Below are 55726 nucleotides of genomic sequence, written 5' to 3'. Positions count from 1 at the left end.
CCGCGACTACGGCAGCTATGGTGACGGGGATTTTTCGCTGGTGCTGGATGGCAATGAGATCCAGACCCCCTACGAAACGAACTCCCGCGTGGGCGAGAACAACTTCTTCTACGCTTGGGAGCATCTGCGCAAGTCGCACAGCATTGTGGCCGTCACATCCGATGGCCAGCAGGTAGCGCTGCCCAGTCAGGGATCGTTCAACGTACTGCCCGAGGCTTTCACCCCGGAGTATCCATGCAGGACTTCTCTGCAGATCTAAATGACGAGCGTCCTGCGGGGCGCTTTTTCGTTTCGGCTCGCGTGGCTGAGGCACCGCCCGTGAGGGCCGGGCAGTAGCTCATGAACCACGATCCCTGCGTTTCGACAAAACCGCCGCCGCTCGCCCCGTCTACTGCAGCTCGAATGCCACCGGCTGCAGCGGTTCGGGCGCCGGGTCGCCGAGCGCCTCGGCCACGCTGATCTCGTGGACCCGGCAGATGGCGTCCAGCGGCAGGTCGTTGGTGTGGCGGCCGAAGGGAAATTCCAGCTGCTCCGAGAGGCGATCGAGCCCGAAGAAGGTGTAGGCGACGATGGCGGTGAACACCGGGGTGAACCAGCCGGCGCCCGGCACCAGCCCGAACGGCAGCAGGTAGCAGTAGACGTAGGCGGTGCGATGCGCGAGCAGCGTGTAGGCGAACGGCAGCGGCGTCTGGGCGATGCGCTCGGAGGCGGCCTGGATGCCGGCCATGCCGTGCAGGTGCCGGTCGAGGGCCGCCGCGCCCACCGAGTCGATCTCCCCTGCCCGGCGCGCCTCGGCCACCACGTCGCCGGCCTGCTGGAGCATGAACGCCGCCGGGTTGCGGGTGGCGAGCGCCTGATCGACCAGGGCCGCAGCGAGCGAGGCCGGCAGGTCCACGCGTACGTTCTCCTCGCGGAGCTGACCGCGCAGCAGGTGGGCATGGGCCAGGGCGCGCATCATCAGCTCACGGCGCCGCTCGGGGCTCAGGTAGATGCCGCCGGTCCGCGCCAGGCTGCGCATCTCGAAGACCATGCCCCCCCACTGCTGTCGCGCCTCCCACCAGCGGTTGTAGGTCGCAGTGTTGCGCACGCTCAAGAGGATCGACAGCGCGATCCCCATGAGGGTGAACGGCAGCAGCGTGTATTCGACGATGCCATCCAGATAGTGATGGCGAGAGACCCAGGTGACGGCCGTGGCGAAAAGACCGGCCAGCAGGATATGCGGGAAGATATGGGGCAGCACCGAGCCCTTCCAGGCCAGCATCAGCCTGAGCGCACCGGGGCGATCACGAACGATCACGAGACAACGACTCCGAACGGCGAAAGCGGCGATGGTGTCACAGCGCCCCAACGGAGGAAAGCGAGGCGCCCGCGCCCTGGTTCAGGGGATATCGTTGCTACGGCGATATTCGTAGAGGTTGTTCCATGCCCCGTAGAGATTCACGGACCACTTCGCGCTGAAGCCCAACGTGTTCAACAGACGGTTGGAGCGCGTATTGTCCGGCAGCGTTACCGCCAGCACCGAATCGAGCGCGTGCTCTGCCATGCCCTGCTCGAGCACGGCTTCCGCGGCCTCGAAGGCATAGCCCTGGCCGCAGAATTCGGGCAGAAACGCATAGCCGAGATCGGGGCCCTCCAGCTCGTGTCGTTTCACCAGGCCGCACATGCCAATCGGCGTGCCCTCGCCTTTGAGCTGCACCAGGTTCAGGCCGTAGCCATGGGTTCGGTAGCTCGCCATCGGGCCGTTTTCGAGGTAGCTGACGGCATCCTCGCGGGTGCGCACCTGCTTGTCGGCGATATGGCGAATGAACGATGGGTCGTTCAATAGCCGGACGATAAAGTCGGCATCCTCGCCCTCGAAATGCCGGATGGTCAGTCGCTCGGTGTCGGTGACTTTCACGATAGGAATCCCGGATGAAACGCTTGATGGGGAGATAATGGCGTGCTCGTCGATGGGCGGAGGCGCTTCGCGCCGACGACGCCAACAAAAGCCCCCGAGCCGTAGGATCGACTCGGGGGCTACTCATTTTGCGTTCGTGTTGCGCTGAGCGCTAGGGCGCGACCCAGCTTCCCTCCCGGCGCGCGAGGATCTCGCCGGTCTCGTCATCCAGCGCGAAGAGGTGCAGCCAGTCGTTTCCCACCAGCGACTGCAGGATCTCGTGGCGGGCGACGATGGCCTCGATCGCCTCTGTTGGCGCCGCCAGGTAGACGCTCAGGCGCAGGGGCTCGTGGCGCCAGCGCTCACCGTCGTGCAGCGACTGCATCGGCAGGCCGATGCGCAGGTCGCCGCCGTTGCCCTCGAACACGCCGATATGCCCGCCGACCACGTTGTGCAGCACCTTGTTGCCGCTGCCAAGCTTGCGGTTGTCCGCAACGGAGCTGTTGTACTGCATGTTGATCCAGTGGGCGACGACCATGGGCGCGGTCATGATCAGCTCCAGCCGCGCGAAGTCGGCATCCGTGCGCCAGTCGTAGTCGTGCAGGAAGCTGCGCCCGGCAAGATCGATGGGGGCGGTGACGCTGCGCGGGGCGGCGATGAAGCTGGCGTTGTTGGCAAGGCCCCACTCGGGGCGGGTCTGTGACCAGTCGGCGCCGCGGCGATCGAGAGTCTTCTCGAGCGCCGCGCCGTCGCCCGCCAGACCGAGCCGCGGGGCGCGCTCGCGCCGGGCCTGGGCGCCGGCCTGCTCGAGCCACGAACGCACCTCCTCGCTCAGCGCGAAGGCATCCTCCACGCCCTCCGGCAGTTCGATACGGTCGGTGATGGTGTGGTGCAGCGCCGGCACGAAGCGGGTCGCTTCCGGGATGACGAGGCCGGCCTCGGCCAGCGCCTCGCGCAGCGCGGGGTCGTTGAGCAGTCGCGCCAGGGCGCGCACCGAGACCTCGCCCGACTGGCCACCGCAGGCGCCGCACTCGAGCCCCGCCGCGTGCGGGTTGTTGCTGCTGTGGCTGGTGTGGCCCACCAGCAGTACCCGGGGCGCCAGATGCTCGGTGAGCCCCATGGCGCCCAGCACGGTGCGGGCAAGCGTCGCCTTGTCCGCCAGGCTCAGCGTCTCGCCGCTGCCCCGCCAGTGCCAGCTGAGCGCATCCATGGCGAGCGGCGCGCGCGTGGCCGTGGGGGCCAGGGAGCGACGCAGCAGCTTACCGGCGTACATCAGCCCTCCGGCCTCCACGGCGCTGAAGGTGGCGCTGGCCGCCCGGCTCCACTCCTGTAGGCGCGCCTGCCAGTTGCGCCGCGCGGCGCCGCATTGCTCGCCCTCGGCAGGGCCGCTCTTGAGCGTCACCTGCGGGGCCAGCAGGCCCGGCAGATGAGGCTGGGCCTGCGCCGAACCGGCCGGATGATGCTCCAGCGGCAGGCCGAAGAAGCCGGCGAAGCCCAGAGTCTGGATCGCCGGGCTCTGCCGCTCCAGGGCCCGACGCAGCGGCTCGGAGCGCACGTCGATGCAGAACACCGCCTGGAGCGCCGGAGGTGTGGCGGTCGGCGCCGGCGTGCGGATCGACTCGCTCAGCGCCCGCTGCAGCGGCTGCTGATAGGCCAGTTCGCCGGCGAGCTGCCACACCCACAGCGGCTGCTGCGCGCGGCGATGGCGCTCGACCTGCTCCGGCAGCTCCACGAGCTCGCGGTGCCACTGGGTCGTCAGCCGCTCGGCCTGGTCGGGCTGCTCGTGGCGAATATAGCGCCACAGCACCAGCTCCCAGGCCAGGCGGATCGCCAGCAGACTGCGCATCTCGGAGGGGGTCGATGAGGCCTCGGGCTTGGCCAGCGCCTGCTGCCACTCTCGATAGGCGACCCAGGCCGCCCAGCCATTGAGGTCGAGCAGCAGCGCCTGGGCGCAGCCGCCGAGCCGGCCGGCATCGACATCCAGCTCGGCGATGGCGGCCTGGAAGAGGCCCTCCTCGGTGGCCGGCAGGGTCTCGAAGTAGCGCCGCAGCCGCCGCTCGCCCATCAGGATGGCGATGCCGCGATCCTTGAGGGTCATGTCCCGCCAGTGCTGATACAGGCGCTTGTCAATGGGCGCGGTCAGCCGTGCGGCGTTGAGCGGCCCGTCCTCCTGGAAGGTGGCGGCACAGAACTGGCTGATCTGCTGGGTGATCTCGTCGCGCCAGGCCATCTTGTGCTGACGGTCGCGGCGCGCATCCACCAGGTCGCTGATGTTGTGCCAGTGGGGCAGCCGGGCGAGATCGTCGAGCACCTGGAGCAGGTTCTTGTAGTTCCCCCGATAGTCGAGCCGCGCCGCCGCCCGGGTCAGGTGCGCATCGGTGATCTCGCCGCGCTGCCAGGCGCCCAGGTAGTGGCTCGGCGGCATCAGGCAGCGGATGTTGGCCAGCGCCGACAGCCGGGCCGAGACGCGGGCCATGGGCTCATCGCGCATCGCCCAGAAGGGGCTCACCGCGATCTGCCGATCCAGCGGCCAGGTCGGGGCCACGCTGGCGCAGGCCTGATCCAGCGCCTGCTCGTGCGCCATCGTCAGCGGCGGGTGCTCGTCCATCGTCACCACCTGGGGCGCCCAGGCCACCCGGGTGTTTTCGTGAATCGTCATAGTGAACCCTCGCGAGAAGTGGTGAGCAGTTGCTTGGCCCGGATGCGATCCGGCAACGGATGCGGCCAGAGTTTCAGGGTGTTCCGGGTGACCCACTCGTCCAGGTAAAACCCGGCGTAGCAGTAGAGGTTCAGCGTCTGCACCCAGCCCAGGTGCAGGCCGTAGCGCTGCAGGCAGTAGCCGGCGAACAGCAGCACGAACAGCAGGCCGGCCCAGAGATCCGCCCACAGCGGCGCAGTGTGCGGGAGCGCCGGCACCAGCGCGGTGAACAGCGATTTGAGGGTGAAGTAGGCGAGCACGATCAGCGCGGCCAGGCCCAGGAAGCGACCTCCGGCATCGGCCGCCACAAGGCTGCGACGCTCGGCCAGCAGCACGGTCAGCGCCAGGGTCAGCAGCACCCAGGGGCTGAGCACGTCGAAGGCCGTCGAGTCGCTGGTGGCGACAACGATGAGGCCCAGGCCCGCCACCATCGCCACGCTGACAAGCCCCGCCGAGAGCCACTGCGAGAGCGTCGGGCGCCGCCCCGGCGCCTGGCGCCGCTGCAGGTCCTCCTGCACCGCCTCGCCCGAGCTCAAAAAGGCGTAGGCCTTGTAGCAGGAGTGCGCCAGCAGGTGCAGCAGCGCCAGCTCGACGAGCCCCAGGGCGATCTCGACCAGCATCAGCCCCATCTGGGCGCTGGTCGACCAGGCCAGGCGCACCTTGATGCTGATGCGCGTCGTCATGACCAGCGCCGCCAGCACGCTGCTGATGCCGGCCACCACCAGGATCAGCGCCTGGGCGGGCGTGGAGTGCAGCAGCAGCGGGTAGAACAGCAGCAGCAGGTAGCCGCCGAGGTTGATCACCCCGCCGTGCAGCGCCGCCGAGACCGGCGTGGGTGCCTCGACCACCTGGATCAGCCAGCCGTGCAGCGGCAGCTGGGCGCACTTGATCAGCGCCGCCAGGGCGAGCAAGCAGGCCGCCGCCTGTTCAGTGGCGGAGAGCACCACGCCCGGCGTCGCATAGGCGCCGGTGATGACGCTGATCCGGGCGCTGTCGTGATGCAGGTACAGCAGCAGGAAGGCCGCCAGGGCACACAGCTCGGCACCCCGGGCGAAGAGAAACTTCTTATGCGCCGCCAGGGCCGCGCGGGGACGGTCCGGGTAGAACATCAGCAGCTGGTGCATGGCCAGGCCAATGGCGAGCCAGGCGAGCAGGAACACCAGCAGGTGATCGCTCAGCACCGCCGCGCTGACCGCCGCGAACGTGGCCTGGACGAGCGCGACGAAGCGGGGCTGGCGTGGCTCGCCCTGCAGGTAGGTGGCGCTGTAGCGCACCACCACGAAGGCGATGAAGTTGGCGAGCAGCAGCATGATCAGCTGCAGCGGGGCGGTCTGCCAGGCGCCGCTCACCGCCGGCAGCCACTGTGCCGCCGAAAGCGCCAGCAGCAGCGCCGAGAGCAGCAGGCCGCCGGTGGTGGTGGCCTGGGCCGTGCGCCAGGCGCGTTCACCGGGCTGACGGGCGCTCGCCACGGCCCCCAGCGCCAGCACGACGGGCACCAGGGTGAGCAGGATGGTCAGCAACAGCTCGTTCCCATGCATGGGATAACTCCGATAGTCCGTGGAGCGAGCAGTATCGGCCGCCTCGTTTTTTAATAAAAATAGATATAAATTGACGTACTGTTCTACAAAAGAGAACGAAATGAGCCGCCTTAACTATCACCACCTCTACTACTTCTGGCGTGTGGCCAGCGAGGGCAACCTCACCCGGGTCGCCGAGTCGCTGCACCTGTCACAGAGCGCCCTCTCGGCGCAGATCCGCAAGCTGGAGGAGCGGATGGGCAAGCCGCTGTTCGAGCGGCGCAATCGCACCCTGGTGCTGACCGAGGCGGGCCGGCAGGTGTTCAACTACGCCGAGGTGATCTTCACCAAGGGCGAGGAGCTGGAGTCGCTGATCGGCCGCGGCATCGAGCCCGAGTATCAGCGCGTGCGCATCGGCATGCTCGCGACCATGTCGCGAAACTTCATCGAGGGCTTCATCGCGCCCCTGCTCAACGGCAGCGGGCACAAGGTGCACTTCAGCCTGCACACCCAGAGCATGGACGACCTGCTCGACGGCCTGGCCCGACACCAGCTCGATGTGGTGCTCACCAATACGCAGCTGCAGCCCTCCGGCGCGACCCAGGCGGCCTGGCAGAGCCAGCTGCTGGCCCGCCAGCCGCTCTCCATCATCGGGCCGCCCGACTCCAACCCCGGCACGCCCTTTCCCGAGGGCTACGAGGACCTGCGCTGGGTACTGCCGGGCGGGCATCATGAGATTCGCCGCGGCTTCGACGGCCACTGCAGCCTGCACCAGTATCGGCCGGATATACTCGCCGAGGCCGACGACATGGCCATGCTGCGCCTTCTCGCCCGCGACAGCGGCGCGCTGAGCGTGCTGCCGGAAGTGGTGGTCAAGGATGAGCTGCGCCAGGGGCGGCTTACCTCCTTCGAGCGGCTGCCCAACGTCTTCGAGAACTTCTACGCCATCACCCTGCCCCGGGAGTTCATGCCGGCGGTGGTCTCCGAGCTGCTGGCCCGCCCACTGAAGGATCTGGCCTAGAGGGTCTCCCCTGGCGCGGCGCCAACGCAAACGCCCCCGCGCCGGGTCACCGGCACGGGGGCGTTGTCATGACCCGCGACGAACTCAGGCGTTGACGGCGCGCGGCGTGGCGGCTCGGGCCGCCCGCGCGGCGTGCAGCTTCTGGTAGCTCTCGATCAGGCGCTGGTGCTTCTCCAGGCCCTCGAGCTGCATGCCGACCGGCTCCAGGCCGTGGAAGCGCACGCTGCCCTCCACCGAGCCGACCACGGCGGCCATGGTTGCCTCGCCGAACATGCGCGTGAAGTTGTAGCGGTAGTCGTCGAGCTCGAGCTCATCGTCGAGGGTGATCTCCAGCACCGCGTGCATGGCCTGGTAGAAGAGCCCGCGCTCGACGGTGTTGTCGTTGAACTGCTGGAACATCTCGACCCGCTCCAGCGCCTCCTCGTGCTGGCCGAGCGCCAGGTTGATCAGCAGCTTGAGCTCGAGGATGGTCAGCTGGCCCCACACGGTGTTCTCGTCGAACTCGATGCCGATCAGGGTGATGATGTCTTCCTGGTCATCGATCTGGCTCTCCTCCAGGCGCTCCAGCAGCGCGGCCAGCCGCGCGTCGTCGAGGGCGTGGAGGTTGAGGATGTCCTCGCGGAACAGCAGCGCCTTGTTGGTGTTGTCCCAGACCAGGTCCTCCACCGGGTAGACCTCCGAGTAGCCCGGCACCAGGATGCGGCAGACCGGCGCGCCCAGGTCCTCGTGCACGGCCATGTAGGCCTCCAGCTCGAGCTCCTCGAGGATGCCGAACAGCCCCGCGGCCTCCTCGGCGTTGCTGCCGGAGAAGTCCCACTCGACGAACTCGACGTCGGCATTCGAGCTGAAGAAGCGCCAGGAGACCACGCCGGAGGAGTCGATGAAGTGCTCGACGTAGTTGTTGGGCTCGGCCACCGCCAGGGAGTTGAAGGTCGGCGGCATGAAGTCGTTGAGGCCCTCGAAGCTGCGCCCCTGCAAGAGCTCGGTGAGGCTTCGCTCCAGTGCCACGTGAAAGCTCGGATGCGCCCCGAAGGAGGCGAACACGCCGCCGGTCTTGGGGTTCATCAGCGCCACGCACATCACCGGGAACTGGCCGCCCAGCGAGGCATCCTTGACCAGCACCGGAAAGCCCTGGGCCTCCAGCGCCTCGACGCCCTCGAGGATGTCGGGGTAGCGCTTAAGCACTGCCATCGGCACGTCCGGCAGGGTGATCTCCTCCTCGATGATCTGCTTTTTCACCGCGCGCTCGAAGATCTCGGAGAGGCACTGCACCTGGGCCTCGGCCAGGGTGTTGCCGGCGCTCATGCCGTTGCTGAGGTAGAGATTCTCGATCAGGTTCGAGGGGAAGTAGATCGTCTCGCCGTCGGACTGGCGCACGAAGGGCAGCGAGACGATGCCGCGATCGGCCCGGCCGGAATTGGTGTCGATCAGGTTCGAGCCGCAGAGCTCGCCGTCCGGATCGAAGATCGCTCGGCAGTGATCGTCGAGGATCTCCTCCGGCAGCTCGTCATTCGGCCCCGGCTTGAACCACCGCTCGTTGGGGTAGTGCACGAAGTCGCTGCCGGCGATCTGCTCGCCGAAGAACTGGTCGTTGTAGAAGAAGTTGCAGCTCAACCGCTCGATGAACTCGCCCAGCGCCGAGCACAGCGCGCTCTCCTTGGTGGCGCCCTTGCCGTTGGTGAAGCACATCGGCGAGGCGGCGTCGCGGATGTGCAGCGACCAGACGTGGGGCACGATGTTGCGCCAGGAGGCGATCTCGATCTTCATGCCGAGATCGGCGAGCAGGCCCGAGAGATTGGCGATGGTCTGCTCCAGCGGCAGGTCCTTGCCCTCGATCCAGGTGCCCTCGCCATTCGCCTCGCCGGTGGCCTTGCCCATCAGCAGCGCCTGGGCGTCCTCGTCGATGTTCTCCACCACCTCGATCTGGAACTCGGGGCCGGTCTGCACCACCTTCTTGACCGTGCAGCGGTCGATGGAGCGCAGGATGCCCTGGCGATCCTTGTCGGAGATGTCCTCGGGCAGCTCCACCTGGATCTTGAAGATCTGCTGGTAGCGATTCTCCGGGTCGACGATGTTGTTCTGCGACAGCCGGATGTTCTCGGTGGGGATGTCCCGAGCGTTGCAGTAGACCTTGACGAAGTAGGCCGCGCACATCGCCGAGGAGGCCAGGAAGTAGTCGAAGGGCCCCGGTGCCGAGCCGTCGCCCTTGTAGCGGATGGGCTGGTCGGAGATGACCGTGAAGTCGTCGAACTTGGCCTCCAGGCGGAGGTTGTCGAGATAGTTGACCTTGATTTCCATGGACGAACACCGGGGTTAGATTCTGGGGGCGTAAGCGCAACCCGCCATTATCCAGCTTTAACCGCCTCTCGTCTCGACCCCGGCCGAAAATCCCTGTGTCGCGCTAGGCCCATCCGGCTTCACTCCCCCTCGTCGAGGACACGGCGCCTCGAGCACGCAGTCGCGGGGGCGAATCAGCCCCGAGAGGAAGAAGGTCGTGGCTTCCTCGGGGGGGAGCGGCCGCGTAGACGCGCACGCTGACGCTGCTCAGCGAGCGTGCTTCGTGAGCGCCTCCTAATTGTCGCCGATGGCGGCGGGTCGTTGGGGCCGTATGCGTCAAGACAGGGCCATATGCTCCGAGGAGAGGCCATGGTCCTCCGCTTGCAGGACCTCGATTGCCGGGAGCCGCCTCGTGTCAGGTCTCGCCGGCGGTGATACCAAGCCGGGGTCATTCCAGAGTGACCGGGGAGACGAAGCCCGGCGGCTTCAGCGCCAGCACCGAGCACTGCAGCTGATAGAGCATCGCCTCGGCCGTGTTGCCGATGATGAAGCCGGGAATTCCGGTTCGCGCCACTGTTCCCATCACCACCAGGTCTGCCTCGAGCTTGCCGACCAGCAGCGGAATCTGCTTGCGTGCCGGGCCCATGGGCAGATGGATCCGCGGAGAGAGATAATCATAGGCCTCGTCGCCTATGCGCTCGCGAAGTCGAAACGTCAACCTCTCCATGCCGAGCTTGTGGCGGGCCTGTTCACCCTCGATGAGGTGGCGCTCCGTCGTCTCGGGGTCGCTGGTCCAGAGACCCACGAAACCGGCTTCCGGCGTATCCCAGGCATGCACGAGATGAAGTTCGGCGAAGTCGGAGAGCGCCAGGGAGCTTGAGATATCCAAAATGTTGTCGTTGAGCACCTCTTCACCAGACACGGTGCGGTGCACGTCGACATCGAAGGCCGCGACGATGCGTCGATAGTTGGGCTTCTCCTCCGGTTTCATCAACCAGACCGGACAGGGACACTTGCGCATCAAGTGCATGTCGTCGCTGCCGAACAGCAGCCGACTCCACTCCGGGTTCTCCGCCGTCTTGATCACGAGATCATGGTCCTCCCGCAGCACGGCCCGGATGACCTCAATGAAGGTGATCCCGGTCAGCACCTCGATCCGGTAGGCAATACGGTCGGCATGAGGGGCGATCAGCGACTCGATCCATGTTCGCCGCTCGGCCATCACCGCGTCCCTGAACGCATCGGCCGATGGCCCTCGAGGCGCCAGCGACAGATCCAGCGTCTCCTCGGGCAAGACATCGATGAGGGTCAGCAACGCCTGGTTGCTTTCTGCCAGGGTGGCCGCCCTGGCGAGTCCCCCATCCTGGGCCACCGAGGGCTCTACGACATACAGGATGTTCCGAAAGCGTTTCATGCGTTATCCCCTTCTCGAGGTTCGACTTCTCGAGGGTCGACTTCTCGAGGTTCGATCGACGGAGCAGAAGCCATCACCCGGATGGCGGCTTCCTTGGCGGCATCTTCGTAAGGCACCAGCACCAGATCCACGCCCTCCTCCTCGAAGCGTTGTACATCCCGAGAGTCACGGACGGCAATCGCGACCTGTCCCACGAACTTTTGCTGGCGCAGGCCATGCAGCAGCATCCGGTTGACGGCGGGGTCGCGGAGGGTGCTGACGACCCAGCGCGCCTGGCGCAGCGGCAGGGTGGCCAGAAACTCCGGATCTTCTGCATCCCCATAGCACACCCGGTATCGGTTGAGGGCATGCTGTTGAACGGTCGTGGGATCGAAATCCACCGCCAACAGGCGACAGCCGCGCTTCCTGAGGTCCGCCGCGAGGGCCGCACCATAGCGCCCCAGCCCGATCAGCAGGACGTCCACTTCATTGTTGGCATCCTCCCAGTCATCGAGTTCCCGGTGAGGCACCCGACGCTCGAAAATCGAGAGGCGAGGCGCCAGACGTTCATAGAGCGCATGCGAGTAGAGGATCATGTAGGTCGAGACGCTGATGGTGATCAGTCCGACGAGGGTGATCAGCCCGACCGTCTCCTCCTGCAGGTGTCCCAGGGCCAGGCCCATCGCCGCCAGGATCAGGGAGAACTCGCTGATCTGGGCCACTGTCAGACCGGCGAGAAAGCCGGTGCGCTTGCGATAGCCCATGTAGCCCATGATGGCCATGACGATCAGCGGGTTGCCGACCAGAACGAAGAGCGACAGGATCGCCGAGGCGCCGAGCTGTGCGCCCAGCATGCCGAGGTCCAGAGTTGCACCGAGCTCGATGAAGAAGAACAGCAGCAGGAAATCGCGCAGGCTCACCAGGCGCGAGGCCACCTGCTCGCGGTAAGGAGTGGAGGCGATGGACACTCCGGCGAGGAAGGCGCCGACCTCCTTGCTGAAGCCGAGGGCTTCGCCGCCCACGGCACCGACGACCGCCCAGGCGATGGCGAACAGCATCAGCAGCTCCGAGGAGTGGGCCAGCCGGTGCAGCAGCCACGGCAGGACGTAGCGCATCAGCAGGGCCAGCCCCACCAGCATGGCGCCTCCCGTCAACAGCACCCGCAGGGCCTCCCAGGCCATGTTGACGTTGCCGTCGGCCTGCCCGTAGGCGGTCAGGCCAATCATCACCAGCACCACCACGATGTCCTGCACGATCAGAAATCCGACCGCGATGCGACCGTGCAGGGAGTCCACCTCCCGCTTGTCGGACAGCAGCTTGACGATGATGATGGTGCTGGAGAAGGTCAGGGCCACGGCCACGTAGAGGGCCGTCACCGGCGACATGCCGAGCCAGAGCGCGATGAGATACCCCACCGCCGAGGTGAAGACCACCTGACCCAGACCGGAGGCCAGCGCCACCGGCCCCACGGTGCGAATGACGTGCAGGTCGAGCTTAAGCCCCACCACGAACAGCAGCAGGGCGATGCCCAGCCTGGCGAACAGCTCGATTTCGGTGCGCTGCTCCACCAGGCTCAATCCCGAAGGCCCGAGCAGGATGCCCACGCCGATGAAGGCGACGATCAGCGGCTGGCGCAGCCATTGCGCCAATGCTCCCCCCACGACGGTAAGACCGAGGATCATCCCGATCTGGGCAAATACGCTCTCGAGCATCGCGATCCCTCCGGCGTTGATCACCCCACGTGTTGATGCTGCTGTTCTTGGCGCGACGCGTCGGTCGGCACTCGAGTTTAGAATCTAGCGCGTCGCGGACGATCTGACCCGTTGAGAGAGGTGGTGGCGTCACGATGATGCCGCTTCGGCTACCCAAGGATCGGGGCGCCGTAGGGCTTTACGTCGCGCCGCTTATACGGCCGGCGCCCCGAGATCGCGCTGCATGATGGTGACCGCCTCGCCGCGGTAGTGGCGCTTCTAGAAAGAGTCGAACGTGATCGAGTGACGGGCGCGTGAGGCCACCAGTATTCCCGCCCGTGGTGTCGTTCGCCAGGGAGGCGGCGCTACCTCCCCAGGGCGCCGGGGCTCGGCTAGACTCGAGGCTTTGCCCATCAAGGACGATGCCATGCCCGCCGCCCTCGAACAGCGCGCCATCAAGCTCTCCATTGCCATGACGCTGGTCGTCGCCGGCCTCGGGGTGGCCTTCGGGCTGCTCGCCGGCTCGCGCTCGATCCTCTTCGACGGCGTCTTCTCGACCATCGACGCGGCCATGTCGACCCTGGCACTGGTGGTCACACGGCTGATCGCTCGGGAGGTCAGCCAGCGCTTCCAGCACGGTTACTGGCACCTGGAGCCGCTGGTGGCGGCGCTCAACGGCGCCATCCTGCTGCTGCTGTGCTTCTATGCCTTCCTGAATGCCGTGCAGGGGCTGATGGCCGGCGGCCATGAGCTGGCCTTCGGCGTGGCCATCGTCTATGCCGCGGTGGTCACTCTGGTATGCACGGCGATGACGCTGCACCAGCGCCGGATCAACCGCGGCGTGGGCTCGGAGTTCGTGCGCATCGACATGCACGGCTGGCTGATGGCGGCACTGATCACAGGCGCCCTGCTGGTGGCCTTCTTGATCGCGCTGATCCTCGAGCGCAGCGCCTACGCGCACCTTACGCCCTATGTAGATTCGCTGCTGCTGGCGATGCTCACCCTGGGCTTTCTGCCGGTGCCCATCGGCATCGTGCGTCGTGCCATGAAGGAGGTGCTCTTGATTGCGCCGAGCGCCATCGACCGGGAGGTGCACGCCGCGATGGCCCCGGTGATGCGCCGTGAGGGGCTGCTGGACTACAACAGCCACGTCGCCAAGGCTGGCCGCGGGCACTTCATCGAGATCCATATCGTCACTCGGCCGGACTTCGCCGCCGGGCGCGGCATGGTCGAGCTCGACGAGATCCGCACGGCGATCGCGGCGGGACTGAGCATCCCGCCACAGCGGCGCTGGTTCACCGTCTCGTTCACCGCCGATCCGCGCTGGACCTGAACCGAGCGCCACAACGGGCCAAGGCGTCCGGCGCTTGCACTAGAGGTAGGAGCTTACCGTCAGTGACTGAGGGCCTCGCTTAGCAAGACGCTACGCATCAGGCCCTGTCGGCCTCATCCTGCTCCTTGCTCTCGTACATCAGCGCATCGCCCGCCAGCAGCAGGTCGTCGATGGTCTGATGCTGCTCGGGGTGGAACTCGATGATGCCGGACGAGAACTGGATCTCGTAGCCGCGATCGGCGTCGCGGTTGTGCTCTTCCAATGCCTCGTGCAGCCGGGCGATATAGCCCTCGGCCTCGCGCTGGGAGGCATTGGGCAGGAAGGCGACGAACTCGTCGCCGCCCAGGCGCGCCACGATGTCGGCGCTCCGACAGGTGTTGACCAGGGTGTTGGCGAAGGACACCAGGGCTCGATCGCCCTCCATGTGCCCGTGCTCGTCGTTGATCTCCTTGAACCTGTACAGGTCGATGAAGACCAGCGTGGCCGGCATGCCGTGCCGGCTGCAGAGCTCGAGGCTGTTATGGGCGAGCGTCATGAAGCCGCGGCGGTTGGCCAGGCTGGTCAGCTCGTCCAGGGTGGCGAGCTTGACCATGGCCAGCTCGCGCTCGGCGATGGCCGCCAGATCCTTCAGGGCGTCGATATCTTCCTTCGAGAGCTCGCGGGGCCGACAGTCGATGATGCAGAGGGTGCCCATCTTCTGCTGGTTCATGTCGGTGATGGGACAGCCGGCATAGAAGCCGATATGGGGCGAACCCGCGACCAGCGGATTATCCGCGAAGCGCTCATCCGCCCGCGCATCGGGCACGATGAAGACGCCGTCGCCGTGGATGGCGTGCGCACAGAAGGCGAGATCGCGATCGGTTTCCCGAACGTCCAGCCCCGCCGAGGACTTGAACCACTGACGGTCTTGATCGACCAGGCTGACCAGGGCAATCGGGACGTCGAACAGCCGCCTGGCCAGACGCGTCAAGCGGTCGAACCGCTCCTCGGCAGGCGTATCAAGAATGTCGAGAAAGCGGAGCGCCTCAACGCGCCTCTCGTCGTCCACGGGTTTCCCTGGCCTTTCCACACCGCTCTCCTGTTCGGGCTCGCGCGCGAGCCTGATCGTTACGCCGCGAAGACTGGCACGCCCGCCGGCAACTGACAAGCGCGCGCCTGCTTGACCGGCGCGTGGCCGCGGCTCTCGTCTGGCCCAGCTCGTCTCGAGAACGCGCTCGCTGCGTGGATGACCCGCTAGAGATGCTGCATGGCCTCGGCCACCACCGTCGCCACGCGGTTCGGCATGGCCTTGCGACGATGCGCGGCCAGATAGAGGGTCTCACTGACGGGGTGCGCCAACGGATGAACCCCGACCCGTGAGGGGTGCTCGAAGGCCTCGACCGCGTGAGCCGGCAGCACGGTGAAGCCCAGGCCGAGGCTCACGGGCTCGAGAATCAGGTTGATCTGATTGGAGAACCCCGCCTTGTCGAGCTGCTGAGTATGCTCGAACTCGGCATAGTTGGCGCCCAGCAGCAGGCCGGCGTGATGCGCGCCGTCGGGATGGTCGATGAAGCCGAGCCGACTCAGCGTCTCCCAGTCGGGCCGGGCGACCGCGGCGGGCGTCACCAGCAGCAGCGGCTCCCTGGCCACCGGCTTGGTGCTGACGTCAGCAAGCGATGAGCGGGCCGTCATGAAGCCGACATCGACGTCACCGGCGGCCACGGCACGTTCCACGTCGGCATTGGGGGCGAAACGGTAGTCGATCACCAGCGCGGGGTGGCGGCGCTGCAGGGCCAGCAGGCGGCGGTAAAGCTTGAGGCCTACGCTACCGGGGGACATCAGCCGCACGATGCCCTGGCAGGCCGGGTCGGCCGCGACCCGCTGCTCGAGGTTCGCAAGCGACAGCACGAGCTGGCGGCCCTCCCGATACAGGCGTTCCCCGGCGTCGGTGAGCGTGAACTGCTTGCCCTGCCGAACCAGCAGCGCGCACCCCAGCTGCTCCTCCAGCTTGCGTACCTGCTGGCTGACGCCGGACTGTGTCATGTGCAACCGCTCGGCGGTGCGGGTGAAGTGCCCCACTTCCACCAGGGTGCAGAAACTCTGCAGCCAGTTCGGGTTGATCATTACGATCCGGACTCATGAAAATGATAAATGATAATTTTAAGTGATCATTCGTGCTTCGTACACTGGCCCCGTCATCCACGCGAAAGGAACGATCATGCACAACGCTTACCCGAGAAACTTCTCACATATCGGCATCTCAGTGCCGGATCTGGACAGGGCGGTGGAGTTCTACACCGAGGTGATGGGGTGGTATCTGATCATGGCCCCCTCGGAAGTCGTCGAGGACGACAGCGCCATCGGCGAGATGTGCACCGACGTGTTCGGCAGCGGCTGGGACCGCTTCCGGATAGCCCACGTGTCGACCGGTGACCGGATCGGCATCGAGCTGTTCGAGTTCAAGAACGCGCAGAATCCGGAGAACAACTTCGAGTACTGGAAGACGGGCGTCTTCCACTTCTGCGTGCAGGACCCCGACGTCGAGGGGCTTGCCGAGCGCATCGTCGCCGCCGGCGGCAGAAAGCGCATGGAGAAGCCGCGCTACTACTACCCGGGCGAGAAGCCCTACCGCATGATCTACATGGAAGATCCCTTCGGGAACATCCTCGAGATCTACAGCCACAGCTATGAGCTGACCTACAGCGAAGGCGCCTACTGACCCGCGACGCCCGGCGTCGAGCAATGCTTCCCATCATGCACGAGGCCCGAGCTGGATCCCCGGCTCGGGCCTCGCGTCGATGGCGCAGAGGTCAACCTGCTGCGCTGCGCATCGCCTCGATGAGCCGCTCGAAGCGCAGCGGCTCGACGAAGCCCGGTGCGCTGAAGGGGTTGGAAAAGGCCACGATGAAGTAGAGCACCAGCCCGGTGTAGACGCCGAACAGCAGCAGCAGGGTCAGGTTCACCGGGGTCGGCGGGAACGGGAAGTAGCCGATGGACATCACCACGATGCCGGCGATCGCCGCGAAGAAGAACAGATCGTTGGTGCCGATCAGGGCCGCGGTCTCGCGGTTGATGCGCAGCTCCGACAGCTCCCGCGCCTGAACCACCATGATGTCGCGTAGGGACTCCTGGCGCAGGGTCTCGGGCACCAGGTCGAGGATGGCCTCGTAGACGCTTTCCCACTCGGCCCAGGCCTGCGCGTCCAGCCGCCCCTCCTGGGCCAGGCCCTGCCATTCGCGCTCCAGAACGATGGCGGTGTAGTCGACGAGATGGGCCTGCATCGACGCGGTGGTCTCATCGTCATAGCGCTGGAGGTCGTAGTAGATGTCGCCGACCAGAGCGGCCTCGCGGGTCATCGCGTGGCGTGCCTCGCTGAAGTTCAGCAGCTCCTGGGCGAATATCAGCGCCAGGATGAGGCTGTGAAGGGCGCCGATGCGAAACAGCACGGAACCGGCCAGGTCCTTGGAGTGCTGGTCGGCGCGAGCCAACATCACCCGGCGGGCCAGCAGATACGGCAGCAGGGCCAGGGCGCTGGCGACCAGCACGATCACGACGATCAGCAGGCCATTGGGCAGATGGGCGAGCAGACTCACGGCGACGAGCTCCCGTTCCCAGCGGCGCCGGCGGCCGCCATCGCGGCATCCCGACAGCTCATGGTTGGCGCCTCATGCCCCCAGGTGATCCTGGCCTCCTCCGACGATGCCTCGAACCGCTCGTTGCGCCCGCGGTAGCCGCCCTGTGGCCGGCGATACATCAGCGAGACGCTGTCACCGCGCTCGGCGATCAGGGTCGGCGGCTCGGTCTCGAAGAAGGTGACGACGACCTCGTTGGTGGGGTTGCCGTCGCAGTGATAGGCCACCGGGCCGCGGTAGGGCACCAGGCGATAGCGGGCCTGGAGCGACGCGATCCGACGCACGTAGGCCTCACGGACGCACTCGCGCCTGTCGTCACTCTTCCAGCACTCGTCGCGCCCCTTGATCCAGCCGCGCTGTTCGGCGACCAGCTGCGGCGGCTGCTCATTCACCGCCACGCGCCGAGCCGCGGCATAGGCGTCGGCGAGGGAGCGATCCAGCGTCGACAGCGCCGGGTCCTGGCAGACCAGCGCCTCGATGCTGCCCGACGCGACCCCATCGCACGCATACGAGGGCCCCGTCTCGCCGATCGACTCGCGGGCGGCGCCTTCGCTTGCCAGCAGGGCCTCTCGGTCGCGCAGGCGCTGATCCACATGGCGACACCAGGCCTCGCTCTCCCGGCTCGGCACAGACGGGTCATCACGGATGTCGAGCCTGAACTCGACCACCGATCGCCACTCTTCGGAGCCGGGATCGGGGCCGTGTCCACGCCCATCGCCCGTCCCCAGCCGCGCCTCGATCTGACTGACCCACGCCGCGGAACAGGGCATCGGCGCCGGATCGGGGGAGGCATCATCGTCGCTGGCCTGGGACTGGGCCGCCGCCGCGAGCAGGAGTATCGCCATCCATCCGAGCATGTCTCATTCCTCTGTGACTGGCCGCGCCGCGCGCCGCACTCTCGACGTTGAGATTCTAGCCGAGTCCACATCGGGTCACCGTGAAACGCGAGGCGATGGGGTCGTCCCCCGCGAGAGTCGCGCGGGACATTCTGAGGCTATCCTTTAGCCCAAGAGCGTGTCTGTGGTAGGGTACCGGCGCTCTAGTCGGCGTTACGTTTTGGAGACGCCGAAAATCCTTCCAAACTAGAGCATCTCCCCCATGCCCCAGAATGATCAAACCGCCAAGACGGGACTCATGTCGCGGCTTGGCGATCCTCTCGTGCTGCTGCTTACCATCGGCTTCATCGTCGCCTTCGTCGGCCTCTCGCTGTACGACATCCAGGGCGTTGCCGACGGCATCGCCAGCGGTTTCGCCTGGACCGCCGCGACGCTGGGCACCTATTTCCAGCTGCTGCTGCTGCTGACCTTCCTGGTCGGCATGGGCGTAGCCATCTCCCCCGCCGGCCATGCTCGGGTGGGTAACCTCGATTCGCCACAGATCAGCACCTTCAAGTGGCTGTCGATGATCATGTGCACCCTGCTGGCCGGCGGTGGCGTGTTCTTCGCCGCGGGCGAGCCGATCTACCACTTCGTGGTCACCCCGCCGGCCTTCGACACCGAAGCCGGTACCCCGGAAGCGGTCGCCGGGGCCCTCGCCCAGTCGTTCATGCACTGGGGTTTCCTGGCCTGGGCCGTGCTCGGCACCCTCACCGCCGTGGTGCTGGCGCATGCCCACTACGTGAAGGGCCAGCCGCTGCAGCCGCGCACCCTGCTCTATCCGGTGCTCGGCGAGCGCATCATGAAGGGCTGGTTCGGCAGCGTGGTCGATGCCTGCTGCGTGATCGCCGTGGTCGCCGGCACCGTTGGCCCCATCGGCTTCCTGGCCACCCAGGTGAGCTTTGGCCTGCATGAGCTGTTCGGCGCCTCCGAAGGCTTCGGCACCCAGCTGATGATCCTGTTGGCGCTGGCGGTGGTCTACGTCACCTCGGCGATGACCGGCATCCACAAGGGCATCCAGATCCTCAGCCGGTTCAACGTCTTCCTGGCGCTGGCCATCGCCGCGGTGATCTTCGTCTTCGGTCCGACGCTGTTTCTCACCAACGCCTTCACCCAGGGCTTCGGCGAATACCTGACCTCGTTCTTCGCCATGGCGACCATGACCTCCGAGACCGCGCCGGCCTGGTGGATGCAGTGGTGGACGGTGTTCTTCTTCGCCTGGTTCATCGGCTATGGCCCGCTGATGGCGATCTTCGTGGCGCGCATCTCGCGGGGCCGTTCGATCCGTCAGATGATCCTGGCCGTGGCCGTGATGGCGCCGATCGCCACCGCGATGTGGTTCACCCTGCTCGGCGGCTCGGGCATCCACTACCAGCTGACCGGCGTGATCGACCTCACCGAGGCGCTCAACAACTTCCAGTTCGACGTGGCGACCCTCACCGTGGCCCAGGCGCTGCCGGGCGGCGGCCTGATGGCGATGGCGATCCTGGTGCTGACCAGCATCTTCGTCGCCACCACCGGCGACTCCATGAGCTATGCCATCGCCGTGGTCTGCACCGGCCACGACGACCCGAACCGTCTGGTACGGGCCTTCTGGGGCATCGCCATGGCCATCATGGCGGGCATCCTGCTCTACATGGGCGCCGGCCAGATCAGCGCCCTGCAGCAGTTCATCGTGATCACCGCGATCCCGGTGTCGCTGGTGCTGCTGCCCTCGCTGTGGACAGGGCCGCGTGCCGCCTACGCCATGGCCCGCGAGCAGGGCCTGGTGGCCGAGCGCAACGCCAAGGCGAGTGCCGCCAAGCACTGAGGCGACACCGCCGATGCCCGGGCCGGCAGGCCCGGGCGTGACGCGCCGAAGAGGCCTCGAGTCAGCGATGACTCGGGGCCTTTTGCCGTTCGTGGCCGGCCGAGACGGGCGATCAGCCCCCGCTCTCTTCTCCCGCGAACGGCACCCCTCTAGACTTTCGTCGCAATATACGGACCCTTCTTCACTTTCCATAAAGCGGCCCGTTAGTTTTCCTGATGCTGATTGGGCCGACACCGGCGCTGCCGCACCATCCCCGCAACTAACACCAATGGATGAGGGCGAGGCAGTGTCTGCGACCATACTACCCAAGGACGACGGTTCTAACGGCTGGTACCGGATGCTGCCGCCGGCGGCCCCCGCCGACGTCTTGCGGCGTGCCAAGGACGTCGACTGGCTGGTCATCGGGGCCGGCTTCACCGGCCTGGCCGCCGCCCGGCGGCTGGGCGAACTGCGCCCGCACCAGTCGGTGGCCCTGCTGGAGGGACTCCGGGTCGGCCAGGGCGCCTCGGGACGCAACTCCGGCTTCGTGATCGACCTGCCCCACAAGCGGGACCTGGAGAGCGAGGACGACCGTCGCAAGCAGCGCCAGCTGAGGCTCAACCGCCAGGCCATCGCCGATCTCCAGGCCCTCGTGGAGCGCCATGGGATCGACTGCGGCTGGTCCATCGAGGGCAAGTATCAGGGGGCCGTCGGCGAGCGGGGCCTGGCCTTCCTGAACCACTTCGAGACCTGCCTGAAGATGCTCGACTATCCGTACGAGCGTCTCGACGGAGATGCCCTGGCGAGTCGACTGGGCACGCGACACTACGCGGCCGCCATCTACACCGCCGGCGGCGCCCTGATGCAGCCCGCAGCGCTGGTGCGAGGACTGGCGGATAGCCTGCCATCCAACGTGGCGCTGCATGAGGAGAGCCCGGTCGTGACGCTCACTCGGGAGGCCGGCCGCTGGGTCGCCCAGACCCCCGAAGGGCGGGTGCGAGCCGACGGCCTGATCCTCGGCTCCAACATCTACTCCGGCCAGTTCGGTTTCCTGCGCCGTCGCATGCTGCCGATCATGACCTTTGCCAGCATGACGCGTCCGCTGACGGTCGAGGAGCGCACCGGCTTCCTCGATCGCCAGTGGGGCCTGACGCCGGCCGATCACGCCGGCACGACGCTGCGCATGACCCACGACTTCCGCCTGATGGTGCGCAACCAGTATCGCTTCGTGCCGAAGTATCACGACGACCCGAGGGCACGCGCCGCCATCCGCCAGGGCCATCGCGACTCCTTCCTCGCGCGCTACCCCCAGCTGGCCCACGTCCCATTCGAGGAGACCTGGGGCGGCGCCTGCGGGCTCTCCACTAACTTCGAGCCCTGGTTCGGCCAGGTCGCCGACAAGGCCTGGATGTCGGGCATTCATCAAAGCGTGGGGGCCAGCCGCGGCACCATCTCGGGACGCCTGCTGGCGGAGATGGCACTGGGGGAAACCTCGGAGCTGCTCTCCGACATGCAGGCCATTTCCGACAAGCCGGGGCTCAACCCGCCAGAGCCCTTCCTCAGCCTGGGCGTCAAGACACGCCTGCGCTATGCGGCCTGGGCCAGCCGCAGCGAATTCTGAACGCGCTAGATGCTGCTCGCGATAGAAGCAGCTAACGAACGATCCGATAACGACAAATGGAGCAACGCCAATGAATATCTGGGATCTGGTCCTCGACCTGGGCATCGCCAGCCTGCTGCTGCTGCTGGCCAAACTCATCCGCGTCAGGGTCAGCGCGATACAGCACCTGTTCATCCCTGTCTCGATGATCGCCGGGCTGCTGGGGCTGGCGCTCGGCCCCTACGCTCTGGACGTGCTGCCCTGGTCCGACAGCTTCACCTCCTACGCCGGCGTCCTTATCACGGTGATCTTCGCCGCCGTGGGCCTCGCCACCCAGTTTCCCAGCGCCCGTGAGGTGCTGGGCCGGGCCGGCACCCTGTGGGCCTTCAACCAGACCGTGACGGTCAGCCAGTGGTGCGTCGGCCTGGTCGCCGGCTGGCTGATGGTGGCGACCCTCTGGCCCGAGCTGAGCCCCGGCTTCGGCCTGATCATGCCGGCCGGCTTCATGGGCGGGCACGGCACCGCGGTGGCCATCGGCGAATCCTTCCAGCAGCTGGGCTGGGGCGACGCCTTTACCCTGGCGCTGAGCTCCGCCACCTTCGGCATCTTCGCCGCCATCTTCCTGGGCATGGCCCTGCTCAACTTCGGCGTCAATCGTGGCTGGCTCAAGGGGCTGCCGCGCTTCGCCGACATGAGCACCGAGCTGCGCCGCGGCCTGGTCAAGGAAGAGGACCGCCGCGTCGTGGCGCGCGAGGGCATCTCCTCGATGTCGGTAGACACCTTCGCCGTGCATGCCGCGGTGGTGCTGGTGGTCACGGCGCTGGCCTTCCTGATGAGCAACGCGCTCTCGGGGCTGCACGACCTGGTCTCGGTGCCCAAGTTCGCCTGCGCCTTCCTGCTCGGCTGCATCGCGCGCACCGTGCTGCAGAAGTCCGGCGCCGGCCGCTTCCTCGACGACGGCATCTTCAACCACACCGCTGGCGGCGCCACGGATTTCCTGATCGTCTTCGGCATCGCCTCCATCCAGATCTCGGTGCTGATCACCTATGCCGTACCCATGGCGCTGCTGATGGCCGCGGGCCTGGCGATGTGCATCTTCCTGGTGCTGGTGGTGGCGCCACGCATGCTGGGCGAGGAGTGGTTCGAGAAGGGAATCTTCTCCTGGGGCTGGATGACCGGCACCGTGGCCATGGGCATCCTGCTGCTGCGGGTGGCCGACCCGCAGATGAAGAGCAAGGTGCTCGACGACTACGCCATCGCCTACGTGCCGGGCGCCGTGGTCGATATCCTGCTGATCTCGCTGATGCCCATGCTGGTCCTGAGCGGCTACGGCTGGCAGGCCCTGGCCGGCATGCTGGGCTACATCGTGATCGTGCAGCTGCTGGCTCGCACCTTCCGCGGCTCGGCCGCCCGCCTGCAACCGGCCGGCTAGCCGCCCCCAAGCCGGCGCCGTACTCATCGTCTCGGGCAGCGCCGGCCGCGTGGTATATTGAACGATTGACTCCCGACGGGCGCCTCGCCCCTCGGGAGTCATCTCACTCGATACCGGCCCGGCATGATCATGACAAGCTCCCCACCCCGTCACGACCTCCCCGATCTCCGACAGCTCCAGGCGTTCTGCCAGATCATCGACTGTCGCAGCATGGCCGAGGCGGCCAGGACCCTGGGGTTCACGCAATCGGCGATATCCCAGTCGCTGACGCGGCTGGAAAAGCAGCTGGGGCTCACGCTGATCGACCGCCAGTGCCGCCCCCTGAGGCCTACGGTCGCCGGCGAACGCCTCTATCGCGAGAGCCGCTCCCTGCTCAGCGAGGCGCGCAGCGTGGTCGCCAATGTCGGTCGCTCAGGCATGGATGCCACCCCCTTCCTGCGCTGCGGCTTCGTGGACTCCTTTGCCTCCGTCTTCGCCCCGCTGGTGGTCAACCGGCTGGGGACGAGGGTCGAGGAGCTGACGCTGCGCTCCGGCTTCTGCGAGCCCAACGAAGAGAGCCTCCTGCAGCGCCATATCGACGTGGTGGTGACGTCCAGTGCCATGGAGCACCGGGACGGGCTGGAGCGGCATCACCTGTTCAGCGATCCGTATCTGCTCGTCCTGCCGCCCGAGCGGCGGGTCGACAGCCGCGAGGCGCTGGTCAAGATGAGCCGCTCCCTGGGAATGATTCGCTACTCTCGCCACTCGCGCATGGGGCTGGACATCGACATCCACCTTCGGCGCCTGGGGCTCGAGTGCCAGCGACGCATCGAGTTCGATACCACGGACACCATGCTGGCACTGGTCCAGGCACGACTGGGCTGGGGCATCACCTCGGCGCTGAGCCTGATGCACGCGCGCTACGAGGCCTTTCAGGTCCGCCTAGCGCCCCTGCCGGGGCCGGCCCTGCAGCGGGAGTTGTATCTGCTTGCCTGGGAGGGCGAACAGGGCACCCTGCCGGCCGAGCTGGCCCGCTTCTGCAGCCGCCACTACGAGGCCGCCATTCGCCCCGAGATCGAGAAGATGCTGGCGGCGGGCTGAGCGCGCCCACCGAGGGGCGCGCCGCCTGGCCTCAGGCCTACTGCTCGAGCAGCGCCTTCCAGTTACCCGGATAGACCGCGTAGCCGAACAGCGCCTTGCCGCGGTACTTGAGCCATGTGCCGTTGGGCAGCCACAGCATCTGCCCCGGCGTGACGACATGCGTCTCCTCCCGAGTCTCCACCTCCAGAGCCCCCTCGATGACGAAGATGATCTCGTCATAGAGGACCGTCCATTCGACCTCGGCCCCGTCCCAGCGGGCAAAGCCGGCACCCATGGTCTGGCTGAGATCGGTCGAGACGGTGCGCCCGACTTCGGCGTGGCCGGGCGGGCCGCCGCGGTGAGTGAAGGCGGTGTCCCGATGATCGAACTTGATGGCTGGCATGAGGTGTCTCCCTGCGGCATGAACGGTTGACGTCGCGGCCCGCCCAGGCCCGGCTCGAAGCCGAGTCCCGACGACGCGCCAGCAACGGCCGCACGGTATGTCAGCGCCGAGGGCGTGGGCCAACGGCTTCAGAGACACTAACGACGCCCATTAGATGCGCTAAGGCGCGGCGTGCGGATGCATGTCGCCACGGCCTCCCCTATGCTGGGCGCCAGCACCATCACGGGAGACATCGAGACCATGTGGGACCAGCGCGAGATCACCCTGGCGCCGCGGACGCGGGGCTTTCACCGGGTCACCGATGAGATCGTCGCCGGCCTGCCGCGGCTGGCCGAGGTAAGGGTGGGGCTCCTGCACCTTCAGCTGCTGCACACCTCGGCCTCGCTGACCCTCAACGAGAGCGCCGACCCGGACGTTCGCCACGACATGGACGCCTTCCTGCGCGACCTGGTGCCCGGCGACCTGCCCTACTTTCGCCACACTCTCGAGGGCGATGACGACATGCCCGCCCACGTGGCGGCCAGCCTGCTTGGCACCCAGCTGACCGTAGCCGTGCGCGAAGGGCGCCTGGCCCTGGGCACCTGGCAGGGCATCTGGCTGGGCGAGCATCGTGACCGGGGCGGCTCGCGTCGCCTCATCGCCACGCTCCAGGGAAGCATGGACGGCGTCTCGCGGTAACGACCGCGAGCCGACCCACATCGGGCGCCGACGAGGCCGAACGACCGGCCGCATCGCCCGGCCGCATCGCCCGGCGCGCTTACTCGGCCCCCAGCCGCTCGATGCGCTCCAGCGTGAGCCGGCGACCTTCTGTCGGCGAGAAGCGGAAGTGTCCCTTCACCCGCACGGCCTCGCCGAGATACGGCGCGATGCGCTCGTGAGGGAAGATCTCGACCCGGTGCAGGTCCTCGTCCTCGATCCAGTAGTGCAGCGGGTCATCAAAGTGGCGCACCACGCCCTGGGTCGCCACGCGGCTGTCGTCGTGGGCGGCGGGGTTGTCGGCCAGCACCGGCAGCGGCACCTCGGCGACACCTTCCTCGTCGCCACACCCCGTCAGCGACAGCGCGGCGAACAACAGCGTGGCGAACCTCAGGGCCGCGCCGGTGCCGGCGAGTCGTCTTTGAGCGCTCATCGTGCCTATCCCTCGTGGTCGATGCCGGGCCGGTGCATAAGCCCGACTTGCCGCATGATTCGTCTAGTCATCGGACGGTGACTCGGCGTTGGACGCGTCGTCGATCTTTTCCACCCTGGCCGGGCGCCGGATCCGCCGGTGCTCCGGCGTGTCGCCCCGGGCAATATCGTGCTCGCTGAGCACCACCACCGACCTGGGCCACCACTCGGGGTGATGGTCACGGATGAAGGCCAGGAGCTTCTCGCGGACCTGCGCCTCGGCCGCCCAGGCGCCCATGGGCTCCGGGCTCGTCAGGTAAAAGGAGATCTCCTGCGTCGCCTCGTGCTGGCCCGTCACGTAGCAGGCCAGCGAGTGGTGATCGATGACCTTCTCCTCGGCCATCGCGAACTCCTTGAACTTTTCCCGCAGGGTCGCCACGTCGGCGCTGATGTGCAGGGTCAGCACGATGGTCTGACAGAGCTTCGCGTTCTTCGAGGAGAGGTTCTGGAAGGGCTTCGAGATGAAGTACCTCACCGGCACGACCAGTCGCCGTTCATCCCAGGTCCTCAGGCGGATGAAGGTGTAATAGATGCCCTCCACGTAGCACCACTGATCCTCGAAGATCAGCAGGTCGCCGATGCGGATCGGCTTGGTCAGCGAGATCTGGAAAGAAGCCAGGATGTTGCCGAGTACGGCCTGACCGGCGATGCCCACCAGCACCGTCACCACACTGGCCGAGGCCAGCAGGGTCACGCCGAGGGTCTCGAACAGGCTGACCTGGGCGATCACGTAGATCGCCACGCCCGTCACGGTGATCAGGATCACGGCGCGTCGCAGCGCGTGGAGAGTGGTCAGCAGCTGGCGCTCGTCGCGACTCTTGGTGTCGTCGATCTCGCCCACCAGGCGACGCGTCATCCGGATCAGCAGGGTATCCACCAAGCGCAGCGCGATCAGGCCCACGCCCCAGGCCATGATGATCACCAGCAGCCCGCGGAAGATGGCGGTGACCAGGCCCGAGAAGGAAACCACGTAATCGAGCAGCCACTGTGTCAGCAGCGACATGACGATGAAGGCCAGGGGCAGCCGGATCATCTGCGCGAAGACGCTGGAGAGCCCCGCCGGCAGGCGGCTCGCCAGCAGGCCCATCAGGGCATGGGCGAACCACCCCACCGCGCCGATGAGGCACAGGAAGATCGGGATGGCGAACCATTCCCAGAGTTTCAGCTTGCCGAAGGAGACCTGGAAGCGCTCCGGGATCTGGTCCTCCAGCCAGGAGGGGCCATATTTCTCGTAGAGCCGGGGGATCGCGGTGATCGTCTCCGGGGCGATCAGCCACACGGGCTCCTGCTCTCCCGCCCGGTAGCGGGCGATCCGCACCTCGTAGCTCTGCCCATCGAGGTCGAGGCTGGCGAGCTCGAGGTTGCGCCTTGACTGGCCAACGCGGGAGCTCTTGCCCGAGGACTCCACGACCATGGCATCCTGACGCGAGGATAGGCTCGAGACGTTGATCCACTCTCCCCGCTGCAGAACGGCAGCGAGCTGCCTGGCCAGCACCGCACCGCGCTCGGCCTGCTCCTCTGGGGGCAGATCGAGGAGATTGAGGAGATGGGCCGCGGCCGCATAGTCCTCGTCCTGGGTCAGCGTCAGGAAGCTGCGAACCGCGTCTCGCGGCGTCCTGCGCTCGATCTCGTCGGGCGGCTGGCCAAGGCCGGTATTCAAGGCGTCGACGCTGAACCAGCGGGTCTCCTCGCCCTCCTCCTGGGCCACGCCCGGACAGGAGAGGGCCAGCAGCCACACCATCAGGATCCCTGTAAGCGAAGTCTTCATAAGCGTCCTTCCCGAAGCGTCGGAAATTCCCTGTTCCCCCAGTCGTCGCCCTCCGGGCCGCCGCCGGCCAACCATGCCGGGAGCGCGAGGCGAGGTTCTCGTTGATCCAGTGTAGCGGCTCGGGCCCCCTCATCTCTCGCGCCAGACCCGACACCGCCTCTCGCAACCGTCGTGCCAGAAGCGACCGCTCATCGGCGCTTTACCGTTCTCGAAGGGCGCCGCTTTCCCAGCTATCGAGCTCCGAGGTAGGCTGGGGGTCGATCCCGGGCATGGCCCGCCACGTTATCCGAGAGCCCCCGATGCCGCCACCTCGTCCGCTGCCCCTTCGTTCCCTCAGCCGCCGCGCCCTGCCGGCCTGGCTCGTCGTTGCCCTGGTCGTTCCCTTGTCCACCGCCCTCGCTGCTCCTCTCGACACGCCCCTCGACACGCCCCTCGACACGCCCCTCGACACTCCTATCGACGACCAGGCCCGGGCGTGTCCCGCGCCAGGACAGTGGGTGACCGACGACGGCGAGCGGCACTCCACCGCGGCGCTGATGCCCGAACTCGCCGAGCGTCGGGTGCTGCTGCTCGGCGAGCAGCATGACCGGCTCGATCATCACCGCTGGCAGCTTTACACCCTGGCCGCCCTGCATGCCCATCGCCCGTCCATGGTGATCGGCCTGGAGATGCTGCCCCGGGAGGCTCAGCCGGCGCTCGACGCCTGGAGCGCCGGCGAGCTCGACGAGGACGACTTCCTCGCGGCGAGCGACTGGCAGCAGGCCTGGGGCTTCGATCCCGCGCTCTACCTGCCGATCCTGCACTTCGCGCGGATGCAGCGGATTCCGCTGGTGGCCCTCAACGTCACGCCCGCCCTGCGCGGGCGCCTGGCCATGCAGGGCTGGGGGGCCGTCCCGGCGGAGGAGCGCTTCGGTATCACCCCGCCGGCACCGGCCGCGCCGGCCTATCGCGAGCGCCTCACGGCGATCTTTGAGCGGCATGTCGATCTCGATGACGACCCCGCGGGCCTTAAGCGCTTCATCGCCGCCCAGCTGGTCTGGGACCGCGCCATGGCCGCAGCCCTGGCAGACGCCGCGCGCGCCGGCAACCTGGCAGGGCACGACCCGCTCGTGGTGGGGCTGATGGGCCAGGGGCACCTGGCCGACGGCGACGGCGTGCCCGCCCAGCTCGACGACCTGGGCCTCACCGATCACCAAAGCCTGCTGCCCTGGCCTCCGCAAGGCGACTGCGCCGCGCCGGCGGAGCACGCCGACGCCCGCTATGTGCTGGGCGATGAATCCGCCTTCCAGCCCGCCGACCCGCTGCGCCTGGGCGTGCTGCTCGAGGCCCACCCGGACGGCGTGCGTATCGTGAGCGTCAATGAGGGGAGCGTGGCCGAACAGGCCGGCCTGGCGGCGGGCGACGTGATCGTCACCGCCGCCGGCGTCACCGTCGAGGTGCCCACCGACCTCAACCTCATCCTGCGCCGCCAGGCCCCGGGCACCCTGCTGCCGCTGGGGGTCATGCGCGACGGCGTCACCCGGGAGCGGCTGGCGCGCTTTCCCCCCGCGAGCTGAGCAGACAGAAAGACGGTATTGAAGGAGCGTGTCGAAGGGACGGTGTCGCCGAAGAGACTATGCTGAAGGGATGGAAGGCACCATCAACCCACAGGGAGGCCACCACTATCGATCCCGGCCCTAGCGGCCGAAGGAGGAAGTGTCATGAGCATGCCCATGACGATCCGAGAGTATCTCCGCGCCTGTGACATCGACTTCGAGGAAGTCCCCCACCCCCGCGAGGTGAGCAGCAGCCGCGTCGCCGAACGGGCCCACATTGCCGGAAACCAGATGGCCAAGGCGGTCATGTTGAAGGGCGACGCGGGCTATCGTCTGGCCGTGCTGCCGAGCACCTGCGACGCCGATCTCGACCGCCTCTCGGCGCTCTTTCACGAGAAGGTCGAGCTGGCCTCGGAGCCACAGATCGCCGAGACGTTCACTGACTGCGATCCCGGCGCCACCACCCCGGTGGGCCAGGCCTACGGCCTGCAGGTCTACATCGACGACATGCTGCGCCACCAGCCCGATATCTACTTCGAGGCCGGCGACCACCGGACCCTGGTGCACATGAGCGGCAGCGAGTTCGACCGCCTGATGACCGCCAGCCCTCACGGCCACTTCAGCCGGCACCACTGAGCCGCCGGCCCGGGCCAGCCATCGTCACCGCGCCCTTCCGGCCGCGGCCATGCCTCATGGTCGCGGCCTTCTTGTCGCTCTATTGTCGTTCTCTTGTCGATCGTCGTGTCGCCCATCGAGCGCCCGTCCGACGGTTATCGACGCCGAGTCGGACGCCTCAACGCCTTGCCCCGCGCGAGACCCCCGCCTACACCTTGTAGATGAAACCGCTTTTCGCCGTCACCCGCGCCGGCCGTGAGCCGCTGGCCGTCGCCCGCTTCCTGGGGCTCGTCCTGCTGGGCGCCGTGATCGGCGCCGTCGCCGCGCTGGTCGCGGTGGGCTTCGTCGCCGCGGTGCTCGGGCTCAATGACCTGCTGCTGATCTCGCCGCGCAGTCGCATGATGTTTGATCACCCGAGCCTGCTGCTGGTCATCACCGTCGCGGTGCCGACGCTCGGTGGCCTCGCGGTCGGCCTCGTGCATCTCGCCATTCCCGAGCGGCGCCCGCATACCCCGGCCGATGCCATCGCCGCCGTGCAGACGCGTCGCGGCCGGCTGCCGCTTCGGGCCGGCGGCCTCTCGGCGCTCAGCGCCCTGATCTCGCTGGGCGCCGGCGCTTCGGTCGGCCAGTACGGCCCGCTGGTGCACCTGGGGGCGACCCTGGGATCGCTCGGCGCCCGGCTGCTGCGCCTGGGTCGCTCCGAGGACAACGTCACCATCGCCTGCGGGGTGGCCGCCGCCATCGCCACCGCCTTCAACGCGCCCCTGGCGGGCATCGTCTTCGCCCACGAGGTGGTGCTGCGCCACTACGCCCTGCGCGCCTTCGCTCCGGTGGCCGCGGCCGCCCTGGTCGGCCATGTGATCGCCGCCAACGTCCTCCAGCGCGGCGCGCTCTTCCACGTCGCCGAGACCGCCGTGCCGCGCCCCTGGGAGTTCATCGCCTTCCTGGCGATCGGCGGCCTCGGCGCCCTGGTAGCGGGGGGCTACATGAGCACCCTGCTCGGCGTCACGCGCCTGGCGCGGCGCCTGCCGCTGGCCGCGCCGCTGCGCCCGGCACTGGCCGGCGCGCTGCTCGGCCTCACCGCCCTGTGGGTCCCCGATATCCTCGGCATGGGTCAGGAGACCCTGCGCTTCGCCACCATCGCCGGCGCCTTCGACAGCGCCGAGCTGCTGCTGGTCCTGGTGCTCAAGATCGCCGCCACCGGGCTCTGCCTGGGCATGGGCTTCGGTGGCGGAGTATTCAGCCCGGCGCTGGTGATCGGCACCCTGTTCGGGGCGCTGTGTGGCACCCTGGTCGGCCAGCTCAGCGGCGCCCCCCAGGAGACCTTCGTCTTCTATGCCGTCTGCGGCATGGTGGCAGTCACCGCCCCGGTGATCGGCGCGCCCCTGACCAGCCTGCTGATCGTCTTCGAGCTGACCGGCAGCTACGCGCTGACTACCGCCGCACTGGCGAGCGTGACCCTGGCGAGCCCCATCGCCGCCCAGCTGTTCGGGCGCTCGCTGTTCGACATCCAGCTCGTGGAGCGCGGCCTGGACCTTTCCGCCGGGCGCGGCCGGGCCGTGCTGCGGGGGACCCCGGTGATGGAGCACCTGACGGACGACTGCGTGACTCTCAGGCCGCAGACACCGGTGGACGAGGCGGTCACCGCGCTGTGTCGCGCCCGCCACGGCGAGGGCTACCTGGTCGACGCGGAGGGGCGCTATCGGGGCTGCGTGAGCCTGGCCGACCTGGAAGCGGCACGGGAGGCCACTCAGCAGGGCATGCAGAACGCCCCGCCGGGAGACAGCGGAGCAACGCAGCGGGTGGGTGAGATCGCCCCGCTGGCCCGCCCCGTGCTGGCGCCCGACGCCTCGCTCTGGGACGCCATGGCCGCGCTCGAAGACGTCATCGGGGAGGCCCTGCCGGTGGTCGACGCCGAGGGCGCCTTCCTGGGGGTGGTCTTCGAATCGAGCATCACCCGCGCCTACCTGGCACACGGCGACGAGCTGCGACGGGAGGAACATGGCACGGGATGAACATGGAACAAGATGAACGAGGACTAGCGCGAAGCCGAGAGCCGGCGCACCTGCTATGGCTGGCACTGTTCGCCACCGCGCCCGTCACGGCGGGCGACGACGCCCTCGTCGTGCTGAGCTGGGGCGGGGCCTACGAGCGCGCCCAGCAGGCCGCGCTGTTCGCGCCCTACACCGCCGCCACCGGCCGACCGGTGACGGTGCAGCAGTACGACGGCGGGCTCGAGGGGCTCAGGCGCGCCGTCGCCTCCGGCGAGGTGCCCTGGGACCTGATCGACATGACCCGCAGCCAGGCCATGGCGGCCTGCGACGAGGGCCTGCTCGAGCCGGTCTCGCCCGCGCTGCTGGCGCCGGCCCCGGACGGCACCCCGGCGGAAGCGGACTTCCTGCCGGGCTCCTTCGGACGCTGCGCCATCACCCACAGCATCTTCGCCACCGTGGTCGCCTACCGCACCGACGCCTTTCCCGGCCGGCGTCCGACCCGCATCGGCGATCTCTTCGACCAGCGGCGCTTCCCCGGCCCCCGCGCCCTGCAGGACACCCCGGCGGTCAACCTGGAGTGGGCGCTGCTCTCCTATCGCGTGCCCCGCGAGGAGCTCTACCGGCTGCTCAGCACGCGCCGCGGCCTGGACCTGGCGCTGGAGCGCCTGGAGTCGCTCGACGAGATTCACTGGTGGCAGGCCGGCGATACCCCGCCACGCCTGCTGGCCGAGGGCGAGGTGGTGATGGCCTCGGGCTACAACGGCCGCTTCTTCGATGCCATGGTCAACCGCGGCGCGCCCATTGAGATCCTCTGGGACGGCCAGGTCCAGGAGCACGAGACCTGGGCGATTCCCCGCGGCGGCCCCCACCCGGAGGCGGCGCGCGAGTTCCTGCGCTTCGCCACCGACACCGAGCGCCTCGCCGACTTGGCGCGGCACATCCCCTATGGCCCGGCCCGCCGCTCGGCGACCGTGCAAGTCACCACCCACCCCGAGAGCGGCGTGGACATGCGCCTGCACATCCCGACCCACCCGCTGAATGCCGAGCGGGCGATGACCAAGGACGAGACCTGGTACGCCCGCACCCGCTCGCGCATCCAGGCGCTTTTTCGCGACTGGCGAGCCCTGCGCGAGTCGCAGTAGCCCCGCCTAGCGGCGAGAGGCACGCAGCAGCAGGTTGCGCGGCGTCAGCTCGCGGGCGCAGAAGGTGCCGAGTTCCACGTCGAAGCCCGCCTCCTCGAGGCGCAGGGCACGATCCAGCACCAGCCACACCTCCAGCGGGCGGCGGAACAGGTGGCGCACCAGCTCGCGGCGCGTCACCGCGGCCCGGCGCCGCGCTCCGGCGGCCTCGAAGGCCGCCCAGTCGATGCCGACGGCCGGCAGGTCGAGCCCCTTCTGCTCGGCCGCCCAGCGGCAGAAGGCCTCGAAGCTCGCCGGCAGCCGGCCGTAGGCCAGGCTCGGCACCGGCAGGTAGGCGTCAACGCCGCGCACCTCGCGCTGCAGCAGGTCGAAGCCCAGCCGCCAGGCGCCGGCCTGCTCACGGCGTACACGCACGTGGCGCGGGGCGGTCACGGTCTCCTGCACCGCCATGGCGAGCTCCTCGCGAGTCAGCGAGAGCCCCAGCGCCGCCGCCCGCTCCCGCCCCTGCTGCGACAAGGGCAGGTAATCGGCCGCGGCGGTGCGCTGAAAGCAGCAAGGCGCCAGGGTCACGGCGCTGCCCTGCTCGGCGCAAAGCTCGATCAGCCGGCCGTGCAGATCGCCGCAGGCGTGCAGCGCAGCCACGTGCGTCTCGGGCGAGAGCCAGCGCCCCGCCTCGGGGGCCAGCACGTCCTGCTCGGCCATGCGCACCGCCGCCCCCTGGCGGTCGGCCAGCCGCTGCCCGTCGCGGCAGAGCGCGGCCTGCCACTCCAGCGCCGTCACCTCCGTCGCGTTGCGACGCGAGAGCGCCCGGGCCAGGTGGCCCTTGCCGGCGCACCACTCCACCAGCCGCTCCCCGGGCGATGCCGCCACCCGGGGCAGGAAGGCCTCGATCTGGGACCACTTGCGCCCGCCGACGTGAGCCGCCCAGGCCGCCGGCAGCCCACCGGCCTCGCCGGCGAGCTCGGGCAGGGCCGCGAGCTCCTCGAGCTCCATCACCGGCAGCCACTCGGCCAGAGGCGAGGCAGTGAAGGGGGCGTCTTGCAGGCGCGCCGCCTCGGCGTCGGGCAGCGCCAGCAGCGCCGCCTCCAGCGCCGAGTACGCCGCGCCCCAGGGCGAGCCACGATGCTGGAACGGCAGCGGGCGCCACAGCGGCTGCCACTCGGCCAGCAGCGCGGTTAGCCGCGCGAAGCGTTCGGTATGAGAAAGAGAGGGGGAAAGGGACGGGGACATGGACGCTCGACCTCGGAAGAGGCCCGCATTGTAGGGGCTTCGCTGGAGACTTGCATGGCCGGGCGCCAACCGACAGAGTGCGGGTTGCCGAGCCGGCGCGGGCGATGCGCCGCGCCCTCTTCCCTCTCCCCGACGGCCAGGAGCTCGATCGATGCCCGCCTCTCCCGACTCATCCTCTCAAAGCGTGCTGGTCACCGGCGCCTCCAGCGGCATCGGCCAGGCCGCCGCCCTGGCGCTGGCCGAGCGCGGCTGGCGGGTATTCGCCACCGCGCGACGCGATGAGGACCTGACCCGGCTGCGTGAGGCGGGCCTGACGGCGGTGTACCTGGATCTCAATGAGAGCGAGTCGATCGCCGCCTGCGTCGAGACGGTGCTGACGGCGACCGGCGGGCGCCTCGATGCGCTCTTCAACAACGCCGCCTACGGCCAGCCCGGCGCGGTGGAGGACCTGTCCCGGGCGGTGCTGCGCGCCCAGCTGGAGACCAACCTGCTCGGCACCCACGAGCTCACCTGCCGGGTGCTGCCGGCGATGCGCCGCCGGGGCGGGGGGCGCATCGTGCAGAACAGCTCGGTGCTGGGGCTGGCCGCCCTGCCCTACCGCGGCGCCTACGTCTGTTCCAAGTTCGCGCTGGAGGGGCTGACCGACACCCTCCGCCTGGAGCTTCACGGCAGTGGCATCCATGTCAGCCTGATCGAACCGGGGCCGATCACCAGCCGCTTTCGCGAGACCGCCTACCGCGCCTTCAAGGCGCATATCGACACCGCGGGCAGCGCCCATGCCGAGACCTACCGCGCCGTGGAGGCGCGACTGGCCGGCGACGACGGCGGCGGGCGCTTCACCCTCGGGCCCGAGGCGGTGGTCGAGAAGCTGGTGCATGCCCTGGAGAGCCGGCACCCGAAGGCGCGCTACTACGTGACCGTGCCGACGCACCTGTTCGGCACCCTAAGGCGCCTGCTCGGCACCCGGCTGCTGGATCGCCTGCTGCTGCGCTCCACACGCGACGAACGCCGGCTATAGGCGGCGTCAGATGGCGTTGCGCAACCCAAGCTCGTAAGGGTGCGGGTCGAGGTAGGTCTGAGCGCGAATGTAGTCCGAGCCGTGGCGCTTCAAGTAGTGGGTGAGCAGGCGGATCGGCACCGCCAGGTGCACGTGGCCCAGGCGGTAGTCCTCGATGGCCGTCAGCAGGTCCTGACGGGCCTCGCCGTCGACGTCCTGCTTGAGGTAGCCCAGCACATGCAGCAGGGCATTGGTGTGGCCCTTGCGGGTCGCCGGGCGGCCGAGCGCCGCCATGAAGCGCTGCAGGTAATGGGCCATGGCCTCGGCGAGCGGCAGCTTGCTGGCCGCGGCCAGGTAGCGTCCCAGCTCGCGGTAGGTCTCCACGTGATGGGCCATCAGCAGGTACTTCTGCCGGCTGTGGAACTGCAGCAGGGCGTGGAAGCCGGGCGCGGCTTCGACCTGGCGCTTCCAGTCGTCGAAGGCGTAGACCCGGGTGATGAAGTTCTCGCGCAGCACGGCATCGTTGAGCCGCGCCTCCTCCTCCAGCGGCAGCTCCGGAAAGTGGCGGCGCAGGGCGCGCACGAAGGCGCCCGAATCCGAATGGCTGGGCATGCCGTTGGGGTGGTAGACCTTGACGCGCTCGAGCCCGCAGCTCGGCGAGCCCTTCATCAGGATGAAGCCGCGCAGATGGCGGTGGCCGTCGACGAACGCCTGGCTGACCTCCTCCAGGCGCTCGGTGACGTCGAGACTCGGGTCCTGGGTGCCCAGCACGCGGGGCGTCTCGTCGTGCCGGCCGACCAGGCGGATGGGCTCTCGCGGCACGCCGAGCCCGGCCGCGAGCTCGGGGCAGAAGGGCTCAAAGGCGAAGCGCTCCTGGAGCACCTCCAGGCAGTAGCGGGAGCGCTTGTGACCGCCGTTGTAGCGCACCTGCTCGCCCGTCAAACAGGCGCTGATGCCGACCGGAATCCGTTCCCTGCTTGCCGACCGTTCCGTCATTGCCGCTCTCCTCGTCTCTCCGGCTGCCACCCTTCAAGCGCCCCTCGGGGCCGCGTTATTGTCGCATAGCCATGCCGCGCTGCCAGCCAGGCGCGAGGACGGTCGGCTCGCCGGCCAGGCGCCCCGCGGCTGGTGGCAGTGCGCGCTTGTTGATATGGTCGCCGCGGCATTCCCCCATCAGGAGTCATCATGTCACAGAAGATTTACTGCACCGCCAGCTTCAAGCCCAAGCCCGGCAAGGAAGACGCCGTTTTCCAGGCACTCCAGGCCCTGGAACCGAATGCCCACCGCGAGGACGCCTGCCTGCACTACACCGTCACCCGCCGTATCGACAACCCCTTCGCCCAGGGCGAGAGCTATCCGATCGTCTTCCACGAGATCTGGGCCAACCGCGAGGCCTTCGAGGCGCACTGCCAGCGCCGGGAGATCCAGGCGTTCTTCGCGACTCACCTCGAAGACCCGAACGGCGATATCGAAGACGCCAACGTCTGCGTCTACACCGACGAGCCGGCCGAGTTCGACGCGCCGAGGCTCTGATCGACTCGCCGGCTCAGCGCTCGGCCAACGGCCCGAGCAACACGAGCGGTCGATAGGCGCCGGCGAGCCGCCGGAGGCCGGCCCAGAGGGACACCTGGTTGGCGGTCAGCACCTCTCGGCCGGCCTCCCGAACCAGCGCCTCGCGCAATCCCAGCGTATCGATAGCGGTATCGGGAATCAGCAGCGGCCGCGCGGTATCGGGATGGCGAGCGGCGAAGCAGCGCACCTCCTCGAGGATGTCGGCGCGATGAGAGTCCGCGGCATAGGGGCAGTCCAGCGCCTTGTCGTGAACCACGCCGACGCCGCCCTCGCGCAGGAAGCTGACCAGCCGCAGGGTGACGTCGTCCGGGTAGGGGCTCAGCAGGTCGACCCGATCGTGACCCAGAGCCTCAAGGGCCTCGAGAAACGCCAGCGCCGTGCTGGTCACCGGCACCCCCAGGCGCGCCTCGAGCGCGGCGCGCTGATCCTGGGCCCAGCCGAGCCCGCCGATGAAGCTGGCACTGGTGCAGGCCCACACCACGGCTCGCGCCCCGGCCTCCTTGACCAGCCGCTCGCCCGGCGGGGCCAGCCGCTTCACGTCGCCCAGGGCAAGCAGCGCCGCCGGCGCGTGGTGGCCGTCGCTTGCCACCCGGCCCAGCGCGAGACGCGGCAGGTCGTCGGTCTGGTCTGCCAGGGTGATCCACTCGTAGTCATCCGGCCCGTCGTCGGGTACCAGGATGCCCAGGCAGTCGGCATGGGTCATGTCGGACACTCCGGAAAGGTGGTTCGGGTGAGCGTTCGACCTACAGGCTAGCGCAGGTGCCCCGCCCGCTGACAATGGCTCGCCGGGGCAAGGCGTGTCTCTCGTTAGCCACTTGCCGCGGGAGGCGGCTCACAGCCGCTCCCGGGTCGCCTCCATCACCCGGCCATCGACCGTCTGCAGGCACTTCTCCTCGATCTCGCTACACAGCGACGCCACGGCCCGCGACGTGTGGCCCACCACCACGAAGGTCCACTCGCTGGCGTCGTGGCGCTCGTGATCGCCGCTCTCGCAGACGGCGATCGCCGGGTTTCGCCCGAGACGTTCGTGCAGGCCCCCCATGCGCTGTCGCTTCTCCTTGAGCGAGCGACACCCCGGCAGGGAGATCGTCAGGGTGAGGATCGTGATACGCATGCGACGATGGACATTGATCAACCCCCGTTGTCGGAAAGCCGCCACGGCAACGGCGGCGGCATCAGTCGCTCGCCGTCATATTCGCCCACGCTTCCGAAGCGAACGCCGCCGGTCTCCCAATCGCGCTGGGCCTCGGCGATCTCGGCCTTGCTGTGGCCGACGAAGTTCCACCAAATGAGAATCTCCTCGCCCAGGGGCTCGCCGCCAACGAGGATGGCTCGGCCGCCGTCGGGCAAGCTCAGGGTGACACTGTCCCGCCCACGGCCCAGATAGGCCAATTCGTTGGGAGGAAAGGTATCGCCCTCGACGTCCAGTTCGCCTTCCAGGGGCAACACGCCGTATTCGAAGTCTTCGCGCAGCGACAGCTCGACGGTGGTCGCTTCCCTGCTGAAGAGATCCAGGCCCACCAGGGGCGAGAACGCCAGGGTTGGGGCTCTGTGGTCGGAGAACTCCCCCGTCAGCAGGGTGAAGGCGACCCCCTGCTCCTCCCAACTCGGCAGATCGGGATAGTGGTCGAAGCGTGGATCCGTGTGCCGATCGGCTTCGGGGAGGGCGATCCACAGCTGGGCGGCATGCAGATGCGTATCGCCAGCCACCGACGCCTCGGTGTGGCTGATGCCACGGCCGGCGGTCATCAGGTTTACCTGACCGGGACGGATCACCTGCTCATTGCCCAGGCTGTCGCGGTGCAGCACTTCGCCCTCGATCATCCAGGTGAAGGTTTGCAGCCCGATGTGCGGGTGAGGGCCGACCCGCAAACCGCGTGAGCTGCCCTTGAAGACGGCCGGCCCGGCATGGTCGAGGAAGCACCAGGCGCCCACCAGTCGGCGGTGTCGCGAAGGCAACACCCGGTTCACCGGAATCCCGTCGACATCGGCGGTCCGCGGCGCCACGTGCTGGACCTGACGCTTGCCGTCGACGACGGGGCAGTCGCGGGACGAGGCCAACTCGCGATCATCGACGAGGGTACTCATGGGATCACTCCTTGCGAGTCGCTAAAGAAAAGGGGCTCGGCCCCGGAGGGTAGGCCTAGAGCATGCCATCCCGTCCGGGGCCGAGCCGGTCCGCGCTTAACCCTGGCTCTGCTGAGAGTAGCTCTGCATCAGGTTGGCGTACGCGGGCAGGTGGCCGGCCAGCAAGCCGCCGAAGCCCTCGATGTCGTTGCGCCAGTCGCGATGCAGCTCGCAGCCGACGCCGAACCAGCTCGTCAGCTGAGCACCGGCCTGGGACATGCGATCCCAGGCGGCGTCGCGCGTGGTCTGGTTGAAGGTACCGGACGCATCCGTGACCACGAACACCTCATACCCCTCCTCCAGGGCGGAGAGCGCGGGAAAGGCCACGCAGACCTCGGTGACCACGCCGGCGATCAGCAGCTGCTTCTTGCCGGTGGCCTTGACCGCGGCGACGAAGTCTTCGTTGTCCCACGCGTTGATCTGGCCCGGGTGGGCCAGATAGGGCGCCTCGGGGAACATCTCCTTGAGCTCCGGTACCATCGGGCCGTTGGGGCCGTCTTCGAAGCTGGTAGTGAGGATGGTGGGAATGTCGAAGAACTTCGCGATCTCAGCCAGCGCCAGGACGTTGTTCTTGAACTCGTCCGCACTGAAATCGCGGGCCAGTGACAGCAGGCCGGCCTGGTGGTCGACCATCAGCAGGGCCACGTCGTCCTTGTCGAGGCGGTTGTAGGTAAAGGACATGATCGCACTCCTATTGCATCAGGGAGTAAGCCGGCGGCCGAGCCGCCGGAGAGGAACGGCAGCGGGAATCTCCCGCTAGCCGCTCAGGACGCCGTACTTCCCATGTTGGAAGTCGGCGAAGGCCTGGTGGATCTCCTCCACGCTGTTCATTACAAAGGGCCCGTGGCCGACGACCGGCTCCTCGATGGGCTCACCGCTCAACAGCAGCAGCTTGGCGTCGTTGTTGGCCTCCAGGTGCACGGCCTCACCGCGACGCTCGAAGCTCACTACGGCCTCGTCGCGCACGACGGTCTCGCCGTTGACCTGGACGGTGCCCTCCAGCACCACCAGCAGGGTGGTATGGCCGTCCGGGACCGGCAGGATGGCATGCCGCCCCGCGGCCAGCCGCACGTCCCACAGGTTGATCGGGGTGAAGGTGCTGGCCGGGCCTTCATACTCAAGGTAGCTGCCCGCGACCACGCGCACCCGGCCAGCCTCGTCACCCAGCGCCACGCTGGGAATGTCGGCGTCGAGCAGCGTCTGGTAGGCTGCCGGAGCGTCCTTGTCCCGGGCCGGCAGATTGACCCACAGCTGCACCATCTCGAGGCGACCGCCCTGCTCGGTGAAGGCTCGGGAGTGAAACTCCTCGTGGATGATGCCCGCCCCGGCGGTCATCCACTGCACGTCTCCTTCGCCGATTCGACCACCGCTGCCGGTGGAGTCGCGATGCTCCAGCTCTCCTTCGTAGACCAGGGTCACCGTCTCGAAGCCGCGATGAGGATGCTGACCCACGCCCCGCGGCCGCTCGGCCGGCGTGAAGCTGAAGGGGCCGGCGTGATCCAGCATCAGGAAGGGGCTGATGGTCTCGGCTCCCATACGGTCATAGGTGAACAGAGAACGCACGGGGAAGCCGTCACCGACCCAGTGACCATGCGGTGCACCGTATACCGTCCGGATCTTCTTCATGATCGAGCTCCTGTTGGCAGGAAGGGCACACGTGGCCCTGATGCAGGAATCCTAGAAAAGGAACGCCGACGGCGGTAGAGGGTAAAATTCGGACAGACCGTTCCACTCAAAGGACGAGCGATGCGCGACCTCAACGATCTCTACTACTTCGTCCAGGTAGTGGACCACGGCGGCTTCGCCCCCGCCGGCCGGGCCCTGGGCATCCCCAAGTCGACACTGAGTCGGCGCATCGGCCAACTTGAGCAGGAGCTGGCGACCCGGCTGCTCAACCGGTCGACGCGTCATGTCTCGGTCACCGAGCTCGGCCAGGCCTACTACCGCCATTGCGTGGCCATGCTGGTGGAAGCCGAGGCTGCCGAGGAGCTGATCGAGCACCATCGCGCTGAACCGCGAGGCCTGGTGAAATTCAGCTGTTCACCCAGCGTTCTGCACTACCTGATCACGCCCTTGCTGATTCGCTTCATGGCCCGCTGCCCCGAAGTGGAGGTTCAGGTCGAGGCCACCAGTCGTCGCGTCGACGTGGTGAAAGAAGGCTTCGATATGGCGATCCGGGTGCGCTTCCCGCCCCTGGAAGACAGCGAGCTGGCCATGAAGGTGCTGTCGAGCAGTCCCCAGCGCCTGATGGCCGCGCCCGGCCTGTTCGAGCATCGCCCCCTCCCTCGAGGGCCTGCCGATCTCATCGAGTTACCGAGCCTGGATTTCGAGCAGCATGACAAGCAGCATGTCTGGGACCTGGCGGGTCCGGATGGCGCGACGGCCCAGATCCACCATCGGCCTCGCCTGGTGACGGACAGCGCAGAGACCCTGCATGAGGCCGCCCTTGGAGGACTGGGCGTCGTCAAGCTGGCCCTGCTGGTAGGCGGCCGGGACCTGCAGGCGGGTCGTCTGATCGATGTGCTACCGGGGTGGCAGCCCCGGGGCGGTATCCTGCATGTCGTCTTCCCCTCGAGGCGCGGCCTGTTGCCTTCGGTCAGGGCGCTACTGGATTTCCTCGGCGAAGAAATCGAGAAGGTCGATGTCGAAACGCTTACCGCCGGCGTCAGGTAACATCGTGGCCGACACTCGACCCCATCCCTAAGGAGGCAAGGACAGGCCATGCACACTCCCGCCCTCGCCGTGCTGCGCACGCCGCTGGTCGCCGTCTACGGCACCTTGAAGCGCGGCCTGCGCAACCACCACTGGCTCGACGGCGCCGACTTCCTGGGCGAGGACCGCCTCACCGGCACCACGCTCTACGACCTGGGGCCCTACCCCGCCGCCAAGCTCGAGCCCTCGCAGGGTATCGCTGTGGAGGTGTTTCGGGTCGATGCTCGGCTGCTGACCGACCTCGACCGCCTGGAGGACTATCGGGTGCGCACCCCGCGTGAGGGCGACTACGATCGCCTCGTCCATGCCACAGCGTTCGGGCCCGCCTGGCTCTATCTCTACAACCGGCCGGTGGCCGGCTATCCGGTGATCCGCGAGGGCGCCTGGCAACCTCGTTGATACCCTTGGCCGCCCCGCCAGGCCCGCGCCTATGCTATAAAACGCGCTTACGAAGGCAGCGCCTTCGAGACATCAGCCCTTCGCGACACCCGCTTTTCGCGATACCCGCCTTTGATGACATCACCCAGGAGACGGTCATGGTTCGCTTCGTTCTCTCCCTCGCCGTGCTGGCCGGCCTGGCCTACGGCGGCCTCTACTTCTACTACGACGCCAGCCTGACGCGCGCCGTCGACGATCGCCTCGACGGCCTCGGCCTCACCGCGGTAGAGGTGAAAGGGATCGACTTCGCGCCCACGGCGCCGCTGGTCACCGACACCCACGTCACCGCCGGGGTCGTCTACCGCAGCGCCGAGGCGAGCCTGGACATCCGCGTCATCGGCCACCCGGTGTTCTCAGAGGAGTATCGCCTGGAGCTCGACAGCCTGCAGGCCTTCCGACTCAGCATCGGCGCGGGCGAATGACGAACCGCTCAAGCGCGAGCCCATGCCCACGAGGCATCTTCGCGAACGGGCATGGTATGCTTTCAGGTTCATCAACCGGCATCCCAGCCGACCGTCGAGGAGAGCAACATGGCTCAGGCAAGCGCACGTCATATCCTGGTGGACAGCGAAGCGAAGTGTAACGAACTCAAGGCCGAGATCGAGGGCGGTCGCGACTTCGCCGAGGTCGCTCGCGAGCACTCCAACTGCCCTTCCGGCCGCCAGGGCGGCGAGCTCGGCACCTTCGGCCCGGGCCAGATGGTGCCGGAGTTCGACAAGGTGGTGTTCGAGGGTGAAGTGGGCCAGGTCCACGGCCCGGTGAAGACCCAGTTCGGCTACCACCTGCTGGAAATCACCGACCGCAGCTGAGGCCACCCGGCTACTGACTGTGAGAAGCCGCGCATGAAGCCCATGCGCGGCTTTTTCTTGTACAGTACCTGTATGAAGTGGAGGATGATGTCAGAAAGCCGCATCGTCACCGACGCCAGAGGAGCCCTTCGATGAACGACGACACCTTCAACCACAGCATCAGAAAGCTACTGAAGAACGTGGGCGTGAACACCCAGCAGGAGATCGAGCAGGCCGTGCGGGAGGCGCTGGCCGATGGCCGCCTGACGGGTAACGAGACCCTGCCGGCGCGCGTGAGGGTCGAGGTGGCGGGCCTCGAACTGGACCTCGAATTCAGGGGGGACATCACCCTTGAGTGATACGCCGATGATCCGCGTCGAGGGGCTGTCGAAGACCTTTTCCGACGGCTTCCAGGCGCTGGTCGATGTCGACCTGACGATCCAGCGTGGCGAGATCTTCGCCCTGCTGGGCCCCAACGGCGCGGGCAAGACGACCCTGATCAGCGTGATCTGCGGGCTGGTCAACGCGAGCCGCGGCCGGGTGCTGGTGGACGGCCACGACAACGTCCGTGACTACCGCGCCGCCCGCTCGCTGATCGGCCTGGTGCCCCAGGAGCTGACCAACGAGGCCTTCACCACGGTGTGGGACACGGTCAGCTTCAGCCGGGGGCTGTTCGGCAAGCCCAAGGATCCGGCGCACATCGAGCAGGTGCTGCGCTCGCTGACCCTGTGGGAGAAGCGCAACAGCCGGCTGCTGGAGCTCTCCGGCGGCATGAAGCGCCGCGTGCTGATCGCCAAGGCGCTCTCCCACGCGCCCCAGGTGCTGTTCCTGGACGAGCCCACCGCCGGGGTGGACGTGGAGCTACGCCGCGAGATGTGGGAGGTGGTGCGCGGCCTGCGCGACCAGGGGGTGACGATCATCCTCACCACCCACTACATCGAGGAAGCCGAGGAGATGGCCGACCGCATCGGGGTGATACGCCGCGGCGAGATCGTGCTGGTCGAGAACACCCACGCGCTGATGCACAAGCTCGGCAGCAAGGAGCTGACCCTGCAGGTAGACGAGCCCCTGGAGGCGCTGCCGGAGTCGCTGGCGGGCCACGGCCTGGCGCTGGCCGACGAGGGACACGCGCTGGTCTATAGCTACGACGCCGCGCGCCAGGAGGGCGGCTCGACCATCTCGGGCCTGCTCGCCGACCTCGAGGCGGTAGGGGTTCGGGTCAAGGACCTGCACACCCGCCAGAGTTCGCTGGAAGACATCTTCGTCAGCCTGGTCCAGGAGCGTCGCTCGCCATGAAGCGCTTGAACCTGCAGTCCGTGAAGACCCTCTACCTCGCCGAGATGGCGCGCAGCATGCGCACCATGCTGCAGAGCATCGTCTCGCCGGTGATCTCCACCTCGCTCTACTTCGTGGTGTTCGGCGCGGCCATCGGCACGCGAATCAGCGAGGTGGATGGCATCAGCTACGGCGCCTTCATCGTGCCGGGCCTGATCATGCTGATGCTGCTCACCCAGAGCGTCTCCAACGCCTCCTTCGGCATCTTCTTCCCGCGCTTCTCGGGCTCGATCTACGAGATCCTCTCGGCGCCGATGTCCTACGTCGAGGTGGTGGTGGGCTACGTGGGCGCGGCGGCGACCAAGTCGCTGATCCTCGGGGTGATCGTGCTGGTCACGGCGCGACTGTTCGTGCCCTACTCCATCGACCACCCGCTGATGATGGCGGTGTTCCTGGTGCTCACGGCGGTGACCTTCAGCCTGCTCGGCTTCATCATCGGCATCTGGGCCGACGGCTTCGAGAAGCTGCAGCTGGTGCCGCTGCTGGTGATCACCCCGCTGACCTTCCTCGGCGGCACCTTCTACTCCATCGACATGCTGCCGCCCTTCTGGCAGGCGGTGACCCTGGCCAACCCGGTGGTCTATCTGGTCAGCGGCTTCCGCTGGAGCTTCTACGGCATCAGCGACGTGAGCCCGCTGGTCAGCCTGGGGATGATCCTGTTGTTCCTGTCCGTGGCGCTCGCCATGGTGGGGTGGATCTTCAAGAGCGGCTATCGCCTCAAGCCATAGTCTCAGGCGGCACGGAAGCCACCGACGAGACGAACCGCCTGCCCCTGTCTGCACGAAGGGGCAAGCTCGAACGGCTCTTGGCTATGCTGTGCGATAACGCATAGCAATCTGGAGGTGTCGTATGGCCCGCTCGAGTCGGCTCTTGACCCTGTTTCCTGCAGTGCTTCTGTTGAGCGCCACCCCTGCCATGGCCGAGCGCGTTGGTGTCATGGTACTCGACGCCTCCGGCTCGATGTGGAATCGCGTAGAGGGCGACGCCACGCGGATCGAAGTGGCCCGCGACGTGATCGATGAGTATCTGCAGGGTCGCGATCCCAAGGTGCCCCTGAGTGTGCTGGCCTATGGCCACAACCGCCGGGGTGATTGCGGCGATATCGAGGTCATCGCCACCATGGAGCGCCAGGACGCGGCTACCCTTGCGAGCCGGATACGGGCCCTGAATCCGCAGGGGATGACCCCGATCGCCGACAGCTTGCGCCTCGCCGCCAAGCAGATCCCGCGTACCGCCGAGGCTGCAGACATCATCCTGGTGACCGATGGACTCGAGACCTGTGATGGCGACCCCTGCGCTGCCGCGGCACGGCTGGCCGAGCAGGGGCTGGCCGTTCGGGCCCATGTGGTCGGCTTCGGGCTGACCGACAGCGAGATTCAGCAGCTCTCCTGCGTGACGGAGCAGACCGGCGGACAGCTCTTCCAGACCCATTCCGGCGCCGAGCTGGCACGCGCGCTGGACCAGGTGGAGCAGGCCGCCGCCGAGTCGGTCGCGGAACCTGAGCCCGAGCCAGCGCCGGTACCCGCCGCCGAGCTGAACGCCTCCGATGAGGCCCCGGCGGGCTCGGTGATCGAGGTGGCGTGGACGGGACCCGATGACGACAAGGACTACGTCACCATCGTCGAGGCCGGCGCGCCCGAGGGCAGCTACATCGACTACACCCGCACCAGCCGAGGTTCGCCGCTGACGCTCACCGCCCCGGATGCGCTGGGTAACCACGAAATTCGCTACGTGCACCAGCAGAGCGGCGATACCCTGGCCAGCCATCCCATTACCTTGACACCGCTCGAAGCCAGCCTTTCCGTTCCCGAGGCGGTCGTCGCGGGCGCGGTGGTCGAGGTGGCGTGGGAAGGCCCCGACAACCCCAAGGACTACATCACCATCGTCGAGGCCGGGGCGCCCGAGGGCAGCTACATCGACTATACCCGCACCAGCCGGGGTTCGCCGTTGACCCTCACCGCCCCGGATGCGCTGGGTAACCACGAGATCCGCTACGTGCTACAGCAGTCCGGGCGCACCCTGGCCAGCCAACCCATCACTCTCAGCCCGGTATCCGCCAGCGTCACCGCGCCCGAGGAGGCCGTCGCGGGGTCGATGATCGAGGTGACGTGGGAAGGCCCCGATAATCCCAAGGACTACGTCACCATCGTCGAGGCCGGCGCACCCGAGGGCAGCTACACCGACTACACCCGCACCAGCCGGGGTTCGCCGTTGACCCTCACCGCGCCGGATGCCCTGGGCAACTTCGAGATCCGCTACGTGCTACAGCAGTCCGGGCGCACCCTGGCAACTCAGCCTATCGGCCTGACTCCCGCGACGGCGCAATTGATGGTCGACGCGCCCATCGTGCCGAGCGGCCAATTCCCGGTGGAGTGGACGGGCCCCGACAACCCCAAGGACTACATCACCATCGTCGAGGCCGGGGCGCCCGAGGGCACCTATACCGACTATGTGCGGACCAGCAGAGGCTCGCCGGTCACCCTGGAGGCCCCAGCAGAGCCGGGCGACTATGAAGTCCGCTACGTGATTCAGCAATCGGGCAGAACACTGGCCAGCCTACCGGTCAGCGTGGGGGCCGGCGAGGTCAGCCTGACCATCGAGGGCACCCCCGAGGCTGGCGGCATCGTCACGGTGAACTGGCAGGGGCCAGGACGTTACGAGGATCTCATCCAGATCGTGATGGCCGATGCTGCCGAGGATGCCAACGCCATCCGTGAGGCGCGTGCCAGCCAGGGCAGCCCCCTGCAGCTGTTCGCGCCCAGCGCAGCAGGCGACTACGAGATTCGCTACAAGGCCTCGGACAGCGGTGAGGTACTGGAGAGGATCGGGTTCAGCCTGGAGTAGCAGGGTGACGAAGTGGCAGCGGCGAGACATCAGCCTCGCCGCTTTTTCCTTCGGGAACCTTTTTCCTTCGGGAACCTTTTTCCTTCGGGAACAATGTGGCGAGCCGACCTCAGCGCGCGGCCTGCTCCCGAACGGCCGCCAGATCCCAGGCCTTGAGCAGTTCCACGGCGGGCGCCTGCGAGTCCAGCCCTTGACCGTTGACCTGCATCAGAATGCGCCCCTCCATCAGAAACGAGAGCTCGGCAGCACCGCGCTCGGGCTGCCACTTGAGCAGCGCAGAGTCACGCCCGATGCGGATACGCTCCATGTTGGGCTGGGCGGCGATCATCGCCGGGTTGTTGAACATGGCCGACATCGCCTGAATCATGGGATTGTCGATCATCAGCTTCGCGGTCAGTTTGCCACCGCCCTCCTGCTGACGATACTCGCGCTCCAGCATGCTGCCACCGCCGCCGAACATCATTGCCCCGCCGCCGGCAGACTCTACCGTGGCAGCGCTCCACCCCTCGGGCGCCTCGGGAAAGGTCTCGGCGAGGCGCTCCGAGACCAGCTTGCGGATGTCGTTGATGGCAAACTCCAGCTCGGTGATGGCCGCGCCATACTCCTGCTCCTGGTAGAGCTCCAGGCCAAGCTCGAGTTGCTCCACGACCTCGTCGGCCTGCGCATTGGCCGCCGTGAGACTCCCCAGGGAGGCGATGAGCGCTCCCGACGTCAACAACAGTACACTTCGCTTCATGAGGCATTCTCTCCTTTGCCGCGATGAGCGGCACGATGCGTATCGACCAGGGCCGGCGACCGCGCCGCGGGCGACCGATACCTTGGGCCCATGGAGCCTGGCTCGAACGACGGCCCGCCGAGGATCTCGGAGGCACGCGACGCCCACCCCAGACCTCCGGCATGTCCCTCAGCATAGCCCGCCCGAGTCGCTGCAAGCGGCGTTACCTCGCCGATCGGCTATCGAGCGGCGCCGCCGGCGGGTATCATCCTCGCCCTCGCCTCTTTCACCACGGAGCTCCCATGCCGATCCTGCACAGCATCATCCATCGCATCGACACGGCCTCCGGCGAGACGCCGACGCTGACCCCCGCCGTCGAGGAGCTCGCCCCCTCTGCGGCGCTGGATGATCTGCTGGCCGGCCTCAACGATGCCTTCAACGCCAAGCCCAAGGCCTGGGGCCACTTCGTCGACGCCACGCCCGAGGGCGAGGTGAGCTCGCCGTTTGCAACCGAGCTCGCCGACACCCTCGACGGCGGCCGCGACTTCGTCACCTTCAGCCGCGACGTGGCAAAGCGCCTCGCCGAGCTGATCAGTGACCACCTGACGCTCTCCGGCGATCTCTTGATGGTCGACCAGCGCGTCGGCGACGCCCGCTACCTCTCCCTGGCGCTGCTGCATCATCGCAGCGGCTTCGGCGTCGACGACGATCTCGCCGTGGTGCCGGTGCGCCAGCTCAACCTAACGCAGATGAGCCTGGCCGCGCGCCTCGACATCAACCAGTGGCGCGGCGACTCGCCCTCCAAGCAGTACCTCTCCTGGACCAAGGATCGCGGCGGCAAGAAGCTCGCGGAGGGCTTCGCCGCCCTGCTCGGCGCCGCGGAGGGGGTGGACGCCACGGGCGAGACCCGCACCCTGCTCAAGGCCTTCAGCGACTACGTGGAACATGAGGACCTGCCCGAAGAGGCCAGCCGCGAGAAGACCGACGCGCTGATCGACTACGCCAGCGAGCAGGCGAGCCGCGGCGAGCCGATCACCCTGGAGGAGCTCTCGGAGGTGCTCGACGAGCAGCAGCCGCGCGCCTTCTATGAACATATTCGCAACGCCGACTACGGCCTCTCCCCGGAGATCCCGCCCGACAAGCGCACCCTCAACCAGTTCCGGCGCTTCGCCGGGCGCTCGGGCGGCGTGTCGATCAGCTTCGACTCCCACCTGCTGGGCTCCAGCGTCGAGTACGACGAGGATCAGGATCGCCTGATCATCAAGCAGGTGCCCAAGCAGCTGCGCGAGCAGCTCAAGCGCCAGGACTGAGGGCGCGCCGCTCTCGACACGACGTCATCTCTCTGAAGGCGTCGCCTTGCTTGAATCGCTTTGATGGGTGAGGCGCTATCATCTCGATCGAACGACATCACGCGGGCTATGCTGAGCCACGTCGTCTTTATCGAGCTTCACGTCGAGATGCACGTCGTGCTTCACGTCGAGAGAGAGACCCGCCATGCGCCGTATCCTGATCCTCCAGGGCCATCCCGATACCGCTGCGCCGCACCTGCTGCACGCCCTGGCCGACCACTACCGCCGGGGCGCCGAGCAGGCCGGTCACGAGGTGCGCACCCTGACCATCGCCGAGCACGATTTCCCCCTGCTGCGAAGCCAGCAGGCCTGGACCGAGGAGCCGATGCCACCGGCGCTCGAGCCGGCACGAGACGCCATCGCCTGGTGCGAGCACCTGGTGCTGTGCTTTCCGCTATGGCTCGGCGACATGCCGGCGCTGGTGAAGGGCTTCCTCGAGCAGGCCATGCGCCCCCACTTCGCCTTCGAGTACGTGGACGGCAACCCGCTGGGGCGCAAGGGGCTGAAGGGCCGCTCGGCGCGAGTGGTGGTGACCATGGGCATGCCGGCGGCGATCTACCGCCACGTCTATCGCGCCCACAGCGTGAAGTCGCTGGAGCGCAATATCCTCGGCTTCGTCGGCTTCGCGCCGGTCCGCGAGACGCTGATCGGCTCGGTGGAGCGTCTCGACGAGGGCGATTGCCACAAGTGGTTCACCCGCCTGGAGACGCTGGGCCGCAAGGCGCAGTAATCTGCCAGGCGGCCGATCCCGACGACCCGGTCGTTCTATCCCCCCTAAGGTTCTATCCCCCTAAGGTTCTATCCCCCTAAGGTTCTATCCCCCTAAGCCAGATAGGGCTGTAGCCACTGGCGCAGCTGCGGCCCCTGCAGCAGCCCCGGCTGGCGGGCAACTTCCGCACCACCCCTGAAGACGATCAGCGTGGGAATGCTGCGGATGCCGAAGCGCGCCGCCAGCGCCTGCTGCTCCTCGGTGTTCAGCTTGGCGAAGCGCAGCCGCGGCTCGAGCTCACGGGCGGCGTCGGCAAATATCGGCGCCATGGTCTTGCAGGGGCCACACCAGCTGGCCCAGAAATCCACCACCACCGGCAGTTCACTGCGCTCGACCAGGGCGGAGAAGTTCGCGTCGCTCAATGCTACCGGCTCGCCGGTGAACAGTGGCCTGCGGCACTTGCCGCAGGTCGGGCCGTCGGTGAGCCGCGATCGCTCGACGCGATTGACGGCGTAACAGTGGGGGCAGCCAAGCTTCAGGGATTCGCTCATGAGACACTCCGGGTCGAGGGGATTTCCTCCACAATTTTCCTGCACGTCCACGAAGCCAAGCAAGTAGCGCAACTCCCGCGGCGTAGCCCAAGGGTATTGCCGTTGGAATGGCCGAGGGGCGCCGGAGACAGGTCGGAGTGGGGGTCCTACGCCAAGGATGGCGTTGGTAGCGCCCAGGGAGGGGTTCACAGCGCCCCCTCGAAGACCTGTCGCCGAATCAGCCCCGAGCAACTCCGCGATCAGCGATGGCCCTGCGGCGTGACCGTGGCGTCATGCAGCGCGCCTCGCGGGCTGTTATGGTCGCGACACTGCCAACAGGCGATCCTCACGAGAGCCCCATGACCGACCGTCCCGATCCCCGCGTGCTGCTGCGGCTGCTATCTCTTCTCGCTCCCTATCGGGGTCGCGTGGCACTGGCCGCCCTGGCGCTGCTCGCCGCGGCGGGCAGCGTACTGCTGCTCGGCCAGGGGCTGCGCCTGGTGATCGACCAGGGCTTCCTAGCCCGCGACCCTCGCCAGCTTAACCAGGTCCTTGGGGGCATGCTGGCCGTGGTGGCGGTGCTGGCGATCGCCTCGGCGCTGCGCTACTACCTGGTCACCTGGATCGGCGAGCGCCTGGCCGCCGACCTGCGCCGCCGCGTCTTCGATCACCTGCTCGAGCTGGAGCCGGGCTTCTTCGAGAGCAGCAGCGGCGAAGGCGGCGCCGGGGAGATCTCCTCGCGACTCACGGCGGACACCAGCGTTCTGCAGAGCCTGTTCGGCTCCTCGATCTCGCTGGCACTGCGCAACGCGCTGATGCTGACGGGCGCCGTGGCGCTGATGCTGGTGACCCAGCCGTGGCTCTCGGCCATCGTGCTGCTGGGCATTCCGGCCACGGTCTTGCCGATCCTGTGGTTCGGGCGCCGGGTGCGGCGGCTGTCGCGCTTCAGCCAGGATCGAGTGGCCGAGCTGGGGCGCTATGCCGGCGAGGCGCTGGCGGGCATCCGCACCGTTCAGGCCTTCAATCACGAGCAGAGCGATCGCCGGGCCTATGGCGCGCGGGTCGAGTCGGCCTTCGCCACCGCCGTGGCACGTACGCGCCAGCGTGCCTGGCTGACCGGCGGCGCCCTTCTGGCGGTCTTCGCCGCGGTGGGCGTGATGCTCTGGCAGGGAGGCCAGGCGGTGCTGGCCGGCAGCATGAGCGCCGGCGAACTCTCGGCCTTCGTCTTCTACGCGGTGCTGGCCGCCGGGGCCGTGGCGACGCTGGCCGAGGTGGCGGGCGACGTGCAGCGCGCCGCGGGCGCCGCCGAGCGGCTGCTGGAGCTGCTGGAGACGCGCCCCGTGATCCATGCCCCGGCGCGCCCCACCCCCATTCCCGCCCCGCTGCGCGGCGAGATCCGGCTCGACGGGGTGAGTTTCACCTATCTCGGCCGGGAGACGCCGGCGCTGGCGGCCTTCGACCTTACCATCGCGCCCGGCGAGCGGGTCGCCCTGGTGGGCCCCTCCGGGGCCGGCAAGAGCACCCTGCTGGCGCTGCTGCTGCGCTTCCACGATCCCGACCGGGGCACCCTGCGCCTGGACGGCATCGACCTGCGGGACCTCGATCCTCGCGCGCTGCGTTCATGCCTCGGCCTGGTGGCCCAGGAGCCGGTGCTGTTCAGCGGCAGCGTGGCCGACAACCTGCGCTTCGGCCGGGGCGATGCGGACCGCGACGCCCTGCGTCAGGCGGCGCGGGACGCCAACGCCCTGGGCTTCATCGAGGCGCTGCCCCAGGGCTTCGATACCCCGCTCGGCCCCGGCGGCGTGCAGCTCTCCGGCGGGCAACGCCAGCGCCTGGCCATCGCCCGGGCGCTGCTCAAGGATCCCCGCGTACTGCTGCTCGACGAGGCCACCAGCGCCCTGGACGCCGAGAGCGAACGGCTGGTGCAAGAGGCGCTGGACCGGCTGATGGCCGAGCGCACGAGCCTCGTCATCGCCCACCGGCTGGCCACGGTGGTCGCCGCCGACCGCCTGCTGGTGATGGACGAGGGACGCCTGGTGGCGGCCGGGCGCCACGACGAGCTGCTCGAGACGAGCCCGCTCTATCGCCACCTCGCCGAGCTGCAGTTCGGCCAGCACGCCCTGCCGGCGGCCAGCGGCGAGCGCTGAGCTTTTCCCACCGGCACTCGCCGAGGCTCGCCAACGCTCACAACCCCGGACTCAGAACAGCCCCAGCTGGCGGTCGATCAGCGCCGTGAAGTCGTCGCCCACGAAGGGCAGGATGGCGTCGGCCACCGGCTGGAGCTGGCGGGTCAGGTAGTGGTCGGCGTCGATCGGCGCCTGCCGGCGCTCCAGGGGCTCCGGGCCAGCCACCGTCATCACGTAGCGGATCCAGCCCCCTCGCTGGTACTGGCGCGGCCGGCCCAGCCGCTCATTGTGCTCATCGGCGAGCCGGGCGGCGCGCACGTGGGGCGGCACGTTGCGCTGGTACTCCTCGAGGCGCCGGCGCAGCCGCTTGCGATAGATCAGCCGCTCATCCTCCTCGCCTTCCCGGGACCGACGCAGGAAGTCGCCGACGAAGTCCCGCACGTACGTCCGCAACGGCTCCCCGGCAAAGACGCGCCGGTAGAGCTCCTGCTGGAACTCCTTGGCGAGCTCCGTCCAATCGCTGCGCACCGTCTCCAGGCCCTTGAAGACCATCCGCTCCTCTCCCGCGGCGTCGCGAACCAGGCCGGCGTAGCGCTTCTTGCTGCCCGCCTCGGCGCCGCGGATGGTCGGCATCAGGAATCGCCGGTAATGGGTCTCGAACTGCAGCTCCAGGGCGCACTCGAGGCCATACTCGACGGCGAGGTGGTCGCGCCACCAGGCGTTGACCCGCGCCACCAGGCGTCGGCCGATCGCCGCCGCCTGGTCCTCCGGATGCTCGCGCCCGAGCCAGACGAAGGTGGAGTCGGTGTCGCCGTAGATAACGGTATATCCCTCGGCCTCGATCAGCTCGCGGGTGCGATGCATGATGGCGTGGCCGCGCATGGTGATCGACGAGGCCAGGCGCGCATCGAAGAAGCGACAGCCCTTCGAGCCCAGCACGCCGTAGAAGCTGTTCATGATGATCTTGAGTGCCTGGGCGAGCGGCGCGTTGCCGGCCCGCTTGGCGGCCTCGCGCCCTTCACCGACCCGCGCCACGATGCCCGGCAGGGCGTGGCGGGTGCGAGAGAAGCGCGCGCCCAGGTAGCCCAGCACCGAGGCCTCGCCCGTGGGCTCGGCGAGCCCCTCCACCAGCCCCGCGGGGTCGATCAGGAAGCTCTGGATGATCGACGGATAGAGGCTCTTGAAGTCGAGCACCAGCACCGAGTCGTAGAGGCCGGGGCGGGAGTCCATGACGAAGCCGCCGGGGCTCTCGGCGGCCTCCCCCGCGCCGAGGTTCGGCGCCACCAGGCCCAACCGGTGCAGCCGCGGCAGGTAGAGATGGGTGAAGGCCGCCACCGAGCCACCGCTGCGATCGGCCGCGAGCCCGGTGACGCTGGCGCGCTCCAGCAGGAAGGCGAAGAGCTCGGTGTGCGCGAAGATCCGCGTCACCAGCTCGCAGTCCTTGAGGTTGTAGCGCGCCAGTGCCGGCTTGTCCTCGGCGAACCGGCGCAGGATCTCGTCCAGGCGCTGGTAAGGCGTCTCGATGGCCTTGCCCTCGCCGAGCAGCGTCTGCGCCACGCTTTCCAGGCTGAAGGAGGGAAAGTGCCAGGTGGCCGAGCGCAGCGCCTCGATGCCGTCGATGATCAGCCGCCCCGCCGCCGAGGCGAAGTAGTGGTTGGCCTCACGGCCGTGGGCCCGCCACTCCATCTCGGCCCCGCCGCGACCCAGCCGCAGCGTCACGCCGAGCCGGCGGGCATGCTCGTGGAGGATACGCAGGTCGAACTGCACCAGGTTCCAGCCGATGATGGCGTCCGGGTCGTGCTCGGCGATCCAGGCGTTCAGCGCCTCGATCAGCGCCGCGCGGCTGTCACAGTAGTCGAGGCGAAAGTCGCGTTCCTCGTCGCGGCCGTTGGGCGGGCCCAGCATGAATACCTGGCGCTGCCCGCAGCCCTCGAGCGCGATCGAATAGAGCTCACCCCGCGCGCTGGTCTCGATGTCCAGCGATACCGGCCGAAGCCGCGGCCGATAGTCCGGCGCGGGCGCCAGGCGCGCCGCGGCCAGTCGCCCCTCCCCGTCGGGCATGCCGGTGACCGCCACCGGCGCGGTGATGAAGCGCTCCATCAGGTAGCGCTCCGGCGGGCGGATATCGGCCTCGAAGAGCGTCACGCCGGCCGCCTCGAGGCGTCGCTCCAGGCGGCCCAGCCGGCGCTGCTCCGGGCAGTAGAGGCCCAGCACTGGGCGGCGCTGGAAGTCGCACAGCGCCAATTCGCGAAGCGTGACGCCCGGCTCGCCGGCCAGCACCGCCTCGGCGCGCTCGCGCTGCTCGGCCGGCAGGAAGGCCACCGAGGGCCGGGGCGGCAGGCGCACCTCGAGCGGTCCCTCGTCGGTGGCGAGCCAGAAGGCGACCTCAACGCCCTCGGCCGTCTCCCGCCAGTGTCGGGTGAGGATGAAGCCGAGGCATGTCATGCCGCCCCGCTCTGTCAGATGATCGCTCGACAAGGGGGCTACTCAAGACTCGCCAGGCGCCGCAGGCCGACGGCGGCGTCCGCCGTTGCCAGCCATGCCACCAGGCCGAGGTTCAGGGCCGCACAGCTCCACAGGATCCTGCCGAAAGGCTGCTTGCGGGTCTTGTGGCGAAACCCGCGCCGGGCCAGGAGCGCGCCCGGCCAGCCGCCGACGACGGCAACGAGGTGCAGGGTCGACTCGCGGATACGCCGGTCGCCACGTCGGGCCGCGGCCTTGTCGATACCATAGAGGAGCACCGCTGCCAGGCTGGCCAGCAGGTAGGTACCGATGAGCAGCGTCATGGGGCTTGCACCTCGATAATCAGGTCGGGCATGAAGAGCGGCGGGACGAACTCGTCGGGATAGCCGCCGGGGTTGGCGATCACGCGTGTCCCGCCCGCCTCGAGGTCCACCGGCTCGTGGACATGACCGTGGAGCCAGAGGTCCATGCGGCCCATCAACTGCGGCAGATGGGAGGCGAAGGCCGGAGAGAGCAGATCACCTCGGTAGCGCGCCGGGATACAGTCGGCCAGGGGGGCATGGTGGCTGATCACCACCCTCGGGCCGCTGAACGGCCGCGCCAACTCCGCCTCCAGCCATACCAGGGCCTCGGCATGCAGGCGCCGGCTCTCCGCCGGGCAGAACACTGCCCCGTCGGGCTGCTCGATGATACGGAAATCCGGCATCAAGGCCAGCGCCCTGGCCTCGGTCAACGCCGGGTCGTATTCCGGCTGGCCGGCGTACAGGGCGAGGTCGGTCCACAGCGTGGTGCCGTGAAAGCGCACGCCGCCCAGGGTCAGCGAGCGGTTGTCCAGCAGGTGGATGCCGAGCCGTGCGGCCTCGGCGGCCAGTTCCCGTCGAAGCAGGGGCATGCCGGTGCCGTAGAACTCGTGGTTGCCGGGGACGTAAAGGATCGGGGTGCCCGCGAAGCGTTCGGCCGCCCAGGTGAGTCCCTGGCAGCCGGTGTGAATGTCGCCG

The 55726-nt window shown here is 68.0% G+C and carries 52 protein-coding genes (2 of these 52 running past the window's edge); 26 read left to right on the top strand and 26 right to left on the bottom strand.

Features of this window, described 5'->3' with window-relative positions:
• On the top strand, nt 1–259 hold the 3' portion of the coding sequence (locus RSO68_RS13880) for a hypothetical protein (protein ID WP_315587003.1). The gene continues 203 nt to the left of window position 1, outside the view; only the last 259 of its 462 coding nucleotides appear in the window; its start codon lies off the left edge, out of view; it ends in the stop codon at nt 257–259.
• 129 nt (nt 260–388) lie between these two features.
• Here RSO68_RS13880 and RSO68_RS13875 read toward each other — a convergent pair whose 3' ends face one another.
• The 4 genes from RSO68_RS13875 to RSO68_RS13860 form a co-directional block, all read right to left on the bottom strand.
• A complete protein-coding gene (locus RSO68_RS13875; RefSeq protein ID WP_315587002.1) occupies nt 389–1297 on the bottom strand; it encodes a bestrophin family protein in 909 nt (302 codons plus the stop codon).
• A gap of 81 nt (nt 1298–1378) precedes the next feature.
• A complete protein-coding gene (locus RSO68_RS13870) occupies nt 1379–1897 on the bottom strand; it encodes a GNAT family N-acetyltransferase (protein WP_315587001.1) in 519 nt (172 codons plus the stop codon).
• A 151-nt stretch (nt 1898–2048) separates the two neighbouring features.
• The gene (locus tag RSO68_RS13865; protein ID WP_315586999.1) at nt 2049–4535 is read right to left on the bottom strand and encodes a YbcC family protein; all 2487 of its coding nucleotides are present in this window, start codon (nt 4533–4535) and stop codon (nt 2049–2051) included.
• Complete coding sequence (locus RSO68_RS13860; RefSeq protein WP_315586998.1) at nt 4532–6112, bottom strand: NADH-quinone oxidoreductase subunit L; 1581 nt, start codon at nt 6110–6112, stop codon at nt 4532–4534. The genes RSO68_RS13865 and RSO68_RS13860 overlap by 4 nt, the downstream gene beginning before the upstream one ends.
• Before the next feature lie 100 nt (nt 6113–6212).
• On the opposite strand from RSO68_RS13860, the gene RSO68_RS13855 reads away from it, so the two are divergent.
• Entirely contained in the window at nt 6213–7112 is a 900-nt protein-coding gene (locus RSO68_RS13855; protein WP_089850804.1) for a LysR family transcriptional regulator, read from the top strand.
• A gap of 84 nt (nt 7113–7196) precedes the next feature.
• Here RSO68_RS13855 and RSO68_RS13850 read toward each other — a convergent pair whose 3' ends face one another.
• The 3 genes from RSO68_RS13850 to RSO68_RS13840 form a co-directional block, all read right to left on the bottom strand.
• On the bottom strand, nt 7197–9410 hold the full coding sequence (locus RSO68_RS13850; protein WP_315586997.1) for an OsmC domain/YcaO domain-containing protein: 2214 nt from the start codon (nt 9408–9410) through the stop codon (nt 7197–7199).
• Nucleotides 9411–9837: 427 nt separating this feature from the next.
• A complete protein-coding gene (locus RSO68_RS13845; RefSeq protein ID WP_315586996.1) occupies nt 9838–10803 on the bottom strand; it encodes a universal stress protein in 966 nt (321 codons plus the stop codon).
• Nucleotides 10800–12494 (bottom strand): cation:proton antiporter, encoded by a 1695-nt coding sequence (locus RSO68_RS13840; RefSeq protein ID WP_315586995.1) that lies wholly within the window; start codon nt 12492–12494, stop codon nt 10800–10802. The genes RSO68_RS13845 and RSO68_RS13840 overlap by 4 nt, the downstream gene beginning before the upstream one ends.
• A gap of 406 nt (nt 12495–12900) precedes the next feature.
• On the opposite strand from RSO68_RS13840, the gene RSO68_RS13835 reads away from it, so the two are divergent.
• Entirely contained in the window at nt 12901–13806 is a 906-nt protein-coding gene (locus tag RSO68_RS13835) for a cation diffusion facilitator family transporter (RefSeq protein ID WP_315586994.1), read from the top strand.
• 97 nt (nt 13807–13903) lie between these two features.
• Here the strand turns inward: RSO68_RS13835 and RSO68_RS13830 are convergent, their stop codons facing one another.
• Both RSO68_RS13830 and RSO68_RS13825 read right to left on the bottom strand, forming a co-directional pair.
• The gene (locus RSO68_RS13830) at nt 13904–14854 is read right to left on the bottom strand and encodes a GGDEF domain-containing protein (RefSeq protein ID WP_315586993.1); all 951 of its coding nucleotides are present in this window, start codon (nt 14852–14854) and stop codon (nt 13904–13906) included.
• A 185-nt stretch (nt 14855–15039) separates the two neighbouring features.
• Nucleotides 15040–15909, bottom strand: a complete 870-nt coding sequence (locus RSO68_RS13825; protein ID WP_315586992.1) for a LysR family transcriptional regulator — start codon at nt 15907–15909, stop codon at nt 15040–15042.
• A gap of 94 nt (nt 15910–16003) precedes the next feature.
• Here RSO68_RS13825 and RSO68_RS13820 point away from each other — a divergent pair, with 94 nt between their 5' ends.
• A complete protein-coding gene (locus RSO68_RS13820) occupies nt 16004–16504 on the top strand; it encodes a lactoylglutathione lyase family protein (RefSeq protein ID WP_315586991.1) in 501 nt (166 codons plus the stop codon).
• Nucleotides 16505–16595: 91 nt separating this feature from the next.
• On the opposite strand, the gene RSO68_RS13815 is transcribed toward RSO68_RS13820, so the two are convergent.
• Together RSO68_RS13815 and RSO68_RS13810 are read right to left on the bottom strand one after the other, a co-directional pair.
• Complete coding sequence (locus tag RSO68_RS13815) at nt 16596–17378, bottom strand: bestrophin-like domain (protein WP_315586990.1); 783 nt, start codon at nt 17376–17378, stop codon at nt 16596–16598.
• Nucleotides 17375–18274, bottom strand: coding sequence for a lysozyme inhibitor LprI family protein (locus RSO68_RS13810; protein WP_315586989.1), 900 nt, complete (start codon nt 18272–18274; stop codon nt 17375–17377). The genes RSO68_RS13815 and RSO68_RS13810 overlap by 4 nt, the downstream gene beginning before the upstream one ends.
• 241 nt (nt 18275–18515) lie before the next feature.
• On the opposite strand from RSO68_RS13810, the gene RSO68_RS13805 reads away from it, so the two are divergent.
• From RSO68_RS13805 to RSO68_RS13790, 4 genes are all read left to right on the top strand, one after another.
• Nucleotides 18516–20102, top strand: coding sequence for a BCCT family transporter (locus RSO68_RS13805; RefSeq protein WP_089850786.1), 1587 nt, complete (start codon nt 18516–18518; stop codon nt 20100–20102).
• A 286-nt stretch (nt 20103–20388) separates the two neighbouring features.
• On the top strand, nt 20389–21702 hold the full coding sequence (locus RSO68_RS13800) for an NAD(P)/FAD-dependent oxidoreductase (protein WP_315586988.1): 1314 nt from the start codon (nt 20389–20391) through the stop codon (nt 21700–21702).
• 70 nt (nt 21703–21772) lie between these two features.
• A complete protein-coding gene (locus RSO68_RS13795; protein ID WP_315586987.1) occupies nt 21773–23113 on the top strand; it encodes a sodium/glutamate symporter in 1341 nt (446 codons plus the stop codon).
• Between the two features lie 129 nt (nt 23114–23242).
• The gene (locus tag RSO68_RS13790) at nt 23243–24193 is read left to right on the top strand and encodes a LysR family transcriptional regulator (protein ID WP_315586986.1); all 951 of its coding nucleotides are present in this window, start codon (nt 23243–23245) and stop codon (nt 24191–24193) included.
• Between the two features lie 37 nt (nt 24194–24230).
• Here the strand turns inward: RSO68_RS13790 and RSO68_RS13785 are convergent, their stop codons facing one another.
• Entirely contained in the window at nt 24231–24575 is a 345-nt protein-coding gene (locus RSO68_RS13785) for an AraC family ligand binding domain-containing protein (RefSeq protein ID WP_315586985.1), read from the bottom strand.
• A 240-nt stretch (nt 24576–24815) separates the two neighbouring features.
• Here RSO68_RS13785 and RSO68_RS13780 point away from each other — a divergent pair, with 240 nt between their 5' ends.
• The gene (locus tag RSO68_RS13780) at nt 24816–25253 is read left to right on the top strand and encodes a secondary thiamine-phosphate synthase enzyme YjbQ (RefSeq protein ID WP_315587014.1); all 438 of its coding nucleotides are present in this window, start codon (nt 24816–24818) and stop codon (nt 25251–25253) included.
• Between the two features lie 79 nt (nt 25254–25332).
• On the opposite strand, the gene RSO68_RS13775 is transcribed toward RSO68_RS13780, so the two are convergent.
• Both RSO68_RS13775 and RSO68_RS13770 read right to left on the bottom strand, forming a co-directional pair.
• Complete coding sequence (locus tag RSO68_RS13775) at nt 25333–25704, bottom strand: hypothetical protein (protein WP_315586984.1); 372 nt, start codon at nt 25702–25704, stop codon at nt 25333–25335.
• 63 nt (nt 25705–25767) lie between these two features.
• Complete coding sequence (locus tag RSO68_RS13770) at nt 25768–27510, bottom strand: mechanosensitive ion channel family protein (RefSeq protein WP_315586983.1); 1743 nt, start codon at nt 27508–27510, stop codon at nt 25768–25770.
• Nucleotides 27511–27809: 299 nt separating this feature from the next.
• On the opposite strand from RSO68_RS13770, the gene RSO68_RS13765 reads away from it, so the two are divergent.
• The 4 genes from RSO68_RS13765 to RSO68_RS13750 all read left to right on the top strand — a co-directional run bounded on the left by RSO68_RS13765 (nt 27810) and on the right by RSO68_RS13750 (nt 32796).
• Nucleotides 27810–29066 carry a ChaN family lipoprotein gene (locus tag RSO68_RS13765; RefSeq protein WP_315586982.1) on the top strand — a complete coding sequence of 419 codons (1257 nt, stop codon included), beginning with the start codon at nt 27810–27812 and terminating at the stop codon, nt 29064–29066.
• Between the two features lie 144 nt (nt 29067–29210).
• Nucleotides 29211–29681 carry an aminoacyl-tRNA deacylase gene (locus tag RSO68_RS13760; RefSeq protein WP_089850780.1) on the top strand — a complete coding sequence of 157 codons (471 nt, stop codon included), beginning with the start codon at nt 29211–29213 and terminating at the stop codon, nt 29679–29681.
• Nucleotides 29682–29881: 200 nt separating this feature from the next.
• Nucleotides 29882–31675, top strand: a complete 1794-nt coding sequence (locus tag RSO68_RS13755; RefSeq protein ID WP_315586981.1) for a chloride channel protein — start codon at nt 29882–29884, stop codon at nt 31673–31675.
• A 2-nt stretch (nt 31676–31677) separates the two neighbouring features.
• Nucleotides 31678–32796 carry an extracellular solute-binding protein gene (locus RSO68_RS13750; RefSeq protein WP_315586980.1) on the top strand — a complete coding sequence of 373 codons (1119 nt, stop codon included), beginning with the start codon at nt 31678–31680 and terminating at the stop codon, nt 32794–32796.
• Nucleotides 32797–32802: 6 nt separating this feature from the next.
• Here RSO68_RS13750 and RSO68_RS13745 read toward each other — a convergent pair whose 3' ends face one another.
• Nucleotides 32803–34023: a methyltransferase gene (locus tag RSO68_RS13745; protein WP_315586979.1), complete on the bottom strand. Its 1221-nt coding sequence runs from the start codon at nt 34021–34023 to the stop codon at nt 32803–32805.
• 151 nt (nt 34024–34174) lie between these two features.
• On the opposite strand from RSO68_RS13745, the gene RSO68_RS13740 reads away from it, so the two are divergent.
• Nucleotides 34175–35041: an SDR family oxidoreductase gene (locus tag RSO68_RS13740; protein WP_315586978.1), complete on the top strand. Its 867-nt coding sequence runs from the start codon at nt 34175–34177 to the stop codon at nt 35039–35041.
• A 6-nt stretch (nt 35042–35047) separates the two neighbouring features.
• Here the strand turns inward: RSO68_RS13740 and RSO68_RS13735 are convergent, their stop codons facing one another.
• Nucleotides 35048–36016 (bottom strand): YbgA family protein, encoded by a 969-nt coding sequence (locus RSO68_RS13735; RefSeq protein WP_315586977.1) that lies wholly within the window; start codon nt 36014–36016, stop codon nt 35048–35050.
• Nucleotides 36017–36205: 189 nt separating this feature from the next.
• Between RSO68_RS13735 and RSO68_RS13730 the strand changes: the two genes are divergently transcribed.
• On the top strand, nt 36206–36553 hold the full coding sequence (locus RSO68_RS13730; RefSeq protein ID WP_089850771.1) for a putative quinol monooxygenase: 348 nt from the start codon (nt 36206–36208) through the stop codon (nt 36551–36553).
• Nucleotides 36554–36566: 13 nt separating this feature from the next.
• Here the strand turns inward: RSO68_RS13730 and RSO68_RS13725 are convergent, their stop codons facing one another.
• From RSO68_RS13725 to RSO68_RS13705, 5 genes are all read right to left on the bottom strand, one after another.
• Nucleotides 36567–37295: an aspartate racemase/maleate isomerase family protein gene (locus tag RSO68_RS13725; protein ID WP_315586976.1), complete on the bottom strand. Its 729-nt coding sequence runs from the start codon at nt 37293–37295 to the stop codon at nt 36567–36569.
• A gap of 129 nt (nt 37296–37424) precedes the next feature.
• Entirely contained in the window at nt 37425–37706 is a 282-nt protein-coding gene (locus RSO68_RS13720; RefSeq protein ID WP_315586975.1) for a DUF503 domain-containing protein, read from the bottom strand.
• A 17-nt stretch (nt 37707–37723) separates the two neighbouring features.
• On the bottom strand, nt 37724–38680 hold the full coding sequence (locus tag RSO68_RS13715) for a pirin family protein (RefSeq protein ID WP_315586974.1): 957 nt from the start codon (nt 38678–38680) through the stop codon (nt 37724–37726).
• 96 nt (nt 38681–38776) lie between these two features.
• Nucleotides 38777–39400: an isochorismate family cysteine hydrolase YcaC gene (gene ycaC, locus RSO68_RS13710; protein ID WP_315586973.1), complete on the bottom strand. Its 624-nt coding sequence runs from the start codon at nt 39398–39400 to the stop codon at nt 38777–38779.
• A 75-nt stretch (nt 39401–39475) separates the two neighbouring features.
• Nucleotides 39476–40345 (bottom strand): pirin family protein, encoded by an 870-nt coding sequence (locus RSO68_RS13705; RefSeq protein ID WP_315586972.1) that lies wholly within the window; start codon nt 40343–40345, stop codon nt 39476–39478.
• A gap of 120 nt (nt 40346–40465) precedes the next feature.
• Here RSO68_RS13705 and RSO68_RS13700 point away from each other — a divergent pair, with 120 nt between their 5' ends.
• The 8 genes from RSO68_RS13700 (at nt 40466) to RSO68_RS13665 (ending at nt 46836) form a co-directional block, all read left to right on the top strand.
• Nucleotides 40466–41392 carry a LysR substrate-binding domain-containing protein gene (locus RSO68_RS13700; protein ID WP_315586971.1) on the top strand — a complete coding sequence of 309 codons (927 nt, stop codon included), beginning with the start codon at nt 40466–40468 and terminating at the stop codon, nt 41390–41392.
• A 48-nt stretch (nt 41393–41440) separates the two neighbouring features.
• Nucleotides 41441–41830, top strand: coding sequence for a gamma-glutamylcyclotransferase family protein (locus RSO68_RS13695; RefSeq protein WP_315586970.1), 390 nt, complete (start codon nt 41441–41443; stop codon nt 41828–41830).
• A gap of 137 nt (nt 41831–41967) precedes the next feature.
• Entirely contained in the window at nt 41968–42291 is a 324-nt protein-coding gene (locus tag RSO68_RS13690; protein ID WP_315586969.1) for a hypothetical protein, read from the top strand.
• 108 nt (nt 42292–42399) lie between these two features.
• Nucleotides 42400–42678: a peptidylprolyl isomerase gene (locus RSO68_RS13685; RefSeq protein WP_089850753.1), complete on the top strand. Its 279-nt coding sequence runs from the start codon at nt 42400–42402 to the stop codon at nt 42676–42678.
• A 131-nt stretch (nt 42679–42809) separates the two neighbouring features.
• Nucleotides 42810–43016 carry a DUF6494 family protein gene (locus tag RSO68_RS13680; RefSeq protein ID WP_089850751.1) on the top strand — a complete coding sequence of 69 codons (207 nt, stop codon included), beginning with the start codon at nt 42810–42812 and terminating at the stop codon, nt 43014–43016.
• Nucleotides 43017–43023: 7 nt separating this feature from the next.
• Nucleotides 43024–43953 (top strand): ABC transporter ATP-binding protein, encoded by a 930-nt coding sequence (locus tag RSO68_RS13675; RefSeq protein WP_089850750.1) that lies wholly within the window; start codon nt 43024–43026, stop codon nt 43951–43953.
• The gene (locus RSO68_RS13670; protein ID WP_390882410.1) at nt 43950–44720 is read left to right on the top strand and encodes an ABC transporter permease; all 771 of its coding nucleotides are present in this window, start codon (nt 43950–43952) and stop codon (nt 44718–44720) included. The genes RSO68_RS13675 and RSO68_RS13670 overlap by 4 nt, the downstream gene beginning before the upstream one ends.
• A 169-nt stretch (nt 44721–44889) precedes the next feature.
• Nucleotides 44890–46836: a vWA domain-containing protein gene (locus RSO68_RS13665; RefSeq protein WP_315586968.1), complete on the top strand. Its 1947-nt coding sequence runs from the start codon at nt 44890–44892 to the stop codon at nt 46834–46836.
• 109 nt (nt 46837–46945) lie between these two features.
• On the opposite strand, the gene RSO68_RS13660 is transcribed toward RSO68_RS13665, so the two are convergent.
• On the bottom strand, nt 46946–47572 hold the full coding sequence (locus tag RSO68_RS13660) for a hypothetical protein (protein WP_315586967.1): 627 nt from the start codon (nt 47570–47572) through the stop codon (nt 46946–46948).
• A gap of 281 nt (nt 47573–47853) precedes the next feature.
• Between RSO68_RS13660 and yejK the strand changes: the two genes are divergently transcribed.
• Nucleotides 47854–48861, top strand: coding sequence for a nucleoid-associated protein YejK (gene yejK / locus RSO68_RS13655; RefSeq protein WP_315586966.1), 1008 nt, complete (start codon nt 47854–47856; stop codon nt 48859–48861).
• A gap of 184 nt (nt 48862–49045) precedes the next feature.
• Complete coding sequence (locus tag RSO68_RS13650; RefSeq protein ID WP_315586965.1) at nt 49046–49630, top strand: NAD(P)H-dependent oxidoreductase; 585 nt, start codon at nt 49046–49048, stop codon at nt 49628–49630.
• Between the two features lie 92 nt (nt 49631–49722).
• Here the strand turns inward: RSO68_RS13650 and trxC are convergent, their stop codons facing one another.
• Complete coding sequence (trxC, locus tag RSO68_RS13645) at nt 49723–50160, bottom strand: thioredoxin TrxC (RefSeq protein ID WP_315586964.1); 438 nt, start codon at nt 50158–50160, stop codon at nt 49723–49725.
• A 338-nt stretch (nt 50161–50498) separates the two neighbouring features.
• On the opposite strand from trxC, the gene RSO68_RS13640 reads away from it, so the two are divergent.
• Nucleotides 50499–52286 (top strand): ABC transporter transmembrane domain-containing protein, encoded by a 1788-nt coding sequence (locus RSO68_RS13640; protein ID WP_315586963.1) that lies wholly within the window; start codon nt 50499–50501, stop codon nt 52284–52286.
• A gap of 51 nt (nt 52287–52337) precedes the next feature.
• On the opposite strand, the gene RSO68_RS13635 is transcribed toward RSO68_RS13640, so the two are convergent.
• The 3 genes in view from RSO68_RS13635 to RSO68_RS13625 are tightly spaced (at most 38 nt apart) and all read right to left on the bottom strand, a layout consistent with a single transcriptional unit that may run on beyond the window.
• Nucleotides 52338–54710: a DNA polymerase II gene (locus RSO68_RS13635; protein WP_315586962.1), complete on the bottom strand. Its 2373-nt coding sequence runs from the start codon at nt 54708–54710 to the stop codon at nt 52338–52340.
• A 38-nt stretch (nt 54711–54748) separates the two neighbouring features.
• Nucleotides 54749–55051: a DUF1294 domain-containing protein gene (locus RSO68_RS13630; protein WP_315586961.1), complete on the bottom strand. Its 303-nt coding sequence runs from the start codon at nt 55049–55051 to the stop codon at nt 54749–54751.
• On the bottom strand, nt 55048–55726 hold the 3' portion of the coding sequence (locus tag RSO68_RS13625; protein WP_315586960.1) for a metallophosphoesterase. Its footprint extends 92 nt past the window's final position; 679 of the gene's 771 nt are visible here — the last part of the coding sequence; its start codon lies beyond the right edge, outside the window; its stop codon occupies nt 55048–55050. The genes RSO68_RS13630 and RSO68_RS13625 overlap by 4 nt, the downstream gene beginning before the upstream one ends.

This window comes from Halomonas saccharevitans, from assembly GCF_032333995.1.
GTDB classification, from domain to species: Bacteria; Pseudomonadota; Gammaproteobacteria; order Pseudomonadales; family Halomonadaceae; genus Halomonas; species Halomonas saccharevitans.
The sequence above is the reverse complement of the archived record's forward strand: the minus strand, read 5'-3'. Positions and strand labels throughout refer to the sequence as shown.

Bases quoted from the DNA above. Each gene is read 5' to 3' on its own strand.
- RSO68_RS13865 (WP_315586999.1), bottom strand. From the start codon at position 4,535: ATGACGATTCACGAAAACACCCGGGTGGCCTGGGCGCCCCAGGTGGTG.
- RSO68_RS13860 (WP_315586998.1), bottom strand. From the start codon at position 6,112: ATGCATGGGAACGAGCTGTTGCTGACCATCCTGCTCACCCTGGTGCCC.
- RSO68_RS13855 (WP_089850804.1), top strand. From the start codon at position 6,213: ATGAGCCGCCTTAACTATCACCACCTCTACTACTTCTGGCGTGTGGCC.
- RSO68_RS13850 (WP_315586997.1), bottom strand. From the start codon at position 9,410: ATGGAAATCAAGGTCAACTATCTCGACAACCTCCGCCTGGAGGCCAAG.
- RSO68_RS13845 (WP_315586996.1), bottom strand. From the start codon at position 10,803: ATGAAACGCTTTCGGAACATCCTGTATGTCGTAGAGCCCTCGGTGGCC.
- RSO68_RS13840 (WP_315586995.1), bottom strand. From the start codon at position 12,494: ATGCTCGAGAGCGTATTTGCCCAGATCGGGATGATCCTCGGTCTTACC.
- RSO68_RS13835 (WP_315586994.1), top strand. From the start codon at position 12,901: ATGCCCGCCGCCCTCGAACAGCGCGCCATCAAGCTCTCCATTGCCATG.
- RSO68_RS13825 (WP_315586992.1), bottom strand. From the start codon at position 15,909: ATGATCAACCCGAACTGGCTGCAGAGTTTCTGCACCCTGGTGGAAGTG.
- RSO68_RS13820 (WP_315586991.1), top strand. From the start codon at position 16,004: ATGCACAACGCTTACCCGAGAAACTTCTCACATATCGGCATCTCAGTG.
- RSO68_RS13810 (WP_315586989.1), bottom strand. From the start codon at position 18,274: ATGCTCGGATGGATGGCGATACTCCTGCTCGCGGCGGCGGCCCAGTCC.
- RSO68_RS13805 (WP_089850786.1), top strand. From the start codon at position 18,516: ATGCCCCAGAATGATCAAACCGCCAAGACGGGACTCATGTCGCGGCTT.
- RSO68_RS13795 (WP_315586987.1), top strand. From the start codon at position 21,773: ATGAATATCTGGGATCTGGTCCTCGACCTGGGCATCGCCAGCCTGCTG.
- RSO68_RS13790 (WP_315586986.1), top strand. From the start codon at position 23,243: ATGACAAGCTCCCCACCCCGTCACGACCTCCCCGATCTCCGACAGCTC.
- RSO68_RS13785 (WP_315586985.1), bottom strand. From the start codon at position 24,575: ATGCCAGCCATCAAGTTCGATCATCGGGACACCGCCTTCACTCACCGC.
- RSO68_RS13780 (WP_315587014.1), top strand. From the start codon at position 24,816: ATGTGGGACCAGCGCGAGATCACCCTGGCGCCGCGGACGCGGGGCTTT.
- RSO68_RS13775 (WP_315586984.1), bottom strand. From the start codon at position 25,704: ATGAGCGCTCAAAGACGACTCGCCGGCACCGGCGCGGCCCTGAGGTTC.
- RSO68_RS13770 (WP_315586983.1), bottom strand. From the start codon at position 27,510: ATGAAGACTTCGCTTACAGGGATCCTGATGGTGTGGCTGCTGGCCCTC.
- RSO68_RS13765 (WP_315586982.1), top strand. From the start codon at position 27,810: ATGCCGCCACCTCGTCCGCTGCCCCTTCGTTCCCTCAGCCGCCGCGCC.
- RSO68_RS13760 (WP_089850780.1), top strand. From the start codon at position 29,211: ATGAGCATGCCCATGACGATCCGAGAGTATCTCCGCGCCTGTGACATC.
- RSO68_RS13755 (WP_315586981.1), top strand. From the start codon at position 29,882: ATGAAACCGCTTTTCGCCGTCACCCGCGCCGGCCGTGAGCCGCTGGCC.
- RSO68_RS13750 (WP_315586980.1), top strand. From the start codon at position 31,678: ATGGAACAAGATGAACGAGGACTAGCGCGAAGCCGAGAGCCGGCGCAC.
- RSO68_RS13745 (WP_315586979.1), bottom strand. From the start codon at position 34,023: ATGTCCCCGTCCCTTTCCCCCTCTCTTTCTCATACCGAACGCTTCGCG.
- RSO68_RS13740 (WP_315586978.1), top strand. From the start codon at position 34,175: ATGCCCGCCTCTCCCGACTCATCCTCTCAAAGCGTGCTGGTCACCGGC.
- RSO68_RS13735 (WP_315586977.1), bottom strand. From the start codon at position 36,016: ATGACGGAACGGTCGGCAAGCAGGGAACGGATTCCGGTCGGCATCAGC.
- RSO68_RS13730 (WP_089850771.1), top strand. From the start codon at position 36,206: ATGTCACAGAAGATTTACTGCACCGCCAGCTTCAAGCCCAAGCCCGGC.
- RSO68_RS13725 (WP_315586976.1), bottom strand. From the start codon at position 37,295: ATGACCCATGCCGACTGCCTGGGCATCCTGGTACCCGACGACGGGCCG.
- RSO68_RS13720 (WP_315586975.1), bottom strand. From the start codon at position 37,706: ATGCGTATCACGATCCTCACCCTGACGATCTCCCTGCCGGGGTGTCGC.
- RSO68_RS13715 (WP_315586974.1), bottom strand. From the start codon at position 38,680: ATGAGTACCCTCGTCGATGATCGCGAGTTGGCCTCGTCCCGCGACTGC.
- ycaC (WP_315586973.1), bottom strand. From the start codon at position 39,400: ATGTCCTTTACCTACAACCGCCTCGACAAGGACGACGTGGCCCTGCTG.
- RSO68_RS13705 (WP_315586972.1), bottom strand. From the start codon at position 40,345: ATGAAGAAGATCCGGACGGTATACGGTGCACCGCATGGTCACTGGGTC.
- RSO68_RS13700 (WP_315586971.1), top strand. From the start codon at position 40,466: ATGCGCGACCTCAACGATCTCTACTACTTCGTCCAGGTAGTGGACCAC.
- RSO68_RS13695 (WP_315586970.1), top strand. From the start codon at position 41,441: ATGCACACTCCCGCCCTCGCCGTGCTGCGCACGCCGCTGGTCGCCGTC.
- RSO68_RS13690 (WP_315586969.1), top strand. From the start codon at position 41,968: ATGGTTCGCTTCGTTCTCTCCCTCGCCGTGCTGGCCGGCCTGGCCTAC.
- RSO68_RS13685 (WP_089850753.1), top strand. From the start codon at position 42,400: ATGGCTCAGGCAAGCGCACGTCATATCCTGGTGGACAGCGAAGCGAAG.
- RSO68_RS13680 (WP_089850751.1), top strand. From the start codon at position 42,810: ATGAACGACGACACCTTCAACCACAGCATCAGAAAGCTACTGAAGAAC.
- RSO68_RS13675 (WP_089850750.1), top strand. From the start codon at position 43,024: ATGATCCGCGTCGAGGGGCTGTCGAAGACCTTTTCCGACGGCTTCCAG.
- RSO68_RS13670 (WP_390882410.1), top strand. From the start codon at position 43,950: ATGAAGCGCTTGAACCTGCAGTCCGTGAAGACCCTCTACCTCGCCGAG.
- RSO68_RS13660 (WP_315586967.1), bottom strand. From the start codon at position 47,572: ATGAAGCGAAGTGTACTGTTGTTGACGTCGGGAGCGCTCATCGCCTCC.
- yejK (WP_315586966.1), top strand. From the start codon at position 47,854: ATGCCGATCCTGCACAGCATCATCCATCGCATCGACACGGCCTCCGGC.
- RSO68_RS13650 (WP_315586965.1), top strand. From the start codon at position 49,046: ATGCGCCGTATCCTGATCCTCCAGGGCCATCCCGATACCGCTGCGCCG.
- trxC (WP_315586964.1), bottom strand. From the start codon at position 50,160: ATGAGCGAATCCCTGAAGCTTGGCTGCCCCCACTGTTACGCCGTCAAT.
- RSO68_RS13640 (WP_315586963.1), top strand. From the start codon at position 50,499: ATGACCGACCGTCCCGATCCCCGCGTGCTGCTGCGGCTGCTATCTCTT.
- RSO68_RS13635 (WP_315586962.1), bottom strand. From the start codon at position 54,710: ATGACATGCCTCGGCTTCATCCTCACCCGACACTGGCGGGAGACGGCC.
- RSO68_RS13630 (WP_315586961.1), bottom strand. From the start codon at position 55,051: ATGACGCTGCTCATCGGTACCTACCTGCTGGCCAGCCTGGCAGCGGTG.